Genomic DNA, 56542 nt, shown 5'->3' with positions numbered 1-56542 from the left:
AGATGTTGCGGATGGTTTCGTGGACGGTGCATTCGCCCGCCCAGCCGGCCGGGAACATCACCACGGTGGCGGCGGAAACCTCGATGACCTCGCCGTCGTCCGATCGGTAAGTCGCGCGGCCGGCAACGAAATGGCACAATTCGTCGCGCGGGATCGCCAGCCGCCAGCGGCCTGGGGTGCAGACCCAGATGCCGGATTCCGGCTGGTTGTTCGGCCCCTTGTGGACGAGCCTGCCGGTGGAGTGCGAAGCGCCTTCCAGCGGAGCCGGCTGGGCGCCCCAGTCGATGAGGTCGGTGCGAGACGAAGCCTGATGGAGGTACGGGGCGGAGGAGGTCACAGCAGCTTCTCCAGCAGCCCCGCCGCTTTCTCGGGGCCGTTCTGCGCCTGCATCTGCGCCGACGTCTTCGCCAGCTTGGCCTGGATTGCCGGGTCGGTCAGGCAGTCTTCGATCTTGGCGATCAGCTCGGCATCGGTCCAGTCGTAGCGCGGCATGCCGAATCCGTGGCCGGTTTCCTCGACCCGGGTGGCGTTGTCATGGCCGTCCCAGACATAGGGCATGATGATCGCCGGCTTGCCGAAATACAGGCACTCGGTGAACGAGTTGTTGCCGCCATGGTGGATCACCGCATCGACCTGCGGGATGACCGAGGGCTGCGGGAACCAGCTCTCGACGATGATGTTTTCAGGCACATCCGTGTACTGATCCTTGTAGCCGCCGACATTGACCAGTGCCCGGTATCGCGTCTTGCCGAGCGTCGCGATGATGCGCTTCAGCAGGTCGACATCGCCCGCGCCGAGGCTGCCGAAAGAGACATAGAGCAGCGGCCCGTCATTGTTCTTCGCGAAGGTCGGCACGGTGTAGGGCTTCTCCTGCCGCACGCAGCCTTCCAGATACTGGAACTTTGCCGGGTCGAGCGGTTGGCGGCGCTTGAACTTTGCCGCCTCGGGATAGAGCAGCAGGTTGAGGTAGGGCGAGGCCTCGAAGAACTGGCCGATCGGATAAGGCGCTTCGCCATTGGCGCTCAAGAATGCGTTGAAGTCGTCATGGATCGGCTTGATGACCGCGTTGAAATGATCGCGATAGCGCTGATGGCAGGCGTGATCGTTCTCGCCGCAGCCGGAGAGATGCGGCGGGATGTCCTCGTCCTCGATCTCGTTTTCCGAGCAGGAGATGACGCGCACCCACGGCTTGCCGTACTGCTTGATCGCCGGGAACAGGATGACGTTGTCGACGCAGATGACATCGGGCTTGATCTTCGCCAGAACGCTGGGCAGGTCCTTCTCAGCCCATTTGGCGCTGTCGACGATCGCCGTCCAGCAATCCTTCACGTAATTGTCGACCTGGTCGTAGGGCGATTTGCGGAAGTTCGGGATGTGGCCGTTGATGAAGTCTTCCCAGAACTTGGCCATCTGTTCCGGCGGCATCGGTTCGGACAGGTTCACCGGATGAGCCTCGAAGCCGTAGCCCTTGTAGACGTCGACGAAGCCTGGGTCCGACAGGAACACAGCTCTGTGGCCGCGCGCCTCTACCGCCTGGGCGATGCCGACGGAATTGAGCGCCGGGCCATAGGCCGCTTCCGGAAAAAACGCGATCGTCTTCTGCGCCATCAAGCTTCTCCTTCCAATCAATCCGCGAAAATTCTGACGTCGACGGCATCCCAACCGAGTTCGACCGCATCGCCTGACGCGACCGGCCGGCGGTCGGCGGCGTCGGCGGTGACGCGCACCAGGAACGGCTTTGGCGACAAAGCGGTGCGGACGTGCAGCTGCAGGTCGAGGCCCTGATAGGCCAGTGCCTCGACCGTGCCGGCAATGCGGTTGGCCGTCTCTGGCGACGGGAACAGCCGGATACGTTCGGGCCGCACTGATGCGATCGCCGCAGCGCCGGGCGAAAGCGTTGCGGGAACCGTGCCTGATATCCGCGCACCATTGGCCGCGAGCACGCCGTCAGTAGTCGCCTTGCCCGGGACGAAATTCATCACGCCGATGAAGTCGGCGACGAAGCGGTTCGCCGGATACTCGTATACCGCGTGCGGCGTGTCGCATTGCAGCAGCTTGCCGTCCCTGAGCACCGCCATGCGGTCGGCCATGACCAGCGATTCTTCCTGGTCATGGGTGACGATGACGAAGGTGATGCCGACCTCGTGCTGCAGGCGCTTCAGCTCCAGCTGCATGGCGCCGCGCAGCTTCTTGTCGAGCGCCCCGAGCGGTTCGTCGAGCAACAGCAGGCGGGGGCGCTTGACCAGCGCCCGGGCAAGCGCGACGCGCTGCTTCTGGCCGCCCGACAATTGCTCCGGTTTGCGGTCGGCGAAGGCGGCGAGTTCGGTCGTGGCCAGGATGGCGTCGACGCGGGAGCGGATTTCGTTTGCCGGCAAGCGTTCCATTTCGAGGCCGTAGGAAACATTGGCCCTGACGCTCATATGCGGAAACAGCGCATAGGACTGGAACATCAGATTGACCGGCCGCTTGTTGGGCGGGGTCCTGGCGATGTCGCGGCCGTCGAGCAGGATGCGCCCGTCATTGGGTGTCTCGAAGCCGGCCAGCATGCGCAGCAGCGTGGTCTTGCCGCAGCCCGAAGGTCCGAGCAAGGCGAAGAACTCGTTCTCGCGGATATCGAGCGAGATGCCGTCGACGGCCGTCACCCGGCCGAAGTTCTTCGACACCCTGTCGATCGCCAACAGCGTGCGCGGTGCGCTCATTGGCCGATCACCCCACGATTGAGCCGCTGCGACAGGGTCAGCGCGGTGATTGAGACCGCCATGACGATGGTCGCCAGCGCGTTGATCTCAGGCGTGATGCCGAAGCGGATCATCGCATAGATCTGCATCGGCAGCGTGGTCGAGGCGCGCCCGGCGCCGGCGGTGAAGAAGGCGATGATGAACTCGTCGACCGAAAGGGTGAAGGCGAGCAGCGCGCCGGCGACGACCGCCGGCAGAATGACCGGCAATGTCACCCGCCTGAAGGTGGTGAGCGCGGAGGCACCGAGATCGGCGGAAGCTTCGACGATCGACCAGTCAAAACTCTTCAGCCGCGCGCGCACCACCGAACAGACGAAGGCGAGGTTGAAAACGACATGGGCGAGGATGATGGTATGCAGGCCCAGGGTGAAATCCAGCAAAGAGAAGAAGCTGAGCAGCGCGATCGCCAGCACGATGTCGGGAATGATCATCGGCGCGAAGATCAGCGCCTCGAGGCCTCTCCCATACTGCCGGCGCATTTCGACGCCGATCGCCAGCAGCGTGCCGAGCAGCGTGGCGATGGCCGTCGAGACCAGCGCCACGATCAGCGTGTTGAGGGCGGCGGAAAGAATCGCGGCGTTACCGGCGAGCGAGGCATACCATTTCAGCGAAAAGCCCGACCAGACGGTCGGCTGCCCGCCCTGGTTGAAGGAAAGCGCCACCAGCACGGCGATCGGGATGTAGAGAAAGGCGAAGACCAGCGAAAGCACAAGCCAGAGCGTGCGCCGCGTGGCGGGAGAACGCTCAGCCATCGGCGCCTCCGCGGGCTTCGGCGATACGGCCCGCGGCGCGATCCGCGGCCAGGGCTTGCGCCATCAGCACGATGAGCATGATGGCGATTAGCGCCATCGCCAGTGCCGCGCCGAATGGCCAGTCATTGGCGGTTAGGAACTGGTCGTAGACGAGATTGCCGATCATCTGGAAGCGGCCGCCGCCTAGCAGAGCAGGCGTGACGAAATTGCCGATCGACAGCACGAAGACGAAGACCGCCCCGGCGGCGATACCCGGCACGGTCAACGGCAGGATGACCCGGCGAAATGTGGTCATGGCAGAAGCGCCGAGGTCGCGCGAGGCCTCGGCGAGTTCTGGATTCAGCCGCGACAGCGGCGCGTAGCAGGCCAGGATAACGAAGGGCAGGTAGTTGTAGACCAGACCGGCGATGACGGCGCCTTCGGTATAAAGCATCGACGGCGGCTCGCCTGTATAGCCGAACCAGCGCAAGAGCTGGGTGATCAGGCCTTCGCGGTTAAGGAGCACGATCCAGGCGTAGGTGCGGATCAGGTAGTTGGACCAGAAAGGCAAGACGGCGAAGAACAGGAACGCCGGCTGCCACCGGCGAGGTGCTGCCGCGATGGCATAAGCTGCGGCATAGCCGATGATGACGGCGACTAGCGTGGCGGTGCCGGCAATGCGTGCCGAATTGAGGAAGATGCCGGCATAGAGCGGGTCGAACACCAGCCCGAAATTCCCCAGCGTGAAGGTGTATTCGATGCCGCCATAGATGCCGCGCTGGAAGAAGGCGAGCGCCAGCACCAGCGCGCATGGCACCACCATCAGAGCGGTGAGCCACGCCAGCGCCGGTGCCATCAGCAAGGAGGAGCGAAGTCTGGTTGGGGACACGATTGCGGTACCGCATTCAACGATCGACGGCGGAAGCCCGCCGTCGATCGTGATCTCTGACTTTGAAGCGCTTACTGCGCAGCCTTGATCTCGCTGACGATCTTCGAATAGTCGCGCTGGGCGTCGCCGACGTCGCGCAGTTGCTCGAACTTGACCAACTCAGCCACCGGCATGCCCATGTTAGGGAACTTAGCCAGGAAATCCGCCGGCAGGCTTTCCATAGCCGGCTTGTTCGGCACCTTGTAGTCGATGTTCTGGGCTGCCCAGGCGTGGTTCTTGGCGTCCAGCATGAAGTTGATGAACTGGAAGGCGGCGTCCTTGTTAGCCGAGGCCTTCATCACCACCATCGTGTCGACCCACAGATCCGAGCCTTCCTTGGGGATGACATATTTAATCTGCGGGTTCTCGGCGATGCCATAATTGCACCAGCCGTCCCATGCCTGCACCATCAACGCCTCGCCGGAGACCAGCTTGGAATAGAAGGTGGTGTCGTCATAGGCGAGCAAGGTCTTCTTGGCAGAGATCAACAGGTCCTTGACCTCGGCGAGCTTGGCCGGATCGGTCTCGTTGACCGAATAGCCCTTGGCAAGCTGGCCTGCGGCAAGCAGCCAGCGATCGGTCGCCAGCATGGTGGTCTTGCCCTTGAGCGCGTCGGATGGGGCCAGGAGATCGTTCCAGCTCGCCGGCTCTGCCTTCACCAGGTCGGAACGGTAGCAGAGGCCGGTGGTGCCCCAGGTATAAGGCACGGAAAAATTATTGCCGACATCATGCGGCAGGTTCGCCGCCTCGGGATAGAGATTGGCGAGGTTGGGGATCTTGGCGTGGTCGATCGTCTCGATCAGGCCGAGCTTGTTCAGCACCTCGGCGAAGGGCGAGGAGACGAAGACCACGTCATAGCCCTTGCCGCCCGAAGCGACGAGCTTGCCCATGATCTCCTCATTGGTGGCGTGAACCACGAGCTCGCCGGAAACAGCGGTCGCGGCCTTGAAGGCGTCCATGGCATCCGGCGCCATGTAGCCGTCCCAATTGGAGATGACGAGTTCGGCGGCGGCTCCCGGCGCCGACAGCGCCAGGGCGAGGCCAAGCGCGATCGAAGATATCTTCAGCGGACGGCGCAGGCGTGTTGAGGCGGTCATGACAGACTCCCATTCTGGTTGATCGTCGACTTTCAGTCGTCGGACCTGCGCTTGCGACCGTGCCGACGCTTCGATCCTGTTCCCCGGTCTTTTTTGTGCCGATTGGTCAGACAGTACTATTGCAGAAAAAAGTACGTCAATCCATAATTTGCCAGACGCCTAACGAATCTGGCCGATTGCGTCCGCAAGGACGATCGGCCACCGGTCAAGTCCGTTCACGAGAATCGCCATGCAAGCCGTTGCCAGACGACCGCGCACCAATCATCTCGATCTTGCGCAGCGCATTCTCGACGTGGCCCGGCAGCGCGGCTTCGAAGCCGGCGCCCACCTGCCCGAGCAGCAGATCGCTTCGCTCTGCAACGTCTCGCGGACTCCGGTGCGCGCCGCGCTGCGCCTGCTCACCGAAAAAGGCGTGGTGCGCTGGGAGGCTGACTCCGGTTATCGGCTGGCCGTGGACCTCGCCAACCAGGCGACCATTGCCGCCGACCTGCCGAGCGCCGAGGAGGACGAACTCGCGGAGATGATCCTGCGCGATCGGTCGGCGCGCCGGCTGGACCAGACGGTGACCATCGGCGCGCTGATGAGGCGGTATGGTTCCGAGCGAAAGACGGTACTAAAAGCGTTAAAGAAACTGACAGACGAAAATCTTCTGGACCGCGCACCGGGACAATCCTGGCTTTTCCGCCGGGCGCCCGACGATCCGGAGGCGCAAGGGGAAAGCTATGAGTTCCGCCTGCTGCTGGAACCCGCCGCCATTCTGGCGCCGGGCTTTCGGTTGGACGGGTCGCGTGCGGCAGCATTGCGCCAGGGCATGGAGGTGCTGCTGGCGCTGCCCGACGCCGCATTCGATACCAGAGAGTTCCAGCGGCTGGACATCGAGTTTCACGGCATGATCGCCGACGGCGCCGCCAACCGGTTCGTCACCGATGCGCTGTCCGACCATCTCAGGCTGCGCCGGCTGCCGGGAACCTATGCCGGCGTCAACGTCTTCCGGCTGAAGCAATCGCTGCGCGAGCACCTGACCATACTCGACCAACTGGAAAGCCGGCAGTATGAGGTTGCAGCCGATCTGCTTCGCGTTCATCTGCGGCTCTCCCGCAGCCAGCGACCGCAGGCGGCCAGTCGCGGGGCCCCCGCATTGTTCGGCACCATCAGCCGGCCGGATTGACGAGGACTTCGAGGATTGCAGCGTAGAGCCAGCCCCACGATCGCGCTGTTCCCCGAAGCGAGCTTCGGCGCCGCGCTCAATTGCGTCGGCATCGCGCAGGCGCTGCGCGCAAGGGGCGCACGGCCGGTGTTCATCTGCCATGCCGGCTTTTCCGGTGTCTTTGCCGACTATGGTTTTCAGGAATACCAGCTGCCGACGGACGATCCGCTGAGCGACAGCGAACGCCAGAGCTATTGGCAGGCTTTCGTGCGCCGCCATCTGCCGCATTTCAGGCTGAGCCCGATCGACCAGCTTGAAACCTATGTCGCCCCGACCTGGGAAGCGATCGTCGACACCGCGGTCAATGCCGAGGCGCCGCTGCGCCAATTGCTGGCGCGGCTGAAGCCGGATGCCGTCGTGCTCGACAATGTCATCATGTTTCCCGCACTGGCTGCCGCCGGCTGCCCATGGGTGCGCGTCGTCTCCTGCGCCGAGACCGAGCTTCCCGACGCCAATGTACCACCCTATCTTTCGGGCCTGGCTGCCGACGACCCAAGCCGCGCGGCCTTCGAGGCGCGCTACCTGGCAGCCGTTGCGCCGGCGCACGACCGGTTTAACCGGCTTCGGGCGGATGCCGGTCTTGCGCCCTTGCCGAAGGGGCTGTTCCTGGAGGCCTCGCCTGACCTCAATCTGCTGCTGACCCCGACGATCGTGCGCCGCGAGCGCGCAGAGCCGCTCGACCCGGCCCGTTTCGTCTATCTCGAAGGCTGTGTCCGTTCGGAAGGACGGTTCGACGTACCGGTCTTTCCGCGCAATGACGGGCCGCTGGTCTATCTCAGCTTCGGCAGTCTGGGCGCCATGGATGTCGGTCTGATCGAGCGCATGCTCGCCGTGTTCGACAGGCTGCCGGCCCGCTTCATCGTCAACGCCGGCGGTCTGCGCGACAGCTACCGCGCGGTTCCGGACAATGTCTATCTCGATGCCTGGTTTCCGCAGCCATCGGTCGTTGCGAAATCCGACCTCTTCATCCATCACGGCGGCAACAACAGCTTTTGCGAAGCGCTGCGTTTCGGCGTGCCGTCGCTGATCATGCCCTATTGCTGGGACGGGCACGACAATGCGCGACGCGCCGAAGAAACCGGAGTCGGCCGCCACATCAGCCGCGACGGCTGGAGCGATGATGAACTGAAACAGGCCATCCTTGGCCTAATGGCCGATGGCGAGATGCGCTTTCGCCTCAAGGAGAATGCGGCCACCATGGCTCGGGCACCGGGAACGGACGCCGCTGCCGAAGCCATTCTCGCCCTCGTAAGGACGTGACCTGATGGTCAACGCCGCAACAACGGATGCACCGCAAATGACCCCAACGGACGATCCGAAGCAATGGCTGGAGCAGCAGGGGATCAGGGAAGTCGAGTGCCTGGTGCCGGACGTGAATGGCGTGTTGCGCGGCAAGACCTTGCCGACGGCGAAGTTCCTGAAGTCGCTCGAGGATCGCGCGCTCTATCTGCCGAGCAGCGCCTTCCTGGTCTGCATCGACGGCCGCTATTCCGGTTCGATCGACGAGGGTTTCGCCTATCAGGATCCCGACATGCGGATGGTGCCGGACGTTGCGACGCTCTGCCTCGCGCCCGGTGCCGGAGCGGGCAAAGCCTATGTCTTTGCCGATGCGTTTCACATGGACGACAGGCCGTGGATGGCCTCGCCACGCCATGTCCTGCGGGCCGTGCTCGATCTCTATCGCCAGCGCGGCTGGCGGGCGGTAGTCGCACCGGAGCTCGAATTCTACCTGACCGCGCCCAATCCCGATCCCGATCGGCCGCTGACCGCGCCGGTCGGGCGCAATGGCCGCTCCGAAACCGTGCAGCATCCCTACGACATGGCGGCGCTGGAGGAATTCGAGCCGGTGATCCAGCGGCTCTACGACTTCGCGGCAAAGGTCGGGCTGCCGCTCGACACGCTGATCCATGAATCAGGCACGGCGCAGCTCGAGATCAATTTCCTGCATGGCGACGCGCTTGCGCTGGCCGACAAGGTGCTGCTGTTCAAGCGGATGACGCGCCAGGCGGCGCAGGAATGCGGCATGCACGCGACCTTCATGGCCAAGCCGATCGCAGCACAGGCCGGCAGCTCCATGCACCTCCACATGTCGGTCATCGACGAGGCGGGGAACACGCTGTTTGCCGGGCGCGACGATGCCGACACCGAGATGTTCGGGCATTTCATCGGCGGCCTGCAGAAATACATTCCTGAAATCATGCCGCTGTTTGCGCCGAACGTGAACTCGTTCCGCCGCATAAGGCCGAACCACAGCGCGCCGGCCAACATCGAGTGGTCGCACGACAACCGTTCCTGCGGCCTGCGCGTGCCGGCCGGCGGGCGCGCCGCGCGGCGGGTGGAAAATCGGTTGCCCGGCGCCGACGCCAATCCCTATCTGGCGATGGCCGGCTCGCTGCTCTGCGGCTATCTCGGCGTCGAGGAAAAGCTCTCGCGTTCGCCCGAGGCATCGGGCAACGCCTATCGCAGCAAGAGCACGCTGCCGAAAACCATGGAAGAGGCGCTCGACCGGTTCGCCGCCTGCAGTCCGGTTCGGGACTTGCTCGGCGAGGATTTCTTCCAGACCTATCTGCGCGTCAAGAGCGTCGAGCTCGACCTGTTCCAGAGCGTCGTCACGTCTTGGGAACGCGACCATCTGCTGCTCAAGGTGTGATGATGGGCTCCAATTCTGGGGGCTTCAACTCCGGCCTGGATATCGGTAAATCCTACTATGTCGCGACGGCCAACCCGGCTCCGGATCATCCGGCGCTGCAGGGCGACATCGACGCCGATTTGGTGGTGGTCGGCGGCGGCTGTACCGGCCTGTCCGCGGCGCTTCATGCAGCAGAGCGCGGGCTGAAAGTGGTGCTGCTCGAAGGCGGCAAGATCGGCTGGGGGGCGTCAGGGCGCAATGGCGGCCAGATGATCCCCGGCCTGCGCAAGGGCGCCAAGGGTCTGGTCAAGCTCTATGGGCCCGAACGGGCGCGGGCGCTTTTCGATCTCGCCTTCGAGGCGCGTGGGCTGGTGCTCGACCTGATCGAGCGCCATGCCATCGATTGCGACCTCAGGCTGACCGGCCATCTCGCCGGTGCGGTCAACGGCTCCGACTTGCGCGACCTTGAGGAGGAGGCCGAATGCCTCGCCAGCGTGATGAATTTTCATGAAGTCGAGGTGCTGTCGGCGGAGCAGGCGCGCGGGAAGGTGAACACGCCCTATCACGGCGCGATGTACGAGAAGCTCGGCGGCCATATGCATCCGCTGAACTACACGCTGGGCCTCGCCCGCGCAGCGGCGGCGGCGGGCGTCACCATCCATGAGAATTCGGTGGCGCTGCGGCTGGAGCGCGAGCCTTCCATCCGGGTCTCGACGGCCAAGGGCTCGGTCCGGGCCAAGCATGTCGTGCTGGCGGGCGATGCGCTGCTTCAGGGGCTCGAGCCGCGCGTCAACAGCCGCATCATGCCGGTCGGCAACTACATCGTCGCCACCGAGCCGCTGGACGACACGAGCGACGTCATTCCAAGCAATGTGGCCGTCTCCGACACGCGGTTCGTGGTCAATTACTACCGGCTGTCGGCAGACGGGCGCCTGCTGTTCGGCGGCGGCGAGCGCTACACGCCGTCACCGCCGGCCGACATCGCCGGCTTCGTGCGGCCGCACATGGAAAACACCTTTCCGCAATTGCGCGGCTGCCGCATCGATCATGCCTGGGGCGGGCTGGTTTCGGTGACGACATCGCGCCTGCCGCATGTCGGACATTATGGCGAGGTGTACTTCGCGCATGGCTATTCGGGCAAGGGCGTGATCCTGTCGACGCTGTCGGGAAAGCTGCTCGCCGAGGCGATCACCGGCGATGCTTCGCGGTTGGATCTGTTTTCGACGCTCAGCCCGCTGCCGTTTCCCGGCGGCACGGCGCTGCGCGGCCCGCTTTATGTGCTCGGCATGCTTTGGTACGCCATGCGCGACCGTATCAAGCATTGAGCGCAAGCAAGCGGCGCATGTAGCCGGCGCATGACCCGCTCGGGTGCGCGCATCACCGGCACAGCGGCGCTGGAACTTCGCGAACGCGGCGGTCGCTACGCACCTGGGGTGCATCCGCTCTGAGCGGAGCGTTTGCGCGAACTTCCGGCAGCAGCCGCGCGCCTGTAAATTTGACCATGTGGACAAAGGTCGGACGCCGTTCCATAGTTCTCCAGCTGATATTCTAGCGCATGACCCCGAAAATCGGGTTCGATTTTCGGAAAGGATCATGCGCAGAATTAAAGTGCTACAGCGTCCTTTGCGCGTCCAAATGGACGCGCGGCGCTGTAGAGAACAAAGCCGGCTCGACACGGCGTCAATCAGAGGGGCATGCAATGGAAAATGGGAAGAGCAAAATCCAATTGAAACGCGAAGGACTTTCGCGACGCAATTTGCTGGAACTGGGCGCGCTCGGCCTGGCTGCAGCCATGCTGCCGGGCCGTGTCTTGGCGCAGGACAAGAAGCTGAAGGTGGCGGCGATCTTCGCCACGCCGATCGAGGAGCCATGGGACCATCAGATACATGTCGCCTTGCAGAGGGCCGAGAAGGAACTCGGCATCGAATACAAATGGTCGGAGAAGGTGCAGACGGCCGATTTCAGCCGTGTCATGCGCGAATATGCGCAAGGCGGCTATGAGCTGGTTCTCGGCGATGCTTTCGCCGCCGAACGGGAGTCCCGCCGGACGGCCAAGCAGTTTCCGAAGGTCGCCTTCCTGTTCGGCTCCGGCGCCGGGCCGGCCGAACCGAATTTCGGCGTCTTCGACAACTGGATTCACGAGCCAGCCTATCTCTCCGGCCTGATCGCCGGAAAGATGTCGAAATCAGGCACGATCGGCGCCGTCGCGGCGATGGGTATCCCCGAGGTCAACCGGCTGGTCAACGCCTTCTTCGCCGGAGCCAGGGAGGTCAATCCGGACATCAAGAAGAAGGTCGCCTTCATCGGCTCCTTCTTCGATCCGCCGAAGGCGAAGGAAGCGGCGATCGCCCAGATCGACGCCGGGGTCGACGTGATCTATGCCGAGCGATTCGGCGTCATCGAAGCGGCGGCGGAGAGGAAGATCCTCGCCATCTCCAACATGTCCGACCAGTCGAGCCTCGCCCCCGACACGGTGATCACCGGGCCGGTATGGGACATGTATCCGACGGTCGAGCAGGCGATCAAACTGGTCAAGGCGGGTGTCTTCACCGCGCAGGACTACGGTGATTTCTCGCGCATGGCCAAGGGCGGTTCCTCGCTGGCGCCCTACCACAAATTCGAAGAGACGCTGCCCGCCGACGTCAAGGAACTGGTCGAGAAGAAAAAGGCCGAAATCCTCGACGGCAATTTCCGCGTCGACGTCGATGAGAACACGCCGGTTTCGGATTAACATGCCTCCCTCCCCTCAAGGGGAGGGTGGCCCGAAGGGCCGGGTGGGGTCCGTTGTGACGCGCTCCATCCTTATCGGTCTAAAGGTCGAGGCGGTTGAGGTGACCCACCCCTCCCACCTCGCTTCGCTCGGCACCCTCCCCTCGAGGGGGAGTATCCGCGCCAACGCCACCAGGATCCCGCCTTGTCAACGCCCGCCCCTCTCATCGAAATGCGCGGCATCTCCAAGAGCTTCGGCGCCGTCAAGGCGAACGAAGCCATCGATCTCAGCGTTGCGCCTGGCGAAATCCTCGGGTTGCTCGGTGAAAACGGCGCCGGCAAGACGACGCTGATGAACGTGCTGTTCGGCGCCTATGCGCCGGACGCCGGCGACATCCTGATCCAGGGCCGGACGGTGACGATCAACAGTTCTGCTGATGCGCTCGCCGCAGGCATCGGCATGGTGCATCAGCATTTCCATCTCGCGCCGCGGCTGTCAGTGTTGGAAAACCTGCTGATCGGCATTCCCGGAAAGTCAGGCCGGATCGACCGTGCCGGCGGGCTGGCGCGGCTCGACGAGATCGGCCGGCAGCACGGGCTTGCGCTCGATCCGGACCTTCCCGTCTCGGCGTTGTCGGTCGGCGAGCAGCAGCGGCTCGAAATCGTCAAGGCGCTGTTTCGCGGCGCAAGGCTGCTGATCCTCGACGAGCCGACGGCGGTGCTGGCGCCGAGCGAGGTCGACGGGCTGTTTTCGGCGCTGCGGTCGATGTCGGCCCAGGGCCTCGGCATCATCTTCATCTCGCACAAGCTCAACGAGGTGCGTGCGCTGACCCATCGCTGCGTGGTGTTGCGGCATGGCCGCGTGACCGGGCGTGTCGATGCCCCCGCCAGCACCACCTCCGCGGAGATGGCGCGGCTGATGTGCGGCCACGAGATCGTTCCGCCGGCCAGGGGACCATCGACGCCAGGTGCCGCGGTGCTGACCCTGGACGGCGTCTCGACGTCGCGCCATTCCGGCATGCCGCTGCGCGACGTGTCGCTCGCCGTGCGTGCCGGCGAGATTCTCGGCATTGCCGGCGTCTCGGGCAATGGCCAGCGGGCGCTGGCCGAGGTGATCTCCGGCGTTCACGCACCCGATGCCGGCCAGATGACGATAGCCGGCAAAATTGTCTCGCGCTTCTCGCCGCGCGAGGTGCAGGCGCTCGGTCTCGGACGCATCCCGGAAGACCGGATGACGACCGGGCTCGTCACCAATCTGCCGCTCGCCGATTCAATGGTGCTGCCGCGCATCGGTACGGCGGCGTTCAGCCGCAACGGCCTGCTCAGGCCGGATGCGATCCGTGCCTTCGCCGAGGAACAGATCAAGGCCTATGACATACGCTGCCCCGGACCGATGACGCGGGCCGGAGCGCTGTCCGGCGGCAATCTGCAGAAGGCGCTGCTGGCGCGCGAGCTCGCCTTCGATCCCAAGGTGCTGATCGTATCGCAGCCGACGCGCGGCCTCGACATCGGCGCGGCGCGCTTCATCCACGAAAAGTTCCTCGCCATGCGAGCCAAGGACTGCGGCATCATCGTCATCGGCGAGGATCTCGAAGAACTGCTCATCCTCTGCGACCGCATCGCGGTGATGTATGAGGGGCGCATTGTCGGTACGCTCGACAGCGCCGACGCCACGATCGCGCGGCTCGGCCTGATGATGACCGGCGCGAAGGGGGAAGCCTGATGTTCCGTCTGGAGGCCCGCACCAGCACGCCCGCCTGGTTCAATCTCGCTCTGCCGCTGCTGGCGATCGGGGCGACGCTGGTGTTGTGCAGCGGTCTGATCGCGCTGGCCGGCGCCGGGGTGATCGAGGCCTATGGGGTGATGTTTTCGGCGTCGTTGGGCGACAGCTACGCGATCACGGAAACGCTCGTGCGCGCGACACCGATGATCTTCACCGGGCTTGCCGTCGCTGTCGCCTTCCGCGCCAAGTTCTGGAACATCGGCGCCGAGGGGCAGTTGCTTGCCGGTGCGGTGGCGAGCTGCGCGGTCGGCGCCATCCCGATGCCGGCGCCGCTCGCCATGCTGCTCATGGCGGTGGCGGGCGCTGCCGCCGGTGCGGCGGTCGCCTTGGTGCCGGCGACGCTGCGGGTAAAGTTCAGGGTTGATGACGTGGTCAGCTCGCTGCTGCTCAACTCGGTCATCTTCTACGCCCTGATGGCGCTGATCGAAGGCCCGTGGAAAGACAGTTTCAGCGGCTACCCGATCTCGCCGCCGATCGAGGATTCGGCGAATTTCCCGGTGCTGCTGGAAGGCACGCGGCTGCATCTCGGCGTCGTGGCGGCGTTCCTTGCCGCGCCGCTGATCTGGTTCCTGATCGTGCGTACGACGCTCGGCTTCCGGATCAGGGTCATCGGCGAGAACCCCGAAGCCGCGCGCTATGGCGGCATCCATGTCGAGCGCGTGCTGGTCTCGACCGCGCTGCTATCCGGCGCGCTGGCCGGACTGGCCGGCGTCGGCGAGGTCGGCGGCGTGCATTTCCAGGTGATGAGCGACATCTCGCCGGGTTATGGCTATTCCGGCATCGTCGTCGCCATGCTGGCGAGGCTCAATCCGCTCGGCGTGGTGCCGGCGGCGATCTTCCTTGCCGCGGTCATGACCGGCGCCGAGGCGATGTCGCGGGCCACCGGCGTACCAGCCTTCCTCAGCGACGTCATCCAGGGAACCGCGCTGCTTGCCATGCTGGTGGCACTGCTGTTCACCGCTTACCGCATCCGCCGCGTGGGGGTCGCCAAGTGAGCGTGGTGCTCGAACAGATATTTCAGGTCGGCTTCCTGGCCGCGATCATCCGCATCGCCACGCCTTTGGCCTTCGCCACGCTCGGCGAAATGTTCTCCGAGCGGGCCGGCGTGCTCAATCTCGGCATCGAAGGTATCATGCTGTTGTCGGCGATGACCGGCTTCACGGCGACCAGCCTCAGCGGCAGCCTGTGGCTCGGCGTGCTTGCGGCGGTGCTGACCGGCGCGGTGATGGGCGCCCTGCACGCGCTGTTCACGGTGACGCTCGGCCTCAGCCAGCATGTCTGCGGCATCGGCGTGACGCTGTTCTCGTCGGGGCTCGCCTACTTCCTCTACCGGCTGATCTTTGGCCAGCAATCGGTTCCGCCGAGCATCAAGAGTTTCGAAACGCTACCGATCCCGATCCTGTCCGACCTCCCGGTGCTCGGACCGGCTGTGTTCAACCAGTTTTCGCTGGTCTACATGGCGATGCTGGCCGTCCCCTTGGCCGCCTTCGTGCTCTACCGGACGCCATGGGGCCTGTCGGTGCGCATGGTCGGCGAAAATCCGCGCGCCGCCGACTCGGCGGGCGTCAGCGTCATCGCAACACGCTTCCAGGCGGTGATCCTCGGCGGCGCGCTGATGGGGCTGGCCGGCGCCTTCCTGTCGATGGTGCAGTTCAACGCCTTTACCTTCGGCCTCGTCTCGGGGCGCGGCTGGGTGGCGATCGCGCTCGTCGTCTTCGGCCGCTGGGATCCCTGGCGTTCGGCAGGGGCCGCTTTGCTGTTTGCCTTCGTCGACGCCTTGCAGTTGCGCATGCAGGCGAGCGGGCTCGGCCATATCCCCTACGAGGCGTTCCTGATGCTGCCGTTCATCTTCACCATCGTCGCCATGGCGGTGATGTCGCGCAATGCCGTCGCACCCTCGGCGCTGCTCAAGCCGTTTCGCCGGGAAGAACGCTGACAGGCTGGGGCGAAAGTGCCGACCGCCGCCGCAACGAGGCGAGGGTGAACACCTCCAAATTCAGGCGTTGAGCGCCTCCAGCACCCGCTCCGGCAGGAACGGATAGTGCCGGAGCCGCACGCCACCGGTGAGCCGCGCCACCGCGTTGGCGATCGCGGGACCGATCGGCGGCAGGCCGACCTGGCCGATGCCCCCGATCGGATTCCCGGGCGTTGGAGTCACAGTGACCTTGATTTCGGGCGCCTCGGACATGCGTATCACCCGATAGGTGTCGAAGTTCGATTCCTGCACCTCGCCATCGACGATGTTGATCTGCTCGAACAGCGCGTGGCTGGCACCGTTTGTGATCCCGGTAATCATCAGTGCCTCGATGTTGCGCGGCTGCACCGCTGTTCCCGGATCGACAGCGCACCACACGGTGTGCACGCGGATCTCGCCGGTTGCCCGGTCAAGCGACACCTCGGCTATCTCAGCGCAATGGGAGCCAAAGGCATCGGAATAGGCGATGCCCAACGCCCGCCCGTCGCGTTGGCGGTCCCATTCTGCCATCTGGGCGACGGTCTCGATGACCTTGCGCGCCCGCGGCTGGTCCTTCAGGAGCCCCAGCCGAAGCGCCAGCGGATCGACGCCCGTGGCGGTGGCGATCTCGTCGATGACACATTCGATGCCGAATCTGGTGTAGCCGACCCCGACCGCGAACCAGAAGCCCACATCCAGGCCGTTATCCTGGCGGATGTACTCGACCTGGTGCGCGGGGACGGCATAGTTGAAATGCGCGCCCTCGGTCACCACACTGTCGTGGCCGCCTTCGCTCTCGAACTGCTCAGGCATCGTGCGGGCAAAAATGGAATCCGCCACGATGCGATGCCGCCAGCCGACGATGTTGCCGTCGGCGTCGAGCCCGACCTGCAGACGTTGCGCCTCGAGCGGCCGGTACTTGCCATGCCGGACGTCGTCTTCGCGGCTCCAGATGACCTTGACCGGGCGGCCTTGCACCGCCTTGGCCAGCGACACCGCATCGATGATGAAGTCGGCTTCGGCTTTGCGACCAAAGCCGCCACCGAGCAGAGTGGTGTTCACCTTGACCTTGTCAGGTGTGGTGCCGGCCACCTCCGCGGCAAAGGCCTGGGTGCCCGTCGGGCCTTGTGTCGGCGCCCAGACTTCAACCGTATCACCGGTCACGAGCGCCGTGGCGTTCATCGGCTCCATGGTCGCATGGTGAACATGGTCGCTCATGTAATCGACCTCGATGACCGTTGCCGCCGTCGAGATCGCGGTCTGTGCGCCGCCTTCCGTGGCAGCGCTGACGCCGGTTTGGGCGAGGTCGCGGCCAACGCTGCGATACGCTTCCAACAGCCGATCACTGTTGTAATTGCGGATTCGCGACGACGTGGTCCAGGTAATTTCAAGCAGATCCTTGGCTCGCTTCGTCGCCTCGACCGTTTCGCCGATGATGCCGACGCCGTAGGGCAGCGGAACGATGTGCGTGATGCCCGGCACGGCCCTGGCTTCGGCGTCGTCGATGGTTTCCGGCTGCTCGCCCTGTACGGGCGCCCGCAGCACCGCTCCGTAGAGCATGTCCGGAAGCTGCACGTCGATGCCGAAGATCGCGGTGCCGTCGACCTTCGAGGGCACGTCGACACGCGGCACCGTCAGATTTCCGATATAGCGCCACTGATCGCGCGGTTTCAGATCGGCATCGGTCGCCTGCGGCAGCGGATCGGGAATCGCGCCGGCCGCGGCGACCTCGCCGTAGTCGAGCGAGCGCCCCGACGGCGCGTGCACGACCCGGTTGGGCTGCGTGGTGAGTTCGCTCACCGGAACGTTCAGCATGGCGGCGGCACGCGCCAGGATGACCTTGCGGGTCTGGGCTCCGACCAGGCGCAGCATAGTGTAATAGCCGCGCGTGGATTCACTCCCGCCGGTGAGCTGTACGCCGTAAAAGCCGGGGTTGCCGTACGTCTCCGCGTCGGATGGAGCCTGGACGACGCGAACCTTGCCCCAATCGGCGTCCATGTCCTCGGCGATGAGCAGCGGCAGCGTCGTCATGATACCTTGCCCCATCTCCGAGGCGGGTGACATGATGGTCACGGTGCCGTCGGCCGCGATGGACAGCCAGGCGTTCGGCCGGTAGCTGCCCTCGACCGCCGGCACCACGCTGGCGCCCGAGGCATCCTGGGGCAGACCGCCGAACGCAACCGCGATGCCGACGCCGCCGACGGTGATGAGGAAGTTGCGCCGCGAGAGCGCTCTGGTATGAAGCTGCAATGTCCCGGTCATGGCTCAAGCCTCCCGCGCGGCGCGCTGAATGGCGCTGATGATTCGCACATAGGTCCCGCAGCGGCAGATGTTGCCGTCCATGTGTTCGACGATCTGCTCGCGGCTGGGGTTGGGGTTGCTGTTGAGGAGCGCCGCCGCCTGCATGATCTGCCCGGACTGGCAATAGCCGCATTGCGGCACCTGCTCGGCGATCCAGGCTTGCTGCAACGGATGGCTGGTGTCAGGCGCCAGGCCTTCGATCGTCGTCACCTGCCTGCCGGCCACGTCCTGAAGCAGGGTTACGCAGGAGCGCGTGGGCTCGCCGTTGACGTGAACGGTGCAGGCGCCACATTGCGCGATGCCGCAGCCGAATTTGGTGCCGGTGAGTTTCAGATGCTCCCGTATCACCCATAGAAGCGGGATATCGGGCTCGGCTGCGAGATCCACCGCCCGTCCATTGATCGTGAACGCTGTCATGACTCTTGTTCCCTTATCTGGCGCAATCATCTGGTATCATTCAGTGATGGTGACCACTTTATCCGTTATCCATAGAATTTTTCTCCGTTATCTACGGCGAGAACATCTGAATCTTTCAAGTATTCTTATTATTACTTCGCCTGTTGCCACGTTTGCGGAGACGTTGTTATTAAATAACCAATTGAGGGAATGCGGTCTATGCTGTAAAGTCCGCAATATCTTCGCAATCGTCCGGAACGCCCATGGATCCGCTCTCAGATGTGCTGTCGCTGCTGAAGCCACGCAGTTATGTGTCCGCTGGCTTCGACGCGGGTGGAAACTGGTCAATCCAGTTCTCCGACCAGCACGAACGCATCAAATGCTACGCTGTGGTTTCCGGCGGGTGCTGGCTGTCCGTGGAGGGCGTTCCCGACGCGGTGCGCCTGGAGAAGGGGGACTGTTTCGTGCTGCCGAGTGGGCGGCCTTTCCGGCTGGCAAGCGACATGGCTTTGACGCCTGTCGACGCCGGCACGATTTTTCCCCCGGCGCGCGCTGGCGGCGTCGTGACGTACAATGGCGGCGGTGATTTCTTTCTTGTCGGCAGCCGCTTCGCCGTTAGCGGCAATCATGCCGGCATCCTGTTGGGAATGCTGCCGCCCATCGTGCATATCCGGAAAGAAACGGATCAGGCGGCGCTGCGCTGGTCGGTGGAGCGGATGATGCAGGAGCTGCACGAGCCGCAGCCGGGCGGTTTTCTGATCGCGCAACATCTCGCCCACATGATGTTGGTTCAGGCCCTGCGCCTGCATCTGGCGGAAGGGCTGGGAGATGGCGTCGGATGGTTTTTCGCCCTCGCGGACAAGCAGATGAGCGCTGCGATCAACGCCATGCACGACGATCCGGCGCATCGCTGGACATTACAGGAACTGGCGGAGCGTGCCGGCATGTCGCGCTCGACCTTTGCCCTGAAATTCAAAGAGATGGTTGGGACGTCGCCGATGGAGTACCTGACGAACTGGCGGATGCTGCTGGCGGGCGACAGGCTGGCGAATTCCAGCGATCCAATCTCCGTCATTGCCCTGTCGCTCGGCTACGAATCCGAAAGTGCCTTCAGCACGGCCTTCAAGAGGGTCATGGACTGTACGCCACGGCAATATGGCCGTGGCCGGAATCCCGCTTCCCCTTCAAATGGCGAGGGGAAAGCCGCTCGCCCCGGTCGGCTCGAATCCATTGCAGGCTGATATGCGCGGGTGGCGGCGCTGCGAAGTCGATCAAGCCCGAGCCGAAGGGAATTCTCAGCCGCCGCTGAGCGCCCGCATCACATTCGGCAGCGCCGGCAGCGTCAACAACACCGTGCTGGCAAGCCAGATAGACGAGACGACGATGCTCCTGGGGTACGCCGACCAGCGCTCATAAAGCGCGGCCGGCACGCCGGCGAGCATAATGGTCACCGTCGACAGGATCAGCGCACTTGTCATGTAAACGATCTGACTTAGGGGAGGCGCCCAGCCCGGATACCAGACCGGATAGAGCAGGAACACCATCAGCACCCACGGCGAAAAGATACCGTTAACAATGGCGACGGCCATGACAGGCACAAGAGCGTTTTTGCCCATTGCCTCAACCCCCTTGTGAAGCCATCGGCGCAATGCCGAAATTGATCAGCAAGGCGAGATAGCCCACGCGCAAGGCCATAAGCCAGAGCACGCTGAAGACGATCACCACCGGCTGGGTCAGGATCGACGGCGTGATGGTTCGCACGATCCGCAGGAACGGATCCGTGACAGCCTTGAAGAAGCGCCAGATGTAGTTGTCCCAGCTTTCGGGCACGAAGAGGCCGAGCAGGAGACGCCCCATCAGCGTGTACATCACGGCGGCAAGGATGAAATTCGGTATGTGGAAATACCAGTAGGACCAGAAATTGTTCATATGGAATTTTCCAAGGAGCGGCGCCGCCGCGTTATGACAGCGGCGCCCCCGAAATGAAAGCGGGGTCCGTCGCCGGACCCCGCTTCGAGCGCCGGTCCCTACGCGGGATCAGACGGTCTTTTCTTCCATCATCTGCTTGCCGCGAGGTATGCGCAGTTCCTCGATGAACTCCTGCATTGCCAAAGATGGTTCCCTGGTCAGCCTGGAGACAACGATCATGACCAGAAAGCCGGCGGGGAGGCCGAACGCGGCTGCCGACAGGTTCTTGACACCCCACCAGTTGGCGATGGTCTGGGCCTGCTTGTCGAGCGCCACCCATGCAGCGGCTTGCGCGTCCGGTGCCGCAGAAGCCCAAGCCGTCTTCAGCTCGGCATATTTCGCAACGGCGTCAGCCGGTGCCGCGGACAGCCCACTCCACATTTCGTAGAATCCTACCGCGCCGTAACGGGTACCGAGCAAATAATAGAGGCAGATGCCGAAACCGGCGATCATGCCCGCGACGGCGCCGGCAGAGTTCGTGCGCTTCCACCAAACGCCGAGCACCAGCGCGGGGAACAAACCCGCGGCGGCGAGCGAGAATGCCCAAGACACCATAGCGAGGATGTCGCCCGGCTTGGTCGACGCCACGTAGGCGGCGGCGATGGCCACGAGCACGAGCAAAACACGCGACACCACCAGACGGCGGGCAGTCGGGGCATTCTGGTCGATCATCTTGTAGTAGATGTCGTGGCTGAGCGCGTTGGCGATGGCCAGCAGCAGGCCATCCGCCGTCGACAGCGCGGCGGCAAGACCGCCGGCGGCGACGAGGCCCGAGATGACGTAAGGCATGCCGGCCATTTCGGGCGTGGCCAGCACGATCATGTCCGCGTTGAGGTTGATGTCGGCGAAGGAAAGTGCCGTCACACCCTTTTCGGCGCAGGCAGCTGCAATCGCTGCGGCGTCAGTGGCAGCCTTGCCGCAGATCTGTACGAGCGTGCCGTCGGCTGCCGCCCAGCGCATCATCCATCCGGCCTTTTCACTGATGTTTTCGGGCGTCAGGCCCGATGCCACCAGGTCAAGCATCGTCCATTTGGCGAACGCCGCGTAGGCCGGCGCCGTGAAGTAGAGGATGAAAATGAACAGTAGCGACCAGGCGACCGAGACACGCGCTTCACGCACCGACGGAGTGGTGAAATATCGCATCAGAACGTGCGGCAGGGACGCCGTTCCGACCATCAGGCAGAGAATAAGCAAGAAGTAGTTGAGCGCATTGTAGCCGCCATGCACGAACGGCGTGATGTGATGCGTCGCGATGTTCTGCGCTGTTTCAAGCGCGGTGATGTTCGCGAGTGCCTGGCCCTGCATCAGTTGCGGGATCGGCACGCCGGTTTTCACGGTGGACATCCATATGGCGGGGATCAGGTAGGCGATGATGAGCACGATGTACTGTGCGACCTGCGTCCAGGTGACGGCGCGCATGCCGCCCAGCATTGAGCAGACCAGGATGCCCGCAAGGCCGACATAGACTGCGACGTTGAAGTCGAGGCCGAGGAAGCGTGCCGAGATGATGCCGGTCGCATAGATCTGCGCCACCACATAAGTGAATGAGCAGGAGAACAGCACGATCACGCCGATGAAGCGCGCCAGATTGCCGCCATAGCGCGCCGACAGGAAGTCTGGAACCGTGTAGGCGCCGAATTTGCGCAGATAGGGCGCAACGAGAATGGCCACGAGCACGTAGCCGCCGGTCCAGCCCAGCACGAAGGCGAGGCCGTCATAGCCGAGCAGATAAAGCGTGCCGGCCATGCCGACGAAGGACGCGCCTGACATCCAGTCAGCGCCGGTCGCCATGCCATTGTAGATCGCCGGGACCCTACGCCCCGCCACGTAGTACTCGCCGACCTGCATGGTGCGGCTGAGAATGCCGATGACGGCGTAGATTGTGATCGTGAACGCCACGAACAGATAGCCGATGATTCTGTTAGGGACGCCCATCGCGCTGATGATCGCCATCAGTATGATGAAAGCGATGAAGCCGCCGGTGTAGATGCCGTAGATGCGGCCGAGATTGGAGGTGAAGTCGCCTCCGCCTGCCGTGGTAGCTGTCGTGTTAGCCATTGAAGTTCCCCCCGATCAATCTTCAGCGACGTTATGCTCTTCGTCGATGCTGTTCTGCTTACGGGCGAACCAGAACAGCATGACGACAAAAGCTATGAGCGAACCCTGAGCGGCCATGTAGAAGCCGAGCGGAAAGCCAAAAATGACGATGTTGTTGAGTTGCACCGCGAACAGGTGGATGAAGTAACCGAAGAACACCCACAGGCCCAACATGACGAACATGAGGCTTCTGGTCTTGTTCCAATAACTTACGCGATCTGGCGTCGCCATAGCGTTGAACCCTCCCTTGGTTGGGCAGCTTGCGAACCATCTCGACCGCAAGGCGCCGTTTAAAGCTTGCCTCTTCCGCTAACGCGGAAGCCCTCCGGCATATTGGCGGCCGGGTAAGAATCAGCCGACCGTAATTTTATAGGGGTAACACTTCTTGTCGCTGCTGTTCATACGACTTTAGAATCGGTGAGAGGACTGGCGGCGCGGTGTCGCGAAGGCTAAACGGTCAATATCGGTTGGAAACAAAACCGAAGGGAGAGCGCCATGGGCCTGCTAGACAACCTGTTGCCCGAGTTCCTGCGCAAGCCGCAGCCGATCGGCAGCGTCGGCCAACTGGCCGACTTCATGGATTCGCGCGCTGCCTTCCTGGCGCAGAAAAGCATCGTCGAGTTCTGCCGCGTCAGGGCAGGGGTCTACTGGCAGAAGCTGTTCAGCGAGAAGGAGTTCCAGGCGGCGCTCAACCATTCACGCTGGCGCGCCTACCCTGCGTGCTACGCCATCGTGGCGGAAATGGTGGAGGGTGCGCTGCGCGAACCCGCCGGGTCGCGCCAGCGCGGCCTGCCAGCGGCGCTGGAAAAGGTGGCCCTGGCGAGCTTCTCCAAATATGCCGTTCCGGAGGGTTCGCCCCCCACCTTCTGGGAGGACGCCGCCGAGCTGACACGACAGCGCCTCGCCGCCACGCAGGCCGGTCCGTCCCGGCCGGTGCGTGAAATCCCCGAGCCGCTGGCGCGAACGGTTTTCGAGGCGGTCCCGATCCACCCCAATCTCCTGACCAACGACTATGACTACATTTTCAACTTCCTGAGAATGAATCTGCTGCGCGCGCATGAGGATTTCCTTGCGCAGGCTGACCGCAGTGCCCTGGTCGACGAACTGCTTGGCGCCGCGCGCTGAATTTGCTCCACCACGCCTATATTCCAAGGGTTCCCTTCGACGACTTTGCGCCGTCCGGGCGTCGCCGTCTATGCGAACATCAGGTCCCGCACCAGGTCGGGTGCTGACTGGAGGCGCTTGATGAGACGCTTGAGCTCTGCCTGCTGCTCGCGCGTAAGGGCATCGATCTGGATGCGGTTGGAGGCAGGAATGCCGGCGTAGATGTCATGCGTCTGCTGACCGAGCAGCAACCCGATCAGCATGGCATGGCCAGCCAGCATTGCCTTCATGTCGCGCTCGCCGCCAATGTCCAGCGCGACGAGTTTCTCGAACCGGGCGCGCGTACTCCGCTCGCGGATGCCGTGGCGGATTGCAAGAGTGCGTGCGGTCGCAACGATCGGAAAAAGGCCATGCTTCTTGACGTCCAGCCGGCCATTTTCAAGCTGAAAGCCACCAAAAAGAGTGAAGGGATTGCCGGCTGTTATCTGCTCGCCGAGAAGCTTGGCGAACACTGGCTCGGCGTGGCCGCGGCCATACGCATGTCCGATGAACTGGGCGGCCAGCGTCATGTCGCCGTGAACCGGCCTCAGGTCGTAAACGATATCGACATTGAGGAGGTCCTCCGGCCGTAGGCGGCGAACCCAATCTTCGACGCGCCCCTTCCAGGTGTCGAGACTTCCGCGGAATGCCGCGTTCGCGGCCATTACCCCGCCTTTGCAATACGGCACGCCGGAGATGTCGAGCATGTCGGCGAGCTTGGCGCCTAGATTCTTGAACCAGCTGTCTTCTGGCCCGCCCGGCTCGCCATGTGCGAAGACGATTGCGTTGTCCTGGTCGGGTGCCATCAGGCTCTCGCCACGGCCGCCGGAGCCGAGCACGAGCACGGCGTAGGCACAGGGCGGCGGGCCGTGGCCTTCGGTCTGCATCTGGTGTTCCGCAAGTACAGCGGCGCGGCGCGTAAGCGAACAAAGTTCCTCGCTGATGATTTCCGCCACCACGCGCGGGTCGATCTCCTCGCCGATGAGCGAACGTGCGACGCCCGGCAGCATCGACCAGGCGGCCGCCAATTCGGCGACGTCCTTGGCATGCTCGATCGTGTCGTCGAGATTGATAGCCGCGGTGGCGCGGAGCCTCAGCAGGTCGCGTGCCGAAAGCATGCCGACCAGCATGCCCCCATCGTCGCGGACGGCGAGGTGGCGAATTTTCAGCCGATCCATGCGCCCGATCGCTCGATAAGCGAATGCGGCGGCGCGGATGCTTATCAGCGGCCGCGTTGCAGTGCTTCCGATCGGCAGGTCAAAAACGCGCTCGGCGTCGGATGATATGCGGCGCATCAGATCGCGCTCGGTAACGATGCCGTACTCCACAACCGGTTGATCGGGCGTTCCTCGGTCGGACACGAGGACCGAGCTGATCTTGCGCTTGACCATGAGGTCGATGACCTGCTTTGTCGGTTTGGTCGATTTCACCACGACTGGCGGGTCGCTCATAAGGCTGCCGACGCGATGGCGATAGGCATATGGATCAACCGGCTGAAACGCGGGAGCCTGGGGCCGCGACACCGGCTCGGCCCAGCCGGCGCGATGGCCGGCTTCGAGAGTGTGCGAAAGGGCGAGGCAGGCGACCTCGGCCTCTCCGAGTGTTCGGATGTTGCGCTTGCGCAATTCGGGAATCAACGCGGCAAAGATGTCTCCCGCCGCGATCGCATCGCCCAGAGCCGAATGGCGGCCAGCTATCTCCAGGCGAAGCCAGGCGGCGGTCATTTCCAGCGAATGGTCTGCCAGATCGGGATTTGCTATGGTTGCAAGAAGCCGGACGCACAGCGACCGAGGCTTTTTCCATGGCAAATGCGCGCGTCGGCATTCGCGTTTCAACACGGCAAGGTCGAAGCCGATCGAGTGGCCGACGAGGATGCGGTCTCCAGCGAACTCCTGGAATTTTGCCCATGCATCCAAGAAGCTCCCGGCTCCGTCAACATCGGCATCGGTGATGCCGTGGACGAGCGAGGCCTCAGCCGGGATCGCTTCACCAGGATCGATGAGGAGATTGAACTGAGGTTCCCGGACGACCTTGCCGTGCGCGATGCCGATTGCGCCAATCTGGACCACGCGTGCCTTTGTGGCGTCGAGCCCAGTTGTTTCGGTGTCGACGGCCGCAGCCGCTATGGCTATCAGTGGTGTCGCGCCGGTCGCCCGCTTCATTCCCGTCCCCTTCGACATAGCCGAAAGCCTCCCTGCCGGATGTCTTGCAGCATAAGGCGCGCCGACAGGCCGCGTCGACGGCTGAATTTCAGGCTATGGCGTTCGCAACGATGCGCCGGGGTCAGCCGGGGCTGCGCCGGCGTGTCCATTCGCCTTAAAGTGATTTGATATGGTCGAAGCACTTGCACATTCTTGGCCAGTTTGTTGCCGAGGCAGCTGATGAACGAGATCAGGCGGGTAGCTGTGGAGTGCATCGGGCGCGCCGTAATGTTCGGATCGCTTGCCATCGGCTGTGTCATGATCGGCTTCTCCTTCAACCCGGTATCTGCCTTTCGCTCCGGCGCGTTCCTTACGCTGACCATGGCACTGGCACTGATGTGGAAAGCCATGACCGCAGGCATCAAGAATCCCAAACACACCGAAGTCTGGCTCTATCTGGACGAGGAATCGCGCCCAGCCGATGGCCCGGCGCGACGGGTGTTCGGCACCGTCTTGGGCGACGTTTACAAACTCTACGCCCGGATTGCGCTCGGCGCGGCTGTTGGCTTCTTCCTGGTGTCGCTAGCCCTGATGCTGTTCGGTTTGGAAGGTTACGTGCCGCCCAGCAGATAGGAGATCGCTTCGCCAGCCCGTGACGTCGCATTCCATGCCTCAGGCACCGGCCTGCCAAGCGAACCGCCGGACACGGCGAACTCTCTTCCGGCGACAGCATCAGGCGACGGCGGCGACAGGGCGATGTTGGCAAGGCGGATTTGCGCCGGCCGGTCCAGTGCAACAAAATTCAGTAAGAAAAACCAATTTACGGCAGGCTCTGAGCAATTCATTCTAAAGATTGCGCAAAAATAGCACTCGACAAAGTCTACTGATTTTATAGATTAAATGCCGAGACGGAGGTCGATATGTCCTATATCCAGAACGCCCAGACTGCCCGCAAAGGCCAGAGGCTGGATTCCGACCAGACTTGGCGGCCGGCCTATGCAGGCGCCTTTGCCTATCTCGTCTTTGCCCTTGCGTTCGTGTTCACCGGGGCAGTCGTTCTGGGCCTTATTCCCTGATCATGGGGACCCAGCCATCGGGTCCTGACTTACAGGGATAGCGACCTGCCGCTTTCAGAATTCCGGAGTTGAATGGACCGAATCCCGGTGCGCTTTTGCGCGCCCAGTGATCCCAACGTGATGGAGGAGATGGCAATGCCGATCGAGTTCACGCATGTTCCCGGTAAAACTCGGCCTGCCGATTCAATCGTGACTTTTTTCTACGATTTCGCGGAGACCGCGACAAAGCTGTCGCTGATCGAGGACATCGGTTTCCAGAAGATCGTCGTCGATGATCCGGCCGGGCTGCTAACCAATTTGGATATTGCAGCTCGGGCGCTGAGCCGCACTTCATCCCTTGAGGTCGTTCTCACGCATTGGGCAGGTGTGATCGAGCCGACGGTGGCGGCCCTCGATGTGAGAAGCGGCGGGCGGCTGTCGCTCAGGATGCTCAGCGAGCCGCTGAGCGACGACGATGCCGAAACACGTCCGGTCGGCCATATGGTCGTCTGGCAACGGATCGACGAATATCTGGTGCTGCTGAAGCGGTTGTGGTCGAACGACAGGCCGTTCGACCATGAAGGCGCCTTCTACAGCGTCAAAAGCGGCTATGTGCCTCGCAAGGGACCGCATGGCGCCGACATGACCATCCGCATGGGCGGACAGTCCGGAACGGCGCTCAGGGTCGCCGGACGGCATGCCGATGTCTTCGAGCTGACACCGGGTTCGCCGGGCGAGATCCGGCAACTTGGTGAAGCCAACGAGCTTGCGGTTGGCCTACAGCGGTTCCACGCTCTGTGCGTCGCGCCGTGGCATCAATGCGATGCAAGGTGCTGGGCGTCATGCAGCCGCCGGTAAGTGCCGCCGGCGCGGATCAATTCGCTGTGCGAACCCTGCTCGACAATGCCTCTGTCGGAGACGACGACGATGCGGTCGGCGCCGCGGATCGTCGCCAGCCGGTGGGCGATGACCAGCGTGGTGCGGCCGTCGGCAAGTTCGGACAGCGCCTTCTGGATCTCCCGTTCCGTCTCGGTGTCGAGCGCCGACGTCGCCTCGTCGAGGATGAGGATCGGCGGGTTCTTCAGGAACATGCGCGCGATCGCCAGCCGCTGCTTCTGGCCGCCGGAAAGTTTGACGCCGCGCTCGCCGATGATGGTGTCGTAGCCGGCCGGCAGTCCGGCGATCATGCCGTCGAGCTGGGCCCGCCGCGCAGCGTCGGCGATGGCTTCGTCGGTCGCATCGAGCCGGCCATAGGCGATGTTCTCGCGGACCGTGCCGCCAAACAGGAACACGTCCTGCTGGACGATGCCGATCTGGCCGCGCAGCGAGGCAAGCGTCATGGCTCTGATTTCGATGCCGTCGATGCTGATCGCGCCGGAATCGACCTCGTAGAAGCGCGGCAGCAGCGAGCAGATGGTGGTCTTGCCGGCGCCGGAGGGGCCAACGAAGGCGATGGTTTCGCCGGCCCGGATCGACAGGTCGACGCCTTTCAGCACCGGCTTGCCACCACCATAGCCGAAGCTGACATCGCGGTAGTCTATGTCGCCGATGAGGCTGCTGACGGCCTTGGCGCCGGGGCGGTCGGCGATGTCAGGTTCGGTGTCGAGAAGTTCCGTGTAGCGGCGGAAGCCGGCAATGCCTTTCGGGTAGGTCTCGATGACCGAGTTGATCTTCTCGATCGGGCGCACGAAGACGCCGACGAGCAAAAGGAAGCCGACGAAACCGCCATTGCTGAGGCTGCCTGATATGACGAGATAGCTGCCGGCGATCATGACCACGAGCTGGATCAGCCTGATGCCCATATAGCTCAGCGAGTTGCTGGCCGCCATGATGCGGTAGGCGTCGAGCTTGGTCTGGCGGTAGCGCCGGTTGTCATGCGCGAACAGCGTCCGCTCATGCTCCTCGTTGGCGAAGGCCTGGACCACGCGCATGCCGCCGACATTCTCCTCGATGCGCACGTTGAAGTCGCCGACGCGGCCATAAAGCGCCTGCCAGTTGCGCTCCATGCGGTCGCCATAGCGGATGGTCACCCAGGCGATGACAGGCACGATCGCCGCGGTGACCAGCGCCAGGGGAACGTTGACCACGAACATCAGCGCGAAGGCGCCGACGAAGGTCATGACGGCGATGAACAGGTCCTCCGGGCCGTGATGCGCGACCTCGCCGATTTCCTCGAGATCCTTGGTGACGCGGCCGACGAGATGGCCGGTCTTGTGGTTGTCGTAGAAGCGGAAGGACAGTTTCTGGAGATGGTCGAAGCTCTTTCGCCGCATCTCGGTCTCGATGTTGATGCCGAGCATGTGACCCCAATAGGTGACCACCGCCATCAGCACCGTATTGAGCAGATAGATGAGGAGCAGGCCGGCCGCCGCGGCAATGATCAGCGTCCAGTCCTGCCGTGGCAGAAGGTCGTCGACGAAGGAGCGCACCGCCATCGGAAAGCCGAGCTCGAGCAGGCCGGCGAGCACCGCACAGGAGAAGTCGAGCGCGAACAACCCCTTCCATGGGGCGTAATAGGAAAGGAAGCGTCTGATCATCCTGGCGAACCGGAACCTGTCATGATTGCGCGGCGCGCACATTTGAGCCGCTCGCCGCCAGCTTTGGTTGCTTACAGCCGCAACGGCGCAAGCGGCAATATGCCAAGGCCCCGCTCATTGTCGGCCCTTCCACATCAGCGCCATGAAATAGGGACCGCCGACCAGGGCAGCTAGCAAACCCGCCGGAATCTGCCACGGGAAAATGAGCATCCGGCCAGCCCAGTCGGCCGAAACAAGGATCATGCCGCCAAGGATCGCGGATGCGAAAAGCGACGGCAAGGCGCGTTGGAACCCGAGCATGCGGGCCAGGTGCGGCGCCATCAATCCGACGAAGCTCAACGGCCCGATAACAAGCGTCGCAATCGTCGTCGGCACCGAAACAAGCACCAGGAGGATGAGCCGCACACGAAGGAGGCCAAGCCCGAGCCCGCGAGAGGCGGCCTCTCCAAGCGGCAGGATTTCCAGCCAGCGGATTGTGAGGGGCACGATGGCCAGCAGCACGGTCGCCGTCACAACTGCGATTGTGGCGTCGGCGGCGGTGGCCCGGTAGGTGGAGCCGGATAGCCAGGCGATGAGTGTATCGAGCCGAGGATCGCCGCTGGCGAGCATCACCGCCGAGAATGCCGATGCCATCGTCGCCACGGCGACACCGGAAAGCAGCAACCGATCATTCGCGACAGGCTGTCGGCGGCCGGTCTGCGAAATCATCGCCAGGCTGGCCAGGGCTCCGACGAGGCCGGCAGCGATCATTGCCGGGCGACTGACTGTCGAAGTCGCGACGAAGAGCAGCAGGATGCCTAGCGAGGCGCCGCCGGAAACACCCAGCACCTCTGGCGCCGCCATCGGATTGCCGGTCATCCTCTGCATCAGCGTGCCGACCACGCCCAGCATCATACCAGCGGAAACCGCGACGGCGATGCGAGGCGCCCTGAGCGGCAAGAGGTCGGCAAGTTCGGCGGTCGAGGCCACGTGCCAGCCTGCCGCGCCTCTCCCGACCACAAGCGCGGCGCAGAGAAGAATCGCCATCGCGAGGAGCCCGAGCAGGAGATAGACCCACCCGCTTCGCCTGCGCACGGAAGACAGCGTGACGCCGTCCCGATCCGGGTTGGTGCGCAATTTCGGCAGGAGGAGAAACAGCAGCGGCGCACCGAGGAAAGCAGTCGCCACACCTGCCGGGATCTCGGAGGCAAACGGCAGGACCTGCACCAGCCGGTCGGTCAGCCACAATAGGGTGGCGCCTGCGAGGGGCGCCCAGATCATGCGCTGGCGCAAGGTCCGTGCGCCGGCGAGCCTGACCAGCGCCGGCGCCGCAAGCGCCACGAAGCTGATGACGCCGACGGCTGCGACCACCATGCTGCTCAGCGCGACGGCGACAGTCACCCCCGCCAGCCGTGTCACCACGGGGTTCGTCCCGAGGCTTTCCGCTCCCTCATCGCTCAGGTCCAGAAGCCGCAGCGGCCGGAGCAGAAGGAAGGCGGCAATGCCGGCCACTGCGAGCCATGGCGCGAACCCGAACACCACGGCGTTGCCGTTCTGGATCAGCGAACCGCTCTGCCAGATGAAAAGTTCCTCGGAATACTCGCGATTGGCCGCCATCAGCAGGGCGCTCGCTGAACTGCATGTGAGGCTGACCACCAGGCCGGAAATGATGAGCGCGACCGGCGAAAAACTCCGGCCCTGGGCCAAAGCCAGAACCGCCAGCGTCGACAGGGCGCCGCCGGCGAGCGCCACCCATTCGCGACCTTGCTCCAGCATCCACGGCGCGTAGAGCGTGGCGATCGTGAGGGCGACGGTCGCGCCTGCATTCGTGCCTATGGTCGTCGGCTCGGCGAGCGGATTGCGCAGGACCTGCTGGAGCAGCGTGCCGGTCAGGCCGAGCGCCGCGCCGGCCAGCAGACTGATCGCCAGACGCGGCAGAAAGGCATGCCGGTAAAGCAGCTGCCGCGGATCGGCAACGTCCGTCGCCCCGAGCGACTGCCACCACATGTCGGCGGGCAACAGGCTCATAAGCCCGACAGCGGTGAGATACGCCGCGAGCACCGCCGGTACGCCCACGAGGGCGACGAGCATCCAGCCGCCTCCCATGAAACCAGCACGATGGCCGGCCGTGGACTGCATGACGGTCATGCTCGGGCCAGGAAAGTTGCGAAGCGGGCAGCGGCGGCAAGTCCGCCAAAAGGCCATATCGGCGGGATTGTCCTGGCGTTGCCGGCTTTGACGCAAGGAAGGTTCGCCCAAAGGCTGCTCTGGTCAATCCTGATCTTCACATGCGGGGGGATCGGATCGAGAGAAATCAGCCGGGCTTCGCCGATCGCGACCAACTGTTCGATGCCAACTGTGGAAAAGCCCCAGCTATCGGTCGGTGCCGTCCAGGCATTGGCGAGGCTCAACCTGTCGAGCACGTCCTGGAACAGACTGCCCTTGCCATAGACGCGGACGTGACGGTCGTCGAACATGCTGACCACCGCGAGCGGTTGGTCTGCCCGTCCCGAAAATTGCGCCCTGAGATCGGCGATTGTCGCCGCGGTCTCGTGGATAAGGCGCTGAGCCTCAACCTCCCGGCCGAGCTGCGCGCCAAGTTTCAGCGTTTCAGTCTCGGCTTGGCGATAAGGCGCTTCGGTACCGTCGTAGAAGGGTACGGTGTGCAATGGTGCGATCCGCTTGAACGGAGCTTCGTCCAAGCCATAGCCATAGGCGCCGACGATGAGGTCGGGCCGCAATTCCGTCAGAAGTTCGAGATTGGGTTCGCCGCGCGAGCCGAGATCGAGGCAGCCGGCGGGAAGATCCGGATCCACCACCCAGTCGCGGTAACCTTTGGTGTCGGCGACCGCGACCGGCCCGACCCCGAGCGAGATAACCATCTCGGCCGAGGTCCATTCGAGGCAGGCGATCCGCGGCGGCCGCGCCGCACGCGCCGGCAATGGCGCCACGCCACACCACGCCGCAGCAAATGCCCCGACGCACTCACGCCTGGTGAGCGAGCCGGCAGCGGTCTCGGTGCGGCGCCGCGATTCGCTCACCAACGATACTTCATCGAGCCGGTGACCTTGCGGCCCTCTCCGGGGTAGCAGCCGAAACTCGCGTCGGAACAGGAGGCGATGTATTCCTTGTTGAACAGGTTGGTGGCATTGAGCTGGAACTTTACGTTCTGCCACTCGTAGTGGACCGCAGCATCGAACAAGGTGACCGACGGCACCTTGAATGAATTGGCATCGTCGCCGTAGGTCTCGCCAATGTAGCGGATGCCGCCGCCCAGCCCCAGCCCCTCCAGCACGCCGCTTTGGATCGTATAGTCCGCCCAAAGCGAGACCCTATGCTGTGGCACGCCATAAGGCGTATTGCCCTCGGTCCCGTCACCGTCATCGGTGATCTCGGTGTCGAGGTAGGCGTAGGCCGCCTTGACGTCGAGCCCGTTGTCGAGGCTCGCGACTCCTTCGACCTCTATGCCGCGCGAGCGGATCTCGCCGGTCTGGAAGGCATCATTGCCAATATGGCGAACCACGTTCTGCTTGGTGAGGTCGAAGGCGGCGACGGTAATGAAGGAATTCCAACCGAGCGGCTGATATTTGATGCCGACCTCATACTGCTCGCCGGTCTCCGGCTCAAAAGGCGCCCCGGCGGGATTGTGCTCGAGCTCCGGCAGGAAGGAGGTCGAATAGCTGACATAAGGCGCAAGGCCGATTTCGCAGAGATAAACGAGACCAGCGCGCCATGTGGTGGCGCTGTCGGACTGCTCGCTAGGGGCGCCGTCGGGGAGATGGTCGACCGTGTCTGTCCGCGTCCAGTCGTGACGAGCGCCGACCGTGAGCGCCCAATTGTCCAGCTTGATCTGGTCCTGCACATAGATGCCGGTCTGACTGTGCGTGGTGTCCCTGTCCAGATAGGGCGTGAACTCCGAGATCGGCGAGCCGTAGACCGGGTCGAATATGTCGATCGGGCCGATCTCGGCCGAGGCGCCATAGTCGCTATAGTCCGTATATTGGTAGTCGAGCCCGGCAAGCAGCAGATGGGCTAGCGGGCCCGTGTCGAACTCCGCCTGCACCTGGTTGTCGATCGCGAAATTGCCGAAGGTCGACATGCCGAGATCGGCGTAGCGATTATAGGTGCGGTCGTCGGATTCGAGGCCCGCGCCGAACACGCCGAACTGCTCGTCATTGTCGAGATAGGCGTAGCGGGCGTTCTGGCGGACCATGAAGGTGTCGTCGATGCGGTGCTCGAACTCGTAGCCGATCATGGCCATCAGCGGGTTGTATTCGTCGAAATCGGGCTCACCGACAAAGCGATTCAGGGGTATCGACCCGTTCCCATTGGGCAGCACCGTGCCGTTCGCCGGCAGGAACTGGATGCCCCAGCCGACTTTGTCTTTCTGGATCGCCGCGAGCAGGGTCAGGCTGGTGTCCGCATCCGGCTGCCATTTGAGCGCGGGGGCGATGAACAGGCGATCGTTGTCGACATGGTCGGTATAAGCCCCGCCCTCGCGGGCAAGACCGGTCAGGCGAAAGCTCCATACGCCCGCTTCGTCGAGCTTGCCGCCCATGTCGAACTGGCCCTGATAGGTGTCGAAGCTGCCAGCGCTGACCTCGATCTCGCGGAAAGTCCCATCCGTCGGCCGTTTGCTGACATAGTTGATGATGCCGCCGGGGCTGTTCTGGCCGTACAGCACCGAGCTCGGTCCGCGCAGGATTTCGATGCGCTCGGCGCCATAGGGTTCAAGCGAGAGGAAGGAGGAGAAGTCCGACCCCTTCATCCTGAGGCCGTTCACGTAGAAGACTTCGTCCCAGACGTTGAAGCCGCGGATCTGCAGGCCAGTACCGCGCAAGTCGGTGCCCCACAGTTCGCCGGTGACCCCGGCCGTGTAGCGCAGCGCGCCGCCAAGGGTCTCGGCGCCTTGCGCTGTGATCTGATCCGCCGTCACCACCGATATCGCCTGCGGCGTCTCGATCAGGGGTGTGTCGGTCTTGGCGGCGGTGGAGCCCTGGGTGGCGACATAGCCGTCGACCGTTCCAAATGCGCTTTCGACGCGTTCCTGGACGTTGATCGGGTCGAGAGTGGTGGTCGCTTCCTGCGCGACGGCGTGGCCGCCGCCAAGCAGTGCCGGCAGAGACATTGCCGCGAACAGCAAAGTTCGGCGCGCAGTCATTTCGTCCCGAATTGTTCCGCGATCAGGACCAACCACCATCTCGGCATCCCCCACTTTTTCGATTTCGACGCAAATCCGCGCGTCACGACATTTTGTTGACTCAAAAAGTCATCTTCATTGTTGACTAGTAAAGTCATGTTTCATAGTCAACCGGGCATTGGCGCCGAAACCGGATTGCCCAAACCGGATTTCGAAATGCGCGCGCGAAACTGGAGAGAGGCCGAGACCGTGGCAGGAATTCATGCCCAGACTGCCTTCCACGTCGAAGCGGTGCGGTTCGCCGTCGGCGAGCGGACGCTGCTCGGTCCTGTCACGCTCGAGTTGCAGCGCTCGCGCGTCTACGGGCTGATCGGACATAACGGCTCGGGCAAGTCGACGCTGATCAAGCTCTTGGCGCGTCAGCAGCCGGCAAGCTCGGGCGGCATCACCTTCGCGCAGCGTCCGCTGGCGCAGTGGGGCGCCCGAGAACTCGCCCGCGCGCTGGCCTATCTGCCGCAGACGACGCCGGCGGCGACCGGCCTGACCGTGCGCGAACTGGCGACGCTCGGCCGCTATCCCTGGCATGGCGCGCTGGGCCGTTTCGGGCATGAGGACAGGCGCCATGTCGACGAGGCGCTTGTCTTGACCGACATGGCGGATTTCACCGACCGGCTGGTGGACGAGTTGTCCGGCGGCGAGCGGCAGCGCGCATGGCTGGCCATGCTGGTGGCGCAGAATGCCGGCGTCATGCTGCTCGACGAGCCGATCTCGGCGCTCGACATCGCCCATCAGGTCGAGGTGCTGGGACTGGTCAGGGACCTCAGCCGCAAACGCGACCTGTGTGTCGTCGTCGTGCTGCACGATCCCAACATGGCGGCGCGCTACTGCGACGAACTGATCGCACTGAAGGACGGCAGGCTGCTGACGCGCGGCACGCCGGACCAGATCATGCAGGGCGACGTGCTCAGAGGAATTTTTGGCGTGGAGATGGGCGTGTTCGCGCACCCCGTCACCGGCCAGCCCATCGGCTATGTGCAATGAGGCCACCCGTGAGAATAAGGAAGAAACCCTTGTCCAGACATGGTTTGTTTGCCGCGTTGATCGCATCGGTCATCCTGTCGGCTGGCGGCGCTGCCGCCCAGGAGCAACCGGGTACGGCGCCGGCGATCGAGGCGCCCGCTCGCGCGCCTGGAGAGGCTGCGCCGGGCGCAGTCGTGCCACCGGCGACGCAGCCCGGCGTGACCACGCCCACCGAGACCACGCCTGTCGAGACCACGCCTACCGAGACGGGTCCTTCGACGGCGACGTCTCAGACCCTGCCGCATGACCTGTCGCCATGGGGCATGTTCATGGCGGCCGACATCGTCGTGAAAGCAGTGATGATCGGACTGGCGTTTGCGTCGTTCGTCACCTGGACGATATGGCTGGCCAAGTCGCTGGAGATCCTTGGCGGCAAGCTGCGCGCCCGCCGCGCGGCACAAGCGATCGGCAATGCCGCGACGCTGAACCAGGCCGGGCGAGCGCTTGGTCATAATAGCGGCCCAGGCGCCCTGCTGGTGCGGGCGGCGGAGGAAGAAACCGCGCTTTCGGCCGGCTCGCTCGATCATGTGTCTGGCGACGGGCTGAAGGAACGCGTGACCTCGCGCTTGTCGCGCATCGAGGCGGCGGCGGCGCGGCGCATGTCGCGCGGCACCGGCGTGCTGGCGACGATCGGCTCGACCGCGCCCTTTGTCGGCCTTTTCGGCACGGTCTGGGGCATCATGAACGCCTTCATCGGCATCTCGCAGGCGCAGACCACCAATCTGGCCGTCGTTGCCCCGGGCATTGCGGAAGCCTTGCTGGCCACCGCGATGGGCCTTGTCGCGGCGATCCCGGCGGTGGTCATCTACAACGTCTTCGCACGATCGATAGCCGGCTACAGGCAGATCCTCGCCGACGCTTCGGCAGGGGTCGAACGGCTGGTCAGCCGGGATCTGGATTTCCGCACCGTCGCACCGGCAAAGCCGATGGCCGCGGAATGAACACGGAGCGACGCCATGGCGGCTAGAATTCGAGAGAACATCGACGGCGATCTCGAGGAAAACCACGAGATCAACGTCACTCCGTTCATCGACGTCATCCTGGTTCTCTTGATCATCTTCATGGTCGCGGCACCACTGGCGACAGTGGACGTCAATGTCGACCTGCCAGGCTCGACAGCGACGCCGGCTCCGCGGCCGGAGACGCCGCTGTTTCTGACGCTGAGAGATGACCTCAGCCTGGCGATCGGCAACGACACCGTGCCGCGCGAAACTTTCGCCGCCACGCTCGTCGGCAGGACAAAAGGCGACAAGCAGACGCGCATCTTCCTGCGCGCCGACAAGGCGGTTGGCTATGGCGAACTGATGGAGGTGATGAACCTTTTGCGGGGCGCCGGCTATCTGAAGATCGCGCTGGTCGGCCTCGAGACCGGCGATGCCGCGGCTCCGCAAGCCGGAACGGGCCAGTAATGTCGCCGGCGGCCGCCCTGCCCATGGTCGATCAGCCGCGCTTCGGCATGCGCGAGATTGCCTGGTGGGTGGCCGCGGCTGCGCTGGTTCTGGTGGCGCATGCCGCGATCGCCTATGCGATGCAGAGCTGGCGCCCGGCCGAGCCCGACGGCGGACCGCCACAGGCGCAGGTGATCGAGCTGTCGCCGATGGCCGTCACGCCGGCCATGCCGGCGCCGATGCCCGACGAGGTGGTGGCGCCCGATCAGCCGGATCCTGTCGAGGAGCCCGAGACAGCTGAAACGGAGCCTCCGCCCGAACCGCCCGTCGAACGGGCAGAGCCGGTTGCCGAGCCGGAAACCGCTCCGGCCGACACAATCGAGCCCACCCCACCGACCGTGGCGGAACGGGTCGACCAGCCGCCGCTCGAGGAGGTCGTGCCCGATGTTGCCGAGGCCGTCACGCCGGAAGTAGTCATCCCGCTGCCGCAGCCAAGACCGGTCGACACACCCGTCGAGACCAAGACAAGGAAACAGGCGAAGGCCAAGGTGAAGGAGCCGGTTGGGGCCAAGGCCAAGGAGCCCGTCGAAAAGGCCAAAAAGCGTTCGAAAAGGGAAAAAGCTGCACCACCACGCACGACGACGGCAGCCAGGGCGGCCGCACCAAAATCAGCCAAAGCAGTGGCTTCGAGATCCGGTGTGAGCTCGTCCAAGTGGAACTCGCGGTTGCATGCGTGGATCAGGCGGCACACGCGCTATCCGAGGGCGGCGAGGGCCCGGCGCGCGGAAGGTAGTCCGCAAGTGACCTTTACGGTCGACGGATCCGGCCGGGTCCTATCCGCCCGGCTGGCTCGTTCCTCCGGCGATCAGGACCTCGATCGCGCGGCGCTCGACGCATTGCAGGGCGCCTCGGTACCCGAACCGCCGTCGGAACTCGGCTCCCGCATAACTCGCACGGCGCCGTTCTCGTTCAGCCTGCGGTAGCTAGGCGGCACGACGGTGCAGTGGCAGCGATCTTGATGTCGAGCGGTCCAGTCAGGAAATGGCGTCGAAAACGACCTTCTGCGAAAGACCGCCGCCGGCGCGGTTTTCCAGTGTGACGGTTCCACCGTAGCGTTCGATGATTTCCCTGGCGATGGCGAGGCCTAGCCCGGCCCCCGGAATGGATTGCCGGCGGCCGGGATCGACCCGAAAGAATGGCTCGAATGCCTTGCCCAGCAGTTCCGGCGGAATACCTGGTCCGCGATCGGCGATGGTGAGGATGGCGTGATTGCCCGTTGCGGAGAGAGAGATGCTGCAGCCCTTGCCGTGGGTGGCGGCATTGACGATCAGATTGCGCAGTGCCCGGCGAAGGCCGAGCGCGCCTGCCTTGACCGAGACCTTGTCGAGATGCGCGATCGACACGGCGTGACCGAGCGAAATCATCTCGGCCTCGATGTCACGGACCAGCCCTTCGAGGTCGATCGGCTCGACGGCGTCCTGGTCGACCTCCTCGCGCACCAGGCGGATGGCGCTGTCGGCGATGCGGTCGAGCTCCTCGAGATCGTGCAGCCATTTCTCGCGTTCTTCGTCAGCCAGGAACTCGGCGCGCAGCCGCATGCGCGTCATCGGTGTTCTCAAATCATGGCCCGCCGCAGCGACGAGGCGCATGCGGCTTTCCATGGCCGATTTGAGCCGCGCCGAAAGCTGGTTCAGCGCCCGTGCGGTGGCGCGGACCTCGCCGGGGCCCTCCTCTGGCAGAGGGGCAAGAATGCCATCCGGCCCGATGCGGACTGTCGCGGATTCCAGCATGACCAAGGGCCTCGTCAGCACCGTCGCGAAGTAGAGCGAAACGGCGGTGGCGCCAAGCACGATGAGCGTGATCCAGCCGGCCAGGACCAGCCAGCGGTTGGCCGGCGGCGAGAAGTCGGGAATATCGACGGCCATCCAGCGGCCGTCCGGGAGTTGCACCGAGGCGACCATGCCCTGTTTGCCCTCGACCCGCACGACGGTGGCCGGAAACGCTGCCCCGCGGTGTTCCAGCGCTCGGTTGAGAAGACGTGTTGCGCGTTCGTCTTCCTGCCCCTTTGCCGGCTGATCACCAAGCTCGATCTGGACATCGCTTGCGCTGGCGACATGGCCGGGAAGCGACTGCGCCAGCAGCCTGATCTGCCGGGCGACCGGCTCTATCGTGGCTTCGGGTGTTGGTCCTCGCACCACACTGACGACCGCAAGCGTCGCCAGAGCCACCACACCGACGATCGACGCTACCAGAAGCAGCGCAATCCGCGCCCTGAGCGAGGTCATGCCGGCGCGTCCACGGTCTCGACGCGGACGGTCAACTGGTAACCGCCATTGCGCACGGTCTTGAAAAGCGGCGCTGCGGCATTCTCGCCAAGCTTGCGCCTCAGCCGGCTCATCAGCACGTCGACGGAGCGATCGAGCGGCTCACGCTCGCGCCCTTGCGTGATATCGAGAAGCTGGTCGCGCGACAGAACGCGGCCTGGTCTGTCGACAAAGACCTGAAGCAGGTCAAACTCCGCACCGGTCAGCTCGATCGCCTCTCCCTTGGCATTTGCAATGCGGCGGATTTCCGGCTCCATCGTGTAGCCGGCAAAGCGATAGACGCGGGCCATGGCGGGTGCCGCCTGCTCCTGCGCCGAGCGCCGCAGCACGGCGCGGATGCGGGCGGTCAGCTCACGCGGGTTGAACGGCTTGCCGAGATAGTCGTCGGCGCCAAGCTCCAATCCGATGATGCGGTCGACATCCTCCTTCAGCGCCGTCAGCAGGATAACGGGAATGTGGGGTTTGCTATCACGCAGGGCGCGGCAGATATCGAGCCCCGAGCCGTCGGGCAGCATGACGTCGAGCACGATCAGGTCGAATTGGCCGGTGGCCAGCCTGTGCTCGCATTCGCGCCGGTCCGCTGCCACCTCGACTGATGAGACCGGCCGTGGGCCGATGAGAGAGGACTTCATGTGGGAGATGTTCGTGACGATGCGGCTGCTGATGGCGGTCGCGCCTGAGCAGCGGCGCGGAACCGTGACGGCGCTGCGGTCGCTGCAGGCCTTCACTGGAGCGACCAGGCTCGTCTTCGGCACCTGGCGCCTTTCGCTCGGCGTTCCCCATTTCGAGAAAACCAGTTCAACCGACGACGAAAAGACCCATGGCCGCTAGATCATCGCGCAAGAAATACCTGCTGCTTTTGGCCGTCATTCTGGCCATCGCGATTGCCGCCATGCTCAAGGCCTATGGGCGCGGTACTGTCGATGCGAACGGGGCCGATGCGACCGCGGACAAGACACCTGTACAGGCTGCCTCGCTGACAGTTTCGGTCGAAAAGGTGCGCAAGGATGAAATCGCCTCGGCGATCACCGCCACCGGCACGGTTCAGGCATGGCAGGAAGCCACGATCGGTTCGCAGACGAGCGGCCTGCAACTGACCGAGGTTCTCGTTGCCGAGGGCGATCATGTCAGCAAGGGCGATGTGATCGCGTGTCTCGACGATACCGTTCTGAGAGCCGAGCTCGCCGAGCAGAAGGCAGCCGTCGAGCAGGCGCGTGCCACATTGGAGGCGGCCGAGACGGCTTCGGCGCGCGCCCAAAAGCTTATCGCCAGCAACGCGATCAGCACTGAGACGGCCGAGGAAAGAGCGACGACGGTCAAGACCAGCCGGGCACAACTCGTTCAGGCGCAGGCTGCTGCGGACAACATCGCCGCACAACTCGCGCGGACCGAAATCCGCTCGCCCTTCGACGGTACGGTTTCCACCAGGCCCGCAGTCGCCGGTTCCATCGTTCAGTCCGGCACGGAACTGATGAGGATTGTGCGCGACGGCAAGGTCGAGGTCGCCGTCCAGATGCCCGAGAAGGATCTGGCTGCTATCACCGCCGACCAGGCGGCGACGATTACCGACGCCTCCGGCAGGGCGTTTTCCGGCAGGGTCAGCTCGATCGCCGAGAAGGTCGACGGCACCACCCGTCTGGGTACGGTCTATGTCGCGGCGCAGGACAATTCCGGGCTCAGGCCCGGCATGTTCGCCCGCGTCTCGATCGCCACGTCTGCGGCACAAGTCCTCAATGTCGCGGAAAGCGCGCTGACCTGGCGCGACGGCAAGCCAAGCGTCTTCATCGTCGGTCAGGACGGCAAGGTCGCGGCCCGCGCGGTGGAGACCGGCAGCCGCAAGGACGGCCGCGTCGCCATTGTCTCCGGGCTGGCCGAAGGCGACCGCGTCGTCGTCTCCGGCGCAGGCCTGCTCAATGACGGCAATCTCGTTCGCGTCGCGGCGGACGATGCCGGCCAGGCCGCATCGAGCACGGAGACGGCGCGATGAACGCCATTTCCTCCTGGTCGATCCGCAATCCGGTTCCGACCATCGTATTGTTCCTGTCGCTGACGATCGCCGGCCTTTACGGCTTCATGCAGCTCAGAACCAACAACATGCCTGACATCGATCTGCCGACGGTCACCGTGACGGTGACGCAGACGGGCGCCGCACCCAGCGAGATGGAAGTGCAGGTCGCCCAGGTCATCGAGAACGCCGTGGCAAGCCTGGACGACGTCTCGACTGCGCTCAACGAAGGCTCCTCGGTCACATCAGTCGAATTCACGCTCGATACCGATCCCGAAACGGCCACCAACGACGTGCGCAACGCGGTCTCCAGCGTCCAGTCCAGCCTGCCGGCCGCTGCCACCACGCCCGTCGTGACGAAGGTCAATGCATCAGGCAATTCGGTGCTGACCTATGTGGTCGAGGCGCCGGCCATGTCGCCCGACGCGCTGAGCTGGTACATCGACAACGACGTCGCCAAGGCGATGCTGGGCGTCGATGGCGTGTCCAAGATCACCCGTTCGGGCGGCGTTGACCGGGTCATCCGCGTCGAGCTCGATCCCGACCGCCTTGCCGCGCTCGGCATCAGTGCCGGCGATGTCAGCCAGACGCTGGCTGCCATCAACGTCAATCAGCCGGGCGGCCGCACCACCATCGGCAGCCAGGAGCAATCGGTTCGCACGCTGGCCAGTGCCCAGACCGTCGAGGCGCTGGCCGATACACACATCGCGCTTGCGGGCGCCGGAGACGTCAAGCTCTCCGACCTCGGCACGGTGGTCGACAGCTGGGAAAAGCCGCGCCAGGCCGCCTATCTCGATGGCAAGCAAGTCGTTGCCTTCAACATCTACCGGTCCGTCTGTTCAAGCGAGATCGACGTGGTCAAGGCCGCGCGTGGCGCGATTGCCGAGATGGGCACCAAGACAGTTGCAGCCAAATTCACAGAGGTCACCTCGTCTTCCGGCTTCGTCCAGGAAAGTTACGATGCCGCGTTCGAGGCGCTGTGGCTTGGCGCGCTGCTCGCCATCGGCGTCGTCTGGCTGTTCCTGCGCGACATCAGGGCGACGCTGGTATCCGCGGTCGCCATGCCGTTGTCGCTGATTCCGACCTTCGCGGTGATGGCGGCGTTCGACATCTCGCTCAACAACATCACCTTGCTGGCTTTGTCGCTGGTGGTCGGCATCCTCGTCGACGACGCCATCGTCGAGATCGAGAATATCGTGCGCCACATGCGCCAGACCGGCGCCAGCGCCTATCAGGCGGCGATCGAAGCCGCCGACGAGATCGGGCTTGCCGTGGTGGCGACCACCGCCACGATCGTCGCCGTCTTCCTGCCGGTGGCCTTCATGCCCGGCATTCCCGGAAAATTCTTCTTCAGCTTCGCGGTTGCGGTTTGCGTGTCGGTGCTGTTCTCGCTGCTGGTGGCGCGCATGCTGACGCCGCTGATGGGCGCCTACCTCGTGCGCGCCGGCGGTCACAGCGAGGAGGACACGCCGGCCTGGGTGCCGACCTATCTCTGGCTGCTGCGCATGTCGCTCGACCATCGCTGGATCACGCTTGTTGCCGGCATCGCCTTCTTCGCCGGTTCGATGGCGCTGGCGACGCAGCTGCCGACCGAATTCATGGCGGCGACCGATCGTGGCCGCTCGATGATCTCGGTCGAGTTGCAGCCCGGCTCGACGATCGAGCAGACGACGGCCGTGGTGCAGGACATCACCAGGCGCCTGGAAGGCGAACCGGCGGTCGACAGCATCTTCGCCACGATCGGCACGGCGGCCGAGTCGGGCGGCGGGCCGACCCGCGGATCGACATCGGCCGAGGTGCGCAGTGCCAATGTCACCGTCAATCTGAAGCCGCGCGACGAGCGGACGGTCAGCCAGCAGGAATTCGAGGCCGCGGTCTCACCGAAGCTCAACGACATTGCGGGCGCCCGCATCCAGTTCGGCGCTGATGGTTTCTCTGGCGCCAAGGTGTCGATCACGCTGGTCGGTGACAATGGCGATGCGCTGCAGCAGACCAGCGATGCGCTGATCGACCAGATGAAGTCAGTCCCCGGCCTCAGTAATCCGACCTCGACGGCCGCGACCACCAAGCCGGAGCTGATCGTGCGCCCCGACAGCGCCAAGGCGGCGGAGCTTGGCATCACCCCGACCGAGATCGCCGAGACGGTGAAGATCGCCACCGTCGGCGATACCGACACCAGCCTGCCGAAATTCAATCTCGGCGACCGCCAGGTGTCGATTGTCGTGACCTTGCCCGATGGCGCCATCGACGATCCTTCGAAGCTCGCCATCCTGCCGCTGACCGGCAGCAAGGGCACGGTACCGCTTGCCGCGATCGCCGACATCAGCTTCAGCGCCGGCCCGAACAGCATTGCGCGGGTGGATCGCAGCCGCAGCGCCACCGTCGAAGCGGATCTTTCCGGCATCACCCTCGGCGAGGCGACCACCGCGATCCGCGCCCTGCCGGCAATGCAGAACCTGCCCGAGGGCGTGCATGAACTGGCGCGCGGTGATGCTGCCCGCATGCAGGAACTGTTCAGCGGATTTGCCACGGCAATCGCCGCAGGCATCCTGCTGATGTACCTGACGCTGGTGCTTCTGTTCCGGAGCTTCGTGCAGCCGGTGACAATCCTGGTCGCGCTGCCGCTCTCGGTTGGCGGTGCGCTCGGCTTCATGCTGATCACCGGCAAGGCGCTTGGCATATCGCCGCTGATCGGCCTGTTGATGCTGATGGGGATCGCCGCGAAGAACTCGATCCTGCTGGTCGAGTATGCGCTGATCGCCGAACGGGAACGCGGCATGAGCCGTTTCGAGGCGCTAATCGATGCCGCCCGCAAGCGGGCGCGTCCGATCGTCATGACGTCGATCGCCATGGGCGCCGGCATGCTGCCGATCGCGCTCGGCATCGGCGCCGATGCCGAGACGCGGGCGCCGATGGCCATTGCCGTTATCGGCGGGTTGCTGTCCTCGACCGTGCTCAGCCTGATCTACGTGCCGGTGGTCTACACCTTCATGGACGACATCCAGCGCCTGCTTAGCCGCCATCTGCGCAAGCTGCTGGTGGAACGATCCGATGCGGAGGCAGCAACTGAGCTGCCGAGCGCTCGCACCGAAAAGGTGTAATCGGAACGCCGGTCACGAAAGCCCGCCGCCGTTTCCTTCGCCGCCTCACCGCCGAGTCTGCGAAACGCTGGTGGACGCGCCGGCGGATGCCGGTGGCAAGCAACAGTCAAATCGGAATTGAGGGTAGACGTATGAGAAATGAAGGCCGAGTCGGCTCGACGGCAGGAGCGTCCGCGAGAACACCGGCAGGGATGCGAATTGCTGTCCTGATGCTGACCGCGACAGCGCTTGCGGGATGCGTCGTCGGCCCGGACTATCGGAAACCAATTCTGGCGATGCCGGCGATATGGAGCGGCCAGAAATCGTCAAAGCCCGTCAAGCCGCCGCAATTGTCGAAATGGTGGCAGCGCCTGCGTGATCCCCAGCTGAATGCGCTTGTCGACGAGGCGGTTACCGGCAATCTCGACGTTGCCACCGCGAAAGCCAAGATTCGCGAGGCGCGCGCCAGCTATCGACAGAGCGCCGGCACATTGTTCCCGTCCGTCGACGGCTCCGGGTCCGCGACCCGTAACAAGGACAGCTCGTCCACATCGAGCGGAACCGCCAGCGATGCCTATAGCCAGTACCAGGCCGGCTTCGACGCCAGTTGGGAGCTCGACCTGTTCGGGGCCAATCGCAGGAACGTCGAAGCCGCCCGCTACGGGATGGATGCGTCCGAGGAAGAGCTTCGTTCGACGCTTCTCACCCTGATCGGCGATGTTGCATCCTATTATGCCGAGGCGCGCGGCTATCAGGCGCGCATTGGCCTCGCCCGGCGTGCAGCCGCGTCGCAAATGCAAACCGCAGCGCTCACCCGCACCATGCAGCAAGCCGGCATGTCGACGGCGGCGGATGTTGCGAAGGCGATGGGGCAGGCAAGCAGCACGGAAGCCGACGTTCCGACGCTGGAGGCAAGCTATGCCGAAGCGGTGCAGAGGCTTTCCGTGCTCACGGGACGCCCGCCAGCGGTACTGACCGAGCGGCTGAAGCGCGTTGCGCCGATACCAACGCCGCGTCTGCCCATCCCGACCGGGATTCCCGCCGACATTCTACTCTCCCGCCCCGACGTCCGTATGGCGGAGCGGCAGTATGCGCAATATACCGCCAAGATCGGCCAGGCTGAGGCGGCTCGCTATCCCAGCGTGAGTCTGACGGGAGACATCGACACGACCGCCTTCAAAGTCGGCGATCTCGGCAAGAATTCCACGATCGGCTGGTCCTTCGGGCCGACGCTCAGCGTGCCGGTGTTCAACGGTGGCCAGTTGAAGGCCGCCGTCGAGGTGGCGAGAGCCCAGCGCGATCAGTATTTCATCGCCTACAGATCGTCCGTGCTGACGGCGCTCGAGGACGTGGAAAACGCACTCGTTTCGCTGCGCCAGGAGCGAATCCGGAATTCCAAGCTTGCCTCCTCGGCGAAATCCTATGGCGACGCCGCGCGCATCGCGCGTACTCTTTACAAGTCTGGGGAAACGAGCCTTCTCGATGTGCTGGACACCGAACGATCGCTCTATTCGGCCGAGGACGATCTGCTGCAAAGCCGCATTGCAATTGCGACCGACTACATCGCCCTCAACAAGGCGCTCGGCGGCGGCTGGGATGGCACAATCGATACCGCGAAGCCCGAGATCGACGACGTCAAGACCGGCCCGCGCCTGGCGTCGAAGCCTGTGACGCAGTGAAGAACGTGCGCCATATTTCCCCGCGCTGAACAATTGCGGGTGAAGATGATGAACTGCTTGCCCGTGTCATCCGGCTGTCATATGTTCGCCGTATACATCCATAATTCCGGATTTAAAGATACATGGATAAGAACACCGCCCTTCTTGCATTGGCAGCCCTTGGCCAGGACACCAGGCTCGAGGTGTTTCGTCTCCTGGTCCGGGCGGGTGCAGACGGCGTGCCAGCCGGCGAGATCGCCTCGCGCCTCGATACGGTGCAGAACACCATGTCGGCGCACCTGAAGGTCCTCGACCATGCCGGCCTCGTGCGTGCCGAGCGCGACGGCCGGACGATCCGCTACGTCGCCGACATGACCGGCTTCCGCGACCTGCTTGCCTATCTCATGGAGGATTGCTGCAACGGTGCGCCGGAGCTGTGCCGGCCCGTCATTCAAGCTGTCACTTGCGAATGTTGAAGGAGGATGCGCGATGAGTGAGCCATACAACGTTCTTTTTCTCTGCACCGGCAATTCGGCACGGTCGATCCTTGCCGAAGCGATTCTCAATCGGGTCGGAGCCGGCAAGTTCAAGGCATATTCGGCCGGATCGCACCCGAAGGGAGAGGTCCATCCGTTCGCGCTCCAACTCTTGAAGACCCTCAACCACGACACGTCCTTCGCCCGTTCGAAAGACTGGGAGGAATTCGCGGTTCCCGGCGCCCCGGAAATGAACTTCGTTTTCACCGTCTGCGACAACGCGGCCAATGAATCCTGCCCGGTCTGGCCAGGACAGCCGATGACGGCGCATTGGGGCGTGCCCGATCCGGCGGCCGTGGAAGGCACCGACGCCGAAAAGCATCTGGCCTTCGCCGAAGCCTATCGCATGCTCAACAACCGGATCTCGATCTTCGTCAGCCTGCCGATGAACATGATCGACAAGCTCGCCCTGCAGAAACGGCTGGATGAAATCGGCCGCGATCTACCGAAAGCCGGTTGAGGAGGGACGCATCGTGACAGATCACGTTCTGAACGCGGGCGAGGCGCCGCGACCCGGTATCGGTTTCGTCGAAAACTATCTGACGGTCTGGGTGGCTTTGTGCATCGTCGCGGGTGTCGCGCTTGGCCACCTGCTGCCGGGCGCGTTCTCCGCGATCGCGGCGGCGGAGGTCGCGAAGGTCAACCTTCCCGTAGCCGTGCTGATCTGGTTGATGATCGTTCCGATGCTTCTGCGCGTCGACTTCGGTTCGCTTGCCAAGGTCGGAACCTATTGGCGCGGTATCGGCGTGACGCTATTCATCAACTGGGCCGTGAAACCGTTCTCCATGGCGCTGCTCGGCTGGCTCTTCGTCGGCTGGCTGTTCCAGCCCTTACTGCCCAAGGCGCAGATCGATTCCTATATTGCCGGGCTGATCATTCTCGCCGCTGCCCCGTGCACGGCAATGGTGTTCGTATGGTCGAACCTGACGCGTGGCGAGCCGAATTTCACGCTCTCGCAGGTCGCGCTGAACGATGCGATCATGATCGTCGCGTTCGCGCCCATCGTCGGGCTGCTGCTCGGTCTTTCGGCGATCACCGTGCCTTGGGGCACGCTCGTGTTGTCCGTCGCACTTTACATTGTGCTGCCGGTCATCGTCGCTCAACTCGTTCGAGGCCGGCTGCTGGCGACGAAGGGGCAGGCCGCGCTCGACGCGCTTCTCGCAAGGATGCAGCCCTTGTCACTCTTTGCCCTGCTGGCGACGCTGGTGCTGCTGTTCGGCTTTCAGGGCGAGCAGATCATTGCCCAGCCACTGGTGATCGCGCTGCTGGCGGTGCCGATCCTGATCCAGGTCTATTTCAACTCCGGACTTGCCTATCTCCTCAACCGCATGTCCGGCGAGCGGCACTGCGTGGCCGGGCCATCCGCCCTTATCGGCGCGTCGAACTTCTTCGAGCTGGCCGTTGCCGCCGCGATCGCACTGTTCGGGCTGAACTCGGGCGCCGCGCTCGCAACGGTTGTCGGCGTGCTTATCGAGGTGCCCGTCATGCTGTCGGTCGTGTGGATCGTGAATCGAAGCAGGGGCTGGTACGAGCAGGGCGCCGCGGTCAGGAACACGATGTCGACGGAAAAGGCCGCACAATGACCATCACCATCTATCACAACCCCAACTGCGGCACCTCGCGCAACACGCTCGCCATCATCCGGCAGTCCGGCGAAGAGCCTGATGTGATCGAGTATCTGAAAAACCCGCCATCGCGCGAACGGCTGGTCGAGCTCATCGCGGCGATGGGGATGACGCCGCGCGAATTGCTGCGCGAGAAGGGCACGCCTTACGCCGACCTCAATCTCGGCGATCCCAAATGGACCGACGACGAGATCGTCGACTTCATGCTGGCGCATCCGATCCTGATCAACCGGCCGATTGTCGTCACGCCGCTCGGCACCATGCTTGCACGGCCGTCCGAGGCGGTTCTCGACATCCTGCCCAACCCAAATACCGGCCCCTTCACCAAGGAGGACGGCGAGGTGGTCATCGACGCCGAGGGTAAGCGCGTCGTCTAGATATTTCGACATTTTTCGAATTTGCTTTGACACAGTGACAAGCTGTATCTATCTATTTCGATGAAATTCGAAATATGAAAGAAGCCTTGGATCATGACAGTAGCCGACCATGCAGGGTCCCTTCCGAACATCCAGATGGAGCAGTTCCCGGCGATCGATGAATCGGCGCTGTTCAATGTGCCCGTCGCCGCTCACAAACCTCGAATTTTGATGCTCTACGGCTCCTTGCGGGAGCGTTCTTATTCCCGGCTGGCCACTGAGGAAGCTGCACGTATCTTGACCTGGCTCGGTGCCGAAGTCCGTATCTTTAATCCCGCTGGTCTGCCGTTGCCGGATTCGGTGCCTGCCGATCATCCTAAGGTGAAGGAGTTGCGTGAGCTGTCGCTGTGGTCGGAAGGTCACGTCTGGTGTTCGCCCGAACGCCACGGTTCGATGACCGGTATCATGAAGGCGCAGATTGATTGGCTGCCATTGTCGCTGGGCGGGATGCGGCCCACTCAGGGCCGGACGCTTGCCGTCATGCAAGTTTCCGGCGGCTCGCAGAGTTTCAACGCCGTCAACCAACTCCGCATCCTCGGCCGCTGGATGCGGATGGTCACCATCCCCAACCAGTCGTCGGTGGCCAAGGCTTTCAACGAGTTCGACGAGGCCGGCCGCATGAAGCCGTCACCGTACTATAATCGAATCGTCGATGTGATGGAGGAGCTGATGAAGTTCACGCTGCTCCTGCGGGATCGGTCCGGATATCTCACGGACCGTTACTCCGAGCGCGTCGAAAGCGCCGAAGAGGTCGCCAAGCGGGTCAACCAGCGGTCGATTTGAGGGTGATTGCCGATCTTCGGAGTCGCAGCTTGGGGGGGCACGGTCATCCTGATCGGCCATCACAAGCGTCGCGGCTGGATACCGGTATACAGTTATTTCGAGAATTTTCGAATTAGCATTGACGGGGCATCGTTTCGGCGCTAGTTTATTTCTATGAAACTCGAACAAGCAGCAAAACAGCTCGAAGCGCTCGGCAATCCGACGCGGCTCAATCTCTATCGCACGCTGGTGAGGGCAGGTGAGGCCGGGCGACCGGTCGGATACCTGCAAGAGACGCTCGGCATCGCTGCATCGACCCTGTCCCATCATCTCCACCGGCTCATCCTGACCGGCCTGGTCACCCAGGAACGTCAGGCAACGACGCTGATCTGCCGCGCCAATTATCCGGTGATGGACGATCTCCTCGGTTTTCTCGCCGACGAATGTTGCGCCGATGCCGCATGCGGCCCGGCTGTTGGCGAGGCGGCCGCGTAGTTCTTTTTTTGGTGGATATTTCCATAATCCTAGAAACATAGAAGGTGTATCATGGTTCCCAGCAGCAATCTCCCGGTCGCCATCATCGGCGGCGGACCTGTCGGCCTGGCGGCCGCCGCCCAGCTTGTCAGCCGCGGTCTCCCGGTCAAGGTTTACGAGGCCGGTTCCGCGGTCGGGTCGAACCTTCTGGACTGGGGTCATGTGCGGGTCTTCACGCCGTGGCGCTATTGCGTCGACGTGGTCGCCCGGCAGCTTCTCGAGAGCCACGGCTGGCAGATGCCGGAGCCGGAGGCGTTCCCCACGGCCGGAGAGATCGTCGACCAGTACCTCGCGCCGCTCGCCAAGCTTTCCGAACTGGCGCCGTCGATCGAGACCAATGCCCGTGTTGTCGCCATTTCCCGGTGGGGGGCCGACAAGGTCTTGAGCAAGGCGCGGGAGACGCGGCCGTTCATACTTCTGGTCGAAACGGCCGCGGGCACGCGCCGGGATAGCGCTCGTGCCGTGATCGATGCGTCCGGCACCTGGCAAACACCGAACCCGCTCGGCGCGGGCGGCTTGCCGGCCGAAGGTGAAAGGGAATTTGGAGACCGCATCGCCTACGGCATACCGGATGTTCTCGGCCGCGACCGTCATCTCTATGCAGGCCGCACGACATTGGTTGTGGGCGCCGGCCATTCCGCCGCCAATGCCTTGCTGGAACTGGCCAGGCTTGCGGAAACCGAACCGGGCACCTCGGCACTGTGGGCGACGCGCAGCACCGACCTCGTCCGCATCTATGGCGGCGGCGATGCCGACGCCTTGCCGGCGCGGGGCGAGCTTGGTTCCGATGTCCGGGAACTCGCCGAGAGCGGACGCGTCCGGCTGGTGACGGGCTTTGCCACGGTCGCCATCCGCGAGGTCGACGGCCGCCTGGTTGTCGAAGGCCAGACAAAGGACGGATTGCGCACGCTCGGTCCCGTCGACCGGATCATCGCCGCGACTGGTCAGCGCCCCGACCTCGCCTTGACCCGGGAGCTTCGGCTGGACCTCGATCCGTGGCTCGAAGGCGTCAAGGCGCTGGGGCCGCTCATCGATCCCAATGAACACTCCTGCGGCGACGTGCCTCCGCACGGTCACCGCGAGCTCAGCCATCCCGAGCCCGATTTCTACACGGTCGGCGTCAAAAGCTACGGCCGCGCGCCGACATTCCTGCTGCTGACCGGCTATGAGCAGGTTCGTTCGGTCGCCGCGGCGCTCGCCGGCGACATGGCTGCCGCCGATGCCGTGCAGCTGGTGTTGCCCGAGACCGGCGTCTGCACGGTGCCGGTATCTGTTTCAGGCGCGTCATCCCAGGGTTGCTGCGGCGGACCAGCGCCGGCCTCTGTCGATGCCTGCTGTGTCGACGACGCCACGGCAAAGGCGAGCGGCAAGTCAGGCTGCGGCTGCGGCAGCACCCAAGCGATCGCCGCGGCGCGCAGCGGCGATCTCGAGATCGCGGACGCCGCCGAATGAGCGACCGGAAGATCCCGGCTGCCGCGCTCTGGGCGTTGGGGCTGACGCAGATCATCGGCTACGGCACGCTCTACTACAGCTTCAGCATCCTGGTGCCGTCGATCGCGCTCGAGTTCGCCTGGCCGGAGCAATGGGTTTTTGGCGCCCTGTCGGCGTCGCTGCTGGTGGGTGGCCTCTTTGCCCCCACAGCCGGGCGCTGGGCCGATCGCTTCGGCGCCGGCCGGGTGATGACCTTTGGTTCGGCAGCGGCCGCGGCAGCGCTTGTCGCTTGCGCGGCGGCGCCCGGCCGGGTGACCTTCGTGCTGGCCCTGGTGGCCATGGAACTGGCGTCCGCCTTCGTTCTCTACAGCGCCGCTTTCGTCGCGATCGTCCAGATCGGCGGAGCCAAGGCGCTGCGCAGCATCACCCATCTGACGCTGATCGCCGGCTTCGCCTCGACGCTGTTCTGGCCGTTGACGGCTGCGCTGCACGAATACCTGACCTGGCGCGAGGTCTACCTGGTCTTTGCCGTCATCAATCTCGCCATCTGCCTCCCCATCCACGCCTGGCTGGCGCGGCTGTCGCGTCGGACAGGCGAAAGCGCTTCGGCGACACCTGCGGCCATCGGGCCGGCCGGCGGTCCGGTTGCCTTCACCCCGCGTGATCGCAGCAGAGTGTTTCTGCTCATGCTTGGCGGCTTCGCGGTCGAGGGTTTCGTGCTGTCCTCGATCCTCGTTCACATGGTCCCGCTGACGGCGGCGCTCGGGCTTGGCTCGGCCGGGCTTGTCGTGACCACGCTTTTCGGTCCGTCCCAGGTGGCAAGCCGGCTGATCAACATGCTGTTCGGCAGCCGGTTGGCGCAGAGCTGGCTCGCGGTCATCGGTGCGACACTGCTGCCGCTCGGCCTTGTCGTCCTGCTGGCGACGACACCATCGGTGCCTGGAGCCGTCGCCTTCGTCATCCTGTTTGGATTGGGTTCGGGCCTCGCCAGCATCGTCGGCGGCACGCTGCCCCTGGAACTGTTCGGGCGGGAACGCTACGGCGCACGGCTCGGCTGGGTGACTGCCGCGCGTCAGTTTTCCTCGGCACTTGCACCGTTTGCCCTTGCCATGGCGATGGCAGGCATGGGCGTCCAACCATCGCTCTGGTTGACCGCTGGGGTCGGCATGCTCGGCATACTGGCTTTCTCGGCGATCGTCCTGATCAAGCGACAGCCTCTCGCGCATGATTCCGGAATGCTTACGTCTGCGAACTGACCATCAAGGCCTCGGCGGTGTCCATCTGTGCGCAACACCGAGCGGCCGGCCATGCGCGCTCGACGGGCTGCGATCGGGTTGATAAGCCCTCTCCTCAAGGAGAGTCGAGACATGACCGTTGCGATCGAGATGGGCCACACGACCGCGGGCGCCCCGGCGGCCCTGGATCTTGAGGAGCTGCTGGCGACCCGCCTGCTGGTGCAGGGCAATTCGGGCTCCGGCAAATCCCATCTGCTGCGCCGGCTGCTGGAGCAGAGTGCCCCCTGGGTGCAGCAAACCATCATCGACCCCGAAGGCGATTTCGTGTCGCTGGGCGACCGTTTCGGCCACCTGGTGATCGATGCCGAGGAACATACCGAGCGCGGCCTGCAGAGCGCCGGCGAGCGGGCGCGCATCCATCGCGTCTCGACGGTGCTCAATCTCGAGGGGCTCGACGCCGAGAACCAGATGCGGCGCGCCGCCGCCTTCCTCGGCGGGCTTTTCGAGGTCGCCCGCGACCACTGGTACCCGATGCTGGTGGTGGTGGACGAGGCGCAGCTGTTCGCCCCGGCGGTTGCCGGCGAGGTTTCGGACGAGGCGCGCAAGCTCTCGCTCGGCGCCATGACCAATTTGATGTGCCGTGGCCGCAAACGCGGGCTTGCCGGGATCATCGCCACCCAGCGGCTGGCCAAACTCGCCAAGAACGTCGCCGCCGAGGCTTCCAATTTCCTCATGGGCCGGACTTTTCTCGACATCGACATGGCGCGCGCCGCCGATCTTCTCGGCATGGAGCGGCGACAGGCCGAGGCCTTTCGCGACCTGGAGCGAGGGCAATTCATGGCGCTGGGCCCGGCGCTGTCGCGCCGTCCGCTGGGACTGCGCATCGGCCCGACGGAGACAAGCCCGCGCAATGGCACCCCGCGCCTGATGCCGCTGCCGGAAGCAGCGTTGGAGGATGCCCGCGCGATCATCCTGGCAGCGCCGCCGCCGGAAACCGTCCGGCCGCAGCGCCGGTCGTCGCCGGACCTGCTCGATCAACTCATGGCGGCGAAATCGGCGGCGCTGGAAATCCGTCCTGAAGCGGTGGAGCCGCCGATCAGCGCCGAGGATCTGGCGGAGCGGCGCGAGCGGGTGGACCGCGTCCTGCGCGCCGTGCTGGCGCAGCCCGACGCGGGTTTTCGCGTCATCGGCGTGCTCTATCAGGAGTTCGTGGTCCGCTGCCGCATAGAGGGCCTCGCCTCGGTCGTGCCGGACCTGCCAGAGTTCCGCCGCATGCTGACGCGCGCCCGCGCCGGCCTCGGCTCCGACATGGCAGGCGATGACGCGTGGCAGGACGTCTCGGTGCGCGCCTCGCTGCTGCCCGAGGATATGCAGGGCGTGTTCATGATGATCGCCCGCGCGGCGAAGGAGGGCTGGCCCTGCCCGAGCGACGCGGCGATCGCCCGCGCCTACGGCTCGCACTCGCTGCGCCGCGCCCGGCGCCTGCTGACCTATATCGAGGAGCAGGGGCTGATCGTCTGCCAGCTTGACGGGGTTGGAAGGCGGACCGTGACGCTGGTGGAACTGGCCTGGGCGACGGCACCGGGGGATCCTAATGCGGAGGAGGCGGAGCAGGGGAGTTTGGCTGTGTGAGGGGGTGGAGTGTGGCAGGTCAGAAGGACTGCCCACTGCGCCAGCGAGAGCGAAAAGAATGGGCGGTGGCGAAGTCTTTTTGCGCCAACGGCAAGGCAGACTTTGTGGCTTGTCTACGCCGCGGACGCGCGTCCTATTTCATTTCAACCAGTTCGAGAAGACGCATAAACCTACGATCACGGGTAAGGCCAGGGTTCTTTTCCTCTATCAGGTCAAGTATCTGCGCTAGTTCATTAGGAGCAGCTTCCGGACTGTTAGGGATGATGGCGTCCAGCATCTCCAGGACTGCTTGAGGGTGATTGGCCGTCATTGGCTGTTCGCCTCCGACCTCCCTAGCGAATTGATACAACCAGTGAATGTCGCGCTCCACCGGCACCAAAAACCGCCGCACGGCTTTCAAAATCTTTGGAAAATCTTCGCCCGTGCTATCGAGTAAGTTTACCCATGACGAAACCAAGGACGACGTCCGGAATTTCCGCTCCCGTGGCCAGACTTCTTCGATAAACGGAATGACATGGTTTCCCCATCCCTTCTCGCTCCGCTTACCGATTTGACCAAGCCGGAAGATAGCTTCCTGACGACTTCGGTCGTCCATGTTTCGTAAGCATTGGCGAGCCTCGTATCGATCCAAACCGTCAGGCCGGTCGCGCCGCATTGTGCCCAGCTCTACCACCATCTGGGCAGCCACTTCGGCAAGATGACGATCCCAACTCCATTGATAGATCGCCGGAAACAGCTGAATGAGCATTGGCTTCAGCCGGATGCCAATCTCCTGGGGTGGAAATCTTGCCGCAGAAAGGTACCCATTCCATGCGGGCTCGGCTGAAGGATGTTCGAAGTAGAACCAAGGCATCATCCGATCCATGACCCACACTGGATCGAGATAATGAAGCCAGCTTACCTGATGCGTCAGGATTGCGACCGCATGGTCTGCGCCCTCTCCGGGAGCCACAAGCAGTCGTTCGATCCGTGACTTGAACTCATCCGGTATGCCACGGCCTTGCGGAGGTTTCAGCGAGTTTAATGCGCGAAGTAGCCCCTCAGTTGCTTCGCCAATAGGTCCGTTCATTGCGTGACCGTGGGTCCGCCGAGACTTCTGGATGATTTCATGCCCCACTCGCGTTTCCCCCATCCCGCTCCCTGTGGCTGAACCTCCGTCGGAAACGAGGCCGGCAATCACATGATCGAAGGTGTCCCAAGCGAGGCGGCTGTCGAACTCAAAGGATTTAGTGAACTTATCCTCGACCCATCTGCCTAGGGTGTGCCGAACCTCTCTTATGCTGACCTCGGGCAACCGACTCAGTCGGTTCAAGAATGCGCGGTAGAGCCTTGGCTTGGTATCCTCAGGCCAGTCGCGGATCAGGGCGGACCAGAGCGCTTGCGGGTACGCGCCATTTCGCGCAGCAAAGGACAGTGACGCCAACGCTTTTCTGGGGTTGGTTTTCACGAGTCCTGTGAATGGGCGTTTTTCCGTGAAGCTCCCGAAGTCGCGTTGAAGGCCGGCCTGAGCCCGTTCCGCAATTTCGTTGATCGGCAAGTCGATCACGGCGTCAGGCGCCTCGTCAGTACCTACCCAGCCGCCATGCATCCCGTTTTCGATCGCAATGCTCGATGCTGCCCCTTCGCGCCATTCAGGCAGTGCCGAGATCATTTCTTCTAGGCGCTCTTGCTGTCCCGCTGACAGTCGTCGCCCTCGAATGGTCAACCACCTAGTGTAGCGGGCGGCTAATTCATCTCTGATCTTTGGGTACTCATCGTCAGACCAGTGAGACAACCTATTCGGCCCTGCGAGCAGGCGGTCGGCCAAAGCTAGTCGATTCGCCTCAGAGAAATCCTCCCATCGGTCATAGGTCAAGAACAAGAGTTCCCGTCGAACGTCGAAGTCCCAGAAACAGTCCTGTTCGAGTCCGAGCACTAGGTTGAGAACTCATACAATTGACTGATTTTCATTGATATTCTTCGCCCTCAATGAGTCGCTGGAGGCCGAAGTGATGTCGAAGAGCTTATTTTGGTTGTCGGATGAGGCGTGGAGTGCGATGGAACCGCATCTTCCTCGCGGCAAAGCGGGGAAACCTCGGGTTGATGATCGCAGGGTGATTTCGGGCATCCTGCATGTTCTCAAGACCGGCTGCCGCTGGCGCGACGTGCCTGCAGCCTATGGTCCGCCAACCACAATCTACAATCGCTACAACAGGTGGTCGCAGCGCCGCATCTGGCAGCGTATCTTCGAGAAGATGGCGGCTGCCGGGCCCGTTCCGGATGAGCTTTCCATCGATAGCAGCCACGTCAAGGCGCATCGCTCT

51 protein-coding genes (1 of these 51 cut by a window edge) are annotated in these 56542 nt (G+C 63.8%); 31 read left to right on the top strand and 20 right to left on the bottom strand.

Annotation, left to right across the window (positions count from 1 at the left end; all coding sequences use genetic code 11):
- From IQ26_RS15235 to IQ26_RS15210, 6 genes are all read right to left on the bottom strand, one after another.
- Window positions 1-337 carry the 5' portion of a cupin domain-containing protein gene (locus tag IQ26_RS15235; protein ID WP_145718567.1) on the bottom strand. 14 nt of this gene lie to the left of the window's left edge, so only the first 337 of its 351 coding nucleotides appear in the window; its start codon is at window positions 335-337; its stop codon lies beyond the left edge, outside the window.
- The gene (locus tag IQ26_RS15230) at window positions 334-1608 is read right to left on the bottom strand and encodes a glycosyltransferase (RefSeq protein WP_145718565.1); all 1275 of its coding nucleotides are present in this window, start codon (window positions 1606-1608) and stop codon (window positions 334-336) included. The genes IQ26_RS15235 and IQ26_RS15230 overlap by 4 nt, the downstream gene beginning before the upstream one ends.
- Window positions 1609-1625: 17 nt before the next feature.
- Window positions 1626-2699, bottom strand: coding sequence for an ABC transporter ATP-binding protein (locus IQ26_RS15225; RefSeq protein WP_145718564.1), 1074 nt, complete (start codon window positions 2697-2699; stop codon window positions 1626-1628).
- On the bottom strand, window positions 2696-3490 hold the full coding sequence (locus IQ26_RS15220) for an ABC transporter permease (RefSeq protein WP_145718562.1): 795 nt from the start codon (window positions 3488-3490) through the stop codon (window positions 2696-2698). The genes IQ26_RS15225 and IQ26_RS15220 overlap by 4 nt, the downstream gene beginning before the upstream one ends.
- Complete coding sequence (locus tag IQ26_RS15215) at window positions 3483-4325, bottom strand: ABC transporter permease (RefSeq protein ID WP_145718741.1); 843 nt, start codon at window positions 4323-4325, stop codon at window positions 3483-3485. Before IQ26_RS15215 ends, IQ26_RS15220 begins: the two co-directional genes overlap by 8 nt.
- A gap of 104 nt (window positions 4326-4429) precedes the next feature.
- Window positions 4430-5494: a polyamine ABC transporter substrate-binding protein gene (locus IQ26_RS15210; protein ID WP_145718560.1), complete on the bottom strand. Its 1065-nt coding sequence runs from the start codon at window positions 5492-5494 to the stop codon at window positions 4430-4432.
- Between the two features lie 229 nt (window positions 5495-5723).
- Between IQ26_RS15210 and IQ26_RS15205 the strand changes: the two genes are divergently transcribed.
- The 8 genes from IQ26_RS15205 to IQ26_RS15170 all read left to right on the top strand — a co-directional run bounded on the left by IQ26_RS15205 (window position 5724) and on the right by IQ26_RS15170 (window position 15758).
- Entirely contained in the window at window positions 5724-6662 is a 939-nt protein-coding gene (locus IQ26_RS15205) for a GntR family transcriptional regulator (protein ID WP_145718558.1), read from the top strand.
- A gap of 15 nt (window positions 6663-6677) precedes the next feature.
- Window positions 6678-7961, top strand: a complete 1284-nt coding sequence (locus IQ26_RS15200; RefSeq protein WP_145718556.1) for a glycosyltransferase — start codon at window positions 6678-6680, stop codon at window positions 7959-7961.
- Between the two features lie 37 nt (window positions 7962-7998).
- Window positions 7999-9351: a glutamine synthetase family protein gene (locus tag IQ26_RS15195; protein WP_145718554.1), complete on the top strand. Its 1353-nt coding sequence runs from the start codon at window positions 7999-8001 to the stop codon at window positions 9349-9351.
- A complete protein-coding gene (locus tag IQ26_RS15190) occupies window positions 9351-10655 on the top strand; it encodes an NAD(P)/FAD-dependent oxidoreductase (RefSeq protein WP_162457958.1) in 1305 nt (434 codons plus the stop codon). Before IQ26_RS15195 ends, IQ26_RS15190 begins: the two co-directional genes overlap by 1 nt.
- 374 nt (window positions 10656-11029) lie before the next feature.
- Window positions 11030-12061: a BMP family protein gene (locus tag IQ26_RS15185; protein WP_145718548.1), complete on the top strand. Its 1032-nt coding sequence runs from the start codon at window positions 11030-11032 to the stop codon at window positions 12059-12061.
- A 210-nt stretch (window positions 12062-12271) separates the two neighbouring features.
- Window positions 12272-13762 (top strand): ABC transporter ATP-binding protein, encoded by a 1491-nt coding sequence (locus tag IQ26_RS15180; RefSeq protein WP_145718739.1) that lies wholly within the window; start codon window positions 12272-12274, stop codon window positions 13760-13762.
- Complete coding sequence (locus IQ26_RS15175) at window positions 13762-14817, top strand: ABC transporter permease (protein ID WP_145718546.1); 1056 nt, start codon at window positions 13762-13764, stop codon at window positions 14815-14817. The genes IQ26_RS15180 and IQ26_RS15175 overlap by 1 nt, the downstream gene beginning before the upstream one ends.
- The gene (locus tag IQ26_RS15170) at window positions 14814-15758 is read left to right on the top strand and encodes an ABC transporter permease (protein ID WP_145718544.1); all 945 of its coding nucleotides are present in this window, start codon (window positions 14814-14816) and stop codon (window positions 15756-15758) included. The genes IQ26_RS15175 and IQ26_RS15170 overlap by 4 nt, the downstream gene beginning before the upstream one ends.
- Before the next feature lie 60 nt (window positions 15759-15818).
- On the opposite strand, the gene IQ26_RS15165 is transcribed toward IQ26_RS15170, so the two are convergent.
- Both IQ26_RS15165 and IQ26_RS15160 read right to left on the bottom strand, forming a co-directional pair.
- Complete coding sequence (locus IQ26_RS15165) at window positions 15819-18038, bottom strand: xanthine dehydrogenase family protein molybdopterin-binding subunit (RefSeq protein WP_145718542.1); 2220 nt, start codon at window positions 18036-18038, stop codon at window positions 15819-15821.
- A 3-nt stretch (window positions 18039-18041) separates the two neighbouring features.
- Window positions 18042-18494 carry a (2Fe-2S)-binding protein gene (locus tag IQ26_RS15160; RefSeq protein ID WP_145718541.1) on the bottom strand — a complete coding sequence of 151 codons (453 nt, stop codon included), beginning with the start codon at window positions 18492-18494 and terminating at the stop codon, window positions 18042-18044.
- 242 nt (window positions 18495-18736) lie between these two features.
- On the opposite strand from IQ26_RS15160, the gene IQ26_RS15155 reads away from it, so the two are divergent.
- Complete coding sequence (locus IQ26_RS15155; RefSeq protein ID WP_145718539.1) at window positions 18737-19714, top strand: AraC family transcriptional regulator; 978 nt, start codon at window positions 18737-18739, stop codon at window positions 19712-19714.
- A 54-nt stretch (window positions 19715-19768) separates the two neighbouring features.
- Here IQ26_RS15155 and IQ26_RS15150 read toward each other — a convergent pair whose 3' ends face one another.
- The 4 genes from IQ26_RS15150 to IQ26_RS15135 form a co-directional block, all read right to left on the bottom strand.
- The gene (locus IQ26_RS15150; protein WP_145718538.1) at window positions 19769-20089 is read right to left on the bottom strand and encodes a hypothetical protein; all 321 of its coding nucleotides are present in this window, start codon (window positions 20087-20089) and stop codon (window positions 19769-19771) included.
- Window positions 20090-20093: 4 nt separating this feature from the next.
- On the bottom strand, window positions 20094-20402 hold the full coding sequence (locus tag IQ26_RS15145) for a YggT family protein (RefSeq protein WP_145718536.1): 309 nt from the start codon (window positions 20400-20402) through the stop codon (window positions 20094-20096).
- Between the two features lie 108 nt (window positions 20403-20510).
- Window positions 20511-22499, bottom strand: a complete 1989-nt coding sequence (locus tag IQ26_RS15140; protein WP_145718534.1) for a sodium:solute symporter family protein — start codon at window positions 22497-22499, stop codon at window positions 20511-20513.
- A gap of 15 nt (window positions 22500-22514) precedes the next feature.
- Window positions 22515-22769, bottom strand: a complete 255-nt coding sequence (locus tag IQ26_RS15135; protein WP_145718532.1) for a DUF4212 domain-containing protein — start codon at window positions 22767-22769, stop codon at window positions 22515-22517.
- Between the two features lie 264 nt (window positions 22770-23033).
- On the opposite strand from IQ26_RS15135, the gene IQ26_RS15130 reads away from it, so the two are divergent.
- Window positions 23034-23663, top strand: coding sequence for a hypothetical protein (locus tag IQ26_RS15130; protein WP_145718530.1), 630 nt, complete (start codon window positions 23034-23036; stop codon window positions 23661-23663).
- 68 nt (window positions 23664-23731) lie between these two features.
- On the opposite strand, the gene IQ26_RS15125 is transcribed toward IQ26_RS15130, so the two are convergent.
- On the bottom strand, window positions 23732-25861 hold the full coding sequence (locus IQ26_RS15125) for a DUF294 nucleotidyltransferase-like domain-containing protein (RefSeq protein WP_240547128.1): 2130 nt from the start codon (window positions 25859-25861) through the stop codon (window positions 23732-23734).
- A 201-nt stretch (window positions 25862-26062) separates the two neighbouring features.
- Here IQ26_RS15125 and IQ26_RS15120 point away from each other — a divergent pair, with 201 nt between their 5' ends.
- The 3 genes from IQ26_RS15120 to IQ26_RS15110 all read left to right on the top strand — a co-directional run bounded on the left by IQ26_RS15120 (window position 26063) and on the right by IQ26_RS15110 (window position 27735).
- Complete coding sequence (locus IQ26_RS15120) at window positions 26063-26455, top strand: hypothetical protein (RefSeq protein WP_145718528.1); 393 nt, start codon at window positions 26063-26065, stop codon at window positions 26453-26455.
- Window positions 26456-26742: 287 nt separating this feature from the next.
- Window positions 26743-26898 (top strand): hypothetical protein, encoded by a 156-nt coding sequence (locus tag IQ26_RS39725; RefSeq protein WP_145718526.1) that lies wholly within the window; start codon window positions 26743-26745, stop codon window positions 26896-26898.
- 135 nt (window positions 26899-27033) lie between these two features.
- Complete coding sequence (locus tag IQ26_RS15110; RefSeq protein WP_240547127.1) at window positions 27034-27735, top strand: LLM class flavin-dependent oxidoreductase; 702 nt, start codon at window positions 27034-27036, stop codon at window positions 27733-27735.
- Here the strand turns inward: IQ26_RS15110 and IQ26_RS15105 are convergent.
- From IQ26_RS15105 to IQ26_RS15090, 4 genes are all read right to left on the bottom strand, one after another.
- On the bottom strand, window positions 27693-29414 hold the full coding sequence (locus IQ26_RS15105) for an ABC transporter ATP-binding protein (protein WP_145718524.1): 1722 nt from the start codon (window positions 29412-29414) through the stop codon (window positions 27693-27695). The two genes, IQ26_RS15110 and IQ26_RS15105, sit on opposite strands and share 43 nt — an antisense overlap.
- Before the next feature lie 114 nt (window positions 29415-29528).
- Window positions 29529-31484, bottom strand: coding sequence for a Fe(3+)-hydroxamate ABC transporter permease FhuB (fhuB, locus tag IQ26_RS15100; RefSeq protein ID WP_240547126.1), 1956 nt, complete (start codon window positions 31482-31484; stop codon window positions 29529-29531).
- A 53-nt stretch (window positions 31485-31537) separates the two neighbouring features.
- Window positions 31538-32434 (bottom strand): ABC transporter substrate-binding protein, encoded by an 897-nt coding sequence (locus IQ26_RS15095; protein WP_240547125.1) that lies wholly within the window; start codon window positions 32432-32434, stop codon window positions 31538-31540.
- Window positions 32431-34554 carry a TonB-dependent siderophore receptor gene (locus IQ26_RS15090; RefSeq protein WP_240547124.1) on the bottom strand — a complete coding sequence of 708 codons (2124 nt, stop codon included), beginning with the start codon at window positions 34552-34554 and terminating at the stop codon, window positions 32431-32433. The genes IQ26_RS15095 and IQ26_RS15090 overlap by 4 nt, the downstream gene beginning before the upstream one ends.
- Window positions 34555-34749: 195 nt before the next feature.
- On the opposite strand from IQ26_RS15090, the gene IQ26_RS15085 reads away from it, so the two are divergent.
- Genes IQ26_RS15085 through IQ26_RS15070 form a run of 4 tightly spaced genes read left to right on the top strand, consistent with a single transcriptional unit; the run spans window position 34750 to window position 37984 of the window.
- Window positions 34750-35574 (top strand): ATP-binding cassette domain-containing protein, encoded by an 825-nt coding sequence (locus tag IQ26_RS15085; RefSeq protein ID WP_145718518.1) that lies wholly within the window; start codon window positions 34750-34752, stop codon window positions 35572-35574.
- 29 nt (window positions 35575-35603) lie between these two features.
- Window positions 35604-36554, top strand: a complete 951-nt coding sequence (gene exbB, locus IQ26_RS15080) for a tonB-system energizer ExbB (protein ID WP_145718516.1) — start codon at window positions 35604-35606, stop codon at window positions 36552-36554.
- Between the two features lie 15 nt (window positions 36555-36569).
- Entirely contained in the window at window positions 36570-37022 is a 453-nt protein-coding gene (gene exbD / locus IQ26_RS15075; RefSeq protein ID WP_145718514.1) for a TonB system transport protein ExbD, read from the top strand.
- Window positions 37022-37984, top strand: coding sequence for an energy transducer TonB (locus tag IQ26_RS15070; protein ID WP_145718512.1), 963 nt, complete (start codon window positions 37022-37024; stop codon window positions 37982-37984). The genes exbD and IQ26_RS15070 overlap by 1 nt, the downstream gene beginning before the upstream one ends.
- A 51-nt stretch (window positions 37985-38035) precedes the next feature.
- Here IQ26_RS15070 and IQ26_RS15065 read toward each other — a convergent pair whose 3' ends face one another.
- Together IQ26_RS15065 and IQ26_RS15060 are read right to left on the bottom strand one after the other, a co-directional pair.
- The gene (locus IQ26_RS15065) at window positions 38036-39286 is read right to left on the bottom strand and encodes an ATP-binding protein (protein ID WP_145718510.1); all 1251 of its coding nucleotides are present in this window, start codon (window positions 39284-39286) and stop codon (window positions 38036-38038) included.
- Window positions 39283-39957 carry a winged helix-turn-helix domain-containing protein gene (locus tag IQ26_RS15060; RefSeq protein ID WP_145718508.1) on the bottom strand — a complete coding sequence of 225 codons (675 nt, stop codon included), beginning with the start codon at window positions 39955-39957 and terminating at the stop codon, window positions 39283-39285. Before IQ26_RS15060 ends, IQ26_RS15065 begins: the two co-directional genes overlap by 4 nt.
- On the opposite strand from IQ26_RS15060, the gene IQ26_RS15055 reads away from it, so the two are divergent.
- The 13 genes from IQ26_RS15055 to IQ26_RS14995 all read left to right on the top strand — a co-directional run bounded on the left by IQ26_RS15055 (window position 39956) and on the right by IQ26_RS14995 (window position 54239).
- Window positions 39956-40156 (top strand): hypothetical protein, encoded by a 201-nt coding sequence (locus IQ26_RS15055; protein WP_145718506.1) that lies wholly within the window; start codon window positions 39956-39958, stop codon window positions 40154-40156. The genes IQ26_RS15060 and IQ26_RS15055 overlap by 2 nt on opposite strands.
- Entirely contained in the window at window positions 40146-41312 is a 1167-nt protein-coding gene (locus IQ26_RS15050; protein ID WP_145718504.1) for an efflux RND transporter periplasmic adaptor subunit, read from the top strand. Before IQ26_RS15055 ends, IQ26_RS15050 begins: the two co-directional genes overlap by 11 nt.
- Window positions 41309-44431: an efflux RND transporter permease subunit gene (locus IQ26_RS15045; protein WP_145718502.1), complete on the top strand. Its 3123-nt coding sequence runs from the start codon at window positions 41309-41311 to the stop codon at window positions 44429-44431. Before IQ26_RS15050 ends, IQ26_RS15045 begins: the two co-directional genes overlap by 4 nt.
- A gap of 191 nt (window positions 44432-44622) precedes the next feature.
- Complete coding sequence (locus IQ26_RS15040) at window positions 44623-46089, top strand: efflux transporter outer membrane subunit (protein ID WP_145718500.1); 1467 nt, start codon at window positions 44623-44625, stop codon at window positions 46087-46089.
- Between the two features lie 122 nt (window positions 46090-46211).
- Entirely contained in the window at window positions 46212-46544 is a 333-nt protein-coding gene (locus IQ26_RS15035; RefSeq protein ID WP_145718498.1) for an ArsR/SmtB family transcription factor, read from the top strand.
- Between the two features lie 13 nt (window positions 46545-46557).
- Window positions 46558-47064: an arsenate reductase ArsC gene (locus tag IQ26_RS15030; RefSeq protein ID WP_145718496.1), complete on the top strand. Its 507-nt coding sequence runs from the start codon at window positions 46558-46560 to the stop codon at window positions 47062-47064.
- A gap of 13 nt (window positions 47065-47077) precedes the next feature.
- On the top strand, window positions 47078-48187 hold the full coding sequence (gene arsB / locus IQ26_RS15025) for an ACR3 family arsenite efflux transporter (RefSeq protein WP_145718494.1): 1110 nt from the start codon (window positions 47078-47080) through the stop codon (window positions 48185-48187).
- Window positions 48184-48606, top strand: coding sequence for an arsenate reductase (glutaredoxin) (arsC, locus tag IQ26_RS15020; protein WP_145718492.1), 423 nt, complete (start codon window positions 48184-48186; stop codon window positions 48604-48606). The genes arsB and arsC overlap by 4 nt, the downstream gene beginning before the upstream one ends.
- 93 nt (window positions 48607-48699) lie before the next feature.
- Window positions 48700-49428, top strand: coding sequence for an arsenical resistance protein ArsH (arsH, locus tag IQ26_RS15015; protein WP_276316427.1), 729 nt, complete (start codon window positions 48700-48702; stop codon window positions 49426-49428).
- 153 nt (window positions 49429-49581) lie between these two features.
- Entirely contained in the window at window positions 49582-49902 is a 321-nt protein-coding gene (locus IQ26_RS15010; protein WP_145718488.1) for an ArsR/SmtB family transcription factor, read from the top strand.
- Window positions 49903-49953: 51 nt separating this feature from the next.
- Entirely contained in the window at window positions 49954-51393 is a 1440-nt protein-coding gene (locus tag IQ26_RS15005; RefSeq protein ID WP_145718486.1) for an NAD(P)-binding domain-containing protein, read from the top strand.
- Window positions 51390-52628: an arsenite efflux MFS transporter ArsK gene (arsK, locus tag IQ26_RS15000; RefSeq protein WP_145718484.1), complete on the top strand. Its 1239-nt coding sequence runs from the start codon at window positions 51390-51392 to the stop codon at window positions 52626-52628. Before IQ26_RS15005 ends, arsK begins: the two co-directional genes overlap by 4 nt.
- 111 nt (window positions 52629-52739) lie before the next feature.
- The gene (locus tag IQ26_RS14995) at window positions 52740-54239 is read left to right on the top strand and encodes a helicase HerA domain-containing protein (protein WP_145718482.1); all 1500 of its coding nucleotides are present in this window, start codon (window positions 52740-52742) and stop codon (window positions 54237-54239) included.
- A gap of 133 nt (window positions 54240-54372) precedes the next feature.
- Here IQ26_RS14995 and IQ26_RS14990 read toward each other — a convergent pair whose 3' ends face one another.
- A complete protein-coding gene (locus IQ26_RS14990) occupies window positions 54373-55890 on the bottom strand; it encodes a hypothetical protein (protein ID WP_145718480.1) in 1518 nt (505 codons plus the stop codon).
- 340 nt (window positions 55891-56230) lie between these two features.
- On the opposite strand from IQ26_RS14990, the gene IQ26_RS14985 reads away from it, so the two are divergent.
- Window positions 56231-56542, top strand: a 312-nt coding sequence (locus IQ26_RS14985; RefSeq protein WP_145718733.1) for an IS5 family transposase, incomplete at its 3' end; no start/stop codon positions are given.

The sequence above is a fragment of the Mesorhizobium tianshanense genome (genome assembly GCF_007830515.1).
GTDB lineage: Bacteria > Pseudomonadota > Alphaproteobacteria > Rhizobiales > Rhizobiaceae > Mesorhizobium > Mesorhizobium tianshanense.
Note: the sequence above shows the minus strand (reverse complement) of the source record. Positions and strands in the feature narration are given on the sequence as shown.

Excerpts from the sequence above, each read along its gene's own strand:
- IQ26_RS15230 (WP_145718565.1), bottom strand. The coding sequence starts at position 1,608 with ATGGCGCAGAAGACGATCGCGTTTTTTCCGGAAGCGGCCTATGGCCCG.
- IQ26_RS15225 (WP_145718564.1), bottom strand. The coding sequence starts at position 2,699 with ATGAGCGCACCGCGCACGCTGTTGGCGATCGACAGGGTGTCGAAGAAC.
- IQ26_RS15220 (WP_145718562.1), bottom strand. The coding sequence starts at position 3,490 with ATGGCTGAGCGTTCTCCCGCCACGCGGCGCACGCTCTGGCTTGTGCTT.
- IQ26_RS15215 (WP_145718741.1), bottom strand. The coding sequence starts at position 4,325 with ATGGCACCGGCGCTGGCGTGGCTCACCGCTCTGATGGTGGTGCCATGC.
- IQ26_RS15210 (WP_145718560.1), bottom strand. The coding sequence starts at position 5,494 with ATGACCGCCTCAACACGCCTGCGCCGTCCGCTGAAGATATCTTCGATC.
- IQ26_RS15205 (WP_145718558.1), top strand. The coding sequence starts at position 5,724 with ATGCAAGCCGTTGCCAGACGACCGCGCACCAATCATCTCGATCTTGCG.
- IQ26_RS15195 (WP_145718554.1), top strand. The coding sequence starts at position 7,999 with ATGACCCCAACGGACGATCCGAAGCAATGGCTGGAGCAGCAGGGGATC.
- IQ26_RS15190 (WP_162457958.1), top strand. The coding sequence starts at position 9,351 with ATGATGGGCTCCAATTCTGGGGGCTTCAACTCCGGCCTGGATATCGGT.
- IQ26_RS15185 (WP_145718548.1), top strand. The coding sequence starts at position 11,030 with ATGGAAAATGGGAAGAGCAAAATCCAATTGAAACGCGAAGGACTTTCG.
- IQ26_RS15180 (WP_145718739.1), top strand. The coding sequence starts at position 12,272 with ATGCGCGGCATCTCCAAGAGCTTCGGCGCCGTCAAGGCGAACGAAGCC.
- IQ26_RS15175 (WP_145718546.1), top strand. The coding sequence starts at position 13,762 with ATGTTCCGTCTGGAGGCCCGCACCAGCACGCCCGCCTGGTTCAATCTC.
- IQ26_RS15165 (WP_145718542.1), bottom strand. The coding sequence starts at position 18,038 with ATGACCGGGACATTGCAGCTTCATACCAGAGCGCTCTCGCGGCGCAAC.
- IQ26_RS15160 (WP_145718541.1), bottom strand. The coding sequence starts at position 18,494 with ATGACAGCGTTCACGATCAATGGACGGGCGGTGGATCTCGCAGCCGAG.
- IQ26_RS15155 (WP_145718539.1), top strand. The coding sequence starts at position 18,737 with ATGGATCCGCTCTCAGATGTGCTGTCGCTGCTGAAGCCACGCAGTTAT.
- IQ26_RS15150 (WP_145718538.1), bottom strand. The coding sequence starts at position 20,089 with ATGGGCAAAAACGCTCTTGTGCCTGTCATGGCCGTCGCCATTGTTAAC.
- IQ26_RS15145 (WP_145718536.1), bottom strand. The coding sequence starts at position 20,402 with ATGAACAATTTCTGGTCCTACTGGTATTTCCACATACCGAATTTCATC.
- IQ26_RS15140 (WP_145718534.1), bottom strand. The coding sequence starts at position 22,499 with ATGGCTAACACGACAGCTACCACGGCAGGCGGAGGCGACTTCACCTCC.
- IQ26_RS15135 (WP_145718532.1), bottom strand. The coding sequence starts at position 22,769 with ATGGCGACGCCAGATCGCGTAAGTTATTGGAACAAGACCAGAAGCCTC.
- IQ26_RS15130 (WP_145718530.1), top strand. The coding sequence starts at position 23,034 with ATGGGCCTGCTAGACAACCTGTTGCCCGAGTTCCTGCGCAAGCCGCAG.
- IQ26_RS15125 (WP_240547128.1), bottom strand. The coding sequence starts at position 25,861 with ATGTCGAAGGGGACGGGAATGAAGCGGGCGACCGGCGCGACACCACTG.
- IQ26_RS15120 (WP_145718528.1), top strand. The coding sequence starts at position 26,063 with ATGAACGAGATCAGGCGGGTAGCTGTGGAGTGCATCGGGCGCGCCGTA.
- IQ26_RS39725 (WP_145718526.1), top strand. The coding sequence starts at position 26,743 with ATGTCCTATATCCAGAACGCCCAGACTGCCCGCAAAGGCCAGAGGCTG.
- IQ26_RS15110 (WP_240547127.1), top strand. The coding sequence starts at position 27,034 with ATGCCGATCGAGTTCACGCATGTTCCCGGTAAAACTCGGCCTGCCGAT.
- IQ26_RS15105 (WP_145718524.1), bottom strand. The coding sequence starts at position 29,414 with ATGATCAGACGCTTCCTTTCCTATTACGCCCCATGGAAGGGGTTGTTC.
- fhuB (WP_240547126.1), bottom strand. The coding sequence starts at position 31,484 with ATGCTCGTCGCCCTCGTGGGCGTACCGGCGGTGCTCGCGGCGTATCTC.
- IQ26_RS15090 (WP_240547124.1), bottom strand. The coding sequence starts at position 34,554 with ATGACTGCGCGCCGAACTTTGCTGTTCGCGGCAATGTCTCTGCCGGCA.
- IQ26_RS15085 (WP_145718518.1), top strand. The coding sequence starts at position 34,750 with ATGCGCGCGCGAAACTGGAGAGAGGCCGAGACCGTGGCAGGAATTCAT.
- exbD (WP_145718514.1), top strand. The coding sequence starts at position 36,570 with ATGGCGGCTAGAATTCGAGAGAACATCGACGGCGATCTCGAGGAAAAC.
- IQ26_RS15070 (WP_145718512.1), top strand. The coding sequence starts at position 37,022 with ATGTCGCCGGCGGCCGCCCTGCCCATGGTCGATCAGCCGCGCTTCGGC.
- IQ26_RS15065 (WP_145718510.1), bottom strand. The coding sequence starts at position 39,286 with ATGACCTCGCTCAGGGCGCGGATTGCGCTGCTTCTGGTAGCGTCGATC.
- IQ26_RS15055 (WP_145718506.1), top strand. The coding sequence starts at position 39,956 with ATGTGGGAGATGTTCGTGACGATGCGGCTGCTGATGGCGGTCGCGCCT.
- IQ26_RS15060 (WP_145718508.1), bottom strand. The coding sequence starts at position 39,957 with ATGAAGTCCTCTCTCATCGGCCCACGGCCGGTCTCATCAGTCGAGGTG.
- IQ26_RS15050 (WP_145718504.1), top strand. The coding sequence starts at position 40,146 with ATGGCCGCTAGATCATCGCGCAAGAAATACCTGCTGCTTTTGGCCGTC.
- IQ26_RS15045 (WP_145718502.1), top strand. The coding sequence starts at position 41,309 with ATGAACGCCATTTCCTCCTGGTCGATCCGCAATCCGGTTCCGACCATC.
- IQ26_RS15040 (WP_145718500.1), top strand. The coding sequence starts at position 44,623 with ATGCGAATTGCTGTCCTGATGCTGACCGCGACAGCGCTTGCGGGATGC.
- IQ26_RS15035 (WP_145718498.1), top strand. The coding sequence starts at position 46,212 with ATGGATAAGAACACCGCCCTTCTTGCATTGGCAGCCCTTGGCCAGGAC.
- IQ26_RS15030 (WP_145718496.1), top strand. The coding sequence starts at position 46,558 with ATGAGTGAGCCATACAACGTTCTTTTTCTCTGCACCGGCAATTCGGCA.
- arsC (WP_145718492.1), top strand. The coding sequence starts at position 48,184 with ATGACCATCACCATCTATCACAACCCCAACTGCGGCACCTCGCGCAAC.
- arsH (WP_276316427.1), top strand. The coding sequence starts at position 48,700 with ATGACAGTAGCCGACCATGCAGGGTCCCTTCCGAACATCCAGATGGAG.
- IQ26_RS15010 (WP_145718488.1), top strand. The coding sequence starts at position 49,582 with ATGAAACTCGAACAAGCAGCAAAACAGCTCGAAGCGCTCGGCAATCCG.
- IQ26_RS15005 (WP_145718486.1), top strand. The coding sequence starts at position 49,954 with ATGGTTCCCAGCAGCAATCTCCCGGTCGCCATCATCGGCGGCGGACCT.
- arsK (WP_145718484.1), top strand. The coding sequence starts at position 51,390 with ATGAGCGACCGGAAGATCCCGGCTGCCGCGCTCTGGGCGTTGGGGCTG.
- IQ26_RS14995 (WP_145718482.1), top strand. The coding sequence starts at position 52,740 with ATGACCGTTGCGATCGAGATGGGCCACACGACCGCGGGCGCCCCGGCG.
- IQ26_RS14990 (WP_145718480.1), bottom strand. The coding sequence starts at position 55,890 with ATGATCTCGGCACTGCCTGAATGGCGCGAAGGGGCAGCATCGAGCATT.